Source organism: Mesorhizobium sp. M0571 (assembly GCF_040320985.1).
Classification (GTDB): domain Bacteria; phylum Pseudomonadota; class Alphaproteobacteria; order Rhizobiales; family Rhizobiaceae; genus Mesorhizobium.
The window spans coordinates 1-45,703 of the sequence record NZ_JAMYQT010000041.1 but is presented as its reverse complement, the minus strand read 5'-3'; the positions used below and the strand labels follow the sequence as shown (position 1 = coordinate 45,703).

At 59.3% G+C, this 45,703-nt stretch carries 45 protein-coding genes and 2 pseudogenes; 22 read left to right on the top strand and 25 right to left on the bottom strand.

Annotated elements, in window-relative coordinates; translation table 11 throughout:
- Positions 1–400 precede the first annotated feature (400 nt).
- Entirely contained in the window at positions 401–2,062 is a 1,662-nt protein-coding gene (locus tag NKI85_RS29850) for a DNA polymerase/3'-5' exonuclease PolX (RefSeq protein WP_352526943.1), read from the bottom strand.
- 82 nt (positions 2,063–2,144) lie between these two features.
- Positions 2,145–3,884 (bottom strand): DNA ligase D, encoded by a 1,740-nt coding sequence (gene ligD, locus NKI85_RS29845; RefSeq protein ID WP_352779752.1) that lies wholly within the window; start codon positions 3,882–3,884, stop codon positions 2,145–2,147.
- A 211-nt stretch (positions 3,885–4,095) separates the two neighbouring features.
- Between ligD and NKI85_RS29840 the strand changes: the two genes are divergently transcribed.
- The gene (locus NKI85_RS29840; RefSeq protein ID WP_352526833.1) at positions 4,096–4,341 is read left to right on the top strand and encodes a hypothetical protein; all 246 of its coding nucleotides are present in this window, start codon (positions 4,096–4,098) and stop codon (positions 4,339–4,341) included.
- A gap of 8 nt (positions 4,342–4,349) precedes the next feature.
- On the top strand, positions 4,350–4,577 hold the full coding sequence (locus NKI85_RS29835) for a hypothetical protein (protein WP_352526834.1): 228 nt from the start codon (positions 4,350–4,352) through the stop codon (positions 4,575–4,577).
- Positions 4,578–4,716: 139 nt separating this feature from the next.
- Here NKI85_RS29835 and NKI85_RS29830 read toward each other — a convergent pair whose 3' ends face one another.
- The 12 genes from NKI85_RS29830 to NKI85_RS29775 all read right to left on the bottom strand — a co-directional run bounded on the left by NKI85_RS29830 (position 4,717) and on the right by NKI85_RS29775 (position 17,683).
- On the bottom strand, positions 4,717–6,867 hold the full coding sequence (locus NKI85_RS29830) for a type IV secretory system conjugative DNA transfer family protein (RefSeq protein WP_352526835.1): 2,151 nt from the start codon (positions 6,865–6,867) through the stop codon (positions 4,717–4,719).
- A gap of 12 nt (positions 6,868–6,879) precedes the next feature.
- On the bottom strand, positions 6,880–7,905 hold the full coding sequence (gene virB11, locus NKI85_RS29825; protein ID WP_352526836.1) for a P-type DNA transfer ATPase VirB11: 1,026 nt from the start codon (positions 7,903–7,905) through the stop codon (positions 6,880–6,882).
- Positions 7,902–9,365 carry a type IV secretion system protein VirB10 gene (gene virB10 / locus NKI85_RS29820; RefSeq protein ID WP_352526837.1) on the bottom strand — a complete coding sequence of 488 codons (1,464 nt, stop codon included), beginning with the start codon at positions 9,363–9,365 and terminating at the stop codon, positions 7,902–7,904. The genes virB11 and virB10 overlap by 4 nt, the downstream gene beginning before the upstream one ends.
- The gene (locus tag NKI85_RS29815) at positions 9,365–10,162 is read right to left on the bottom strand and encodes a TrbG/VirB9 family P-type conjugative transfer protein (protein ID WP_352526838.1); all 798 of its coding nucleotides are present in this window, start codon (positions 10,160–10,162) and stop codon (positions 9,365–9,367) included. The genes virB10 and NKI85_RS29815 overlap by 1 nt, the downstream gene beginning before the upstream one ends.
- The gene (locus tag NKI85_RS29810; RefSeq protein ID WP_352779748.1) at positions 10,159–10,866 is read right to left on the bottom strand and encodes a VirB8 family type IV secretion system protein; all 708 of its coding nucleotides are present in this window, start codon (positions 10,864–10,866) and stop codon (positions 10,159–10,161) included. Before NKI85_RS29810 ends, NKI85_RS29815 begins: the two co-directional genes overlap by 4 nt.
- Positions 10,867–10,949: 83 nt before the next feature.
- Complete coding sequence (locus NKI85_RS29805) at positions 10,950–11,993, bottom strand: TrbL/VirB6 family protein (protein ID WP_352779747.1); 1,044 nt, start codon at positions 11,991–11,993, stop codon at positions 10,950–10,952.
- Positions 11,994–12,176: 183 nt separating this feature from the next.
- On the bottom strand, positions 12,177–12,695 hold the full coding sequence (locus tag NKI85_RS29800; RefSeq protein WP_352779745.1) for a type IV secretion system protein: 519 nt from the start codon (positions 12,693–12,695) through the stop codon (positions 12,177–12,179).
- A gap of 224 nt (positions 12,696–12,919) precedes the next feature.
- Positions 12,920–14,074 (bottom strand): transglycosylase SLT domain-containing protein, encoded by a 1,155-nt coding sequence (locus NKI85_RS29795; protein WP_352779743.1) that lies wholly within the window; start codon positions 14,072–14,074, stop codon positions 12,920–12,922.
- Positions 14,058–16,460 carry a VirB4 family type IV secretion/conjugal transfer ATPase gene (locus tag NKI85_RS29790; RefSeq protein WP_352779741.1) on the bottom strand — a complete coding sequence of 801 codons (2,403 nt, stop codon included), beginning with the start codon at positions 16,458–16,460 and terminating at the stop codon, positions 14,058–14,060. Before NKI85_RS29790 ends, NKI85_RS29795 begins: the two co-directional genes overlap by 17 nt.
- Positions 16,457–16,750 (bottom strand): VirB3 family type IV secretion system protein, encoded by a 294-nt coding sequence (locus NKI85_RS29785; RefSeq protein ID WP_352526841.1) that lies wholly within the window; start codon positions 16,748–16,750, stop codon positions 16,457–16,459. Before NKI85_RS29785 ends, NKI85_RS29790 begins: the two co-directional genes overlap by 4 nt.
- A gap of 3 nt (positions 16,751–16,753) precedes the next feature.
- Positions 16,754–17,068, bottom strand: a complete 315-nt coding sequence (locus tag NKI85_RS29780) for a TrbC/VirB2 family type IV secretion system protein (RefSeq protein WP_352526842.1) — start codon at positions 17,066–17,068, stop codon at positions 16,754–16,756.
- Positions 17,069–17,080: 12 nt separating this feature from the next.
- Positions 17,081–17,683, bottom strand: a complete 603-nt coding sequence (locus NKI85_RS29775; protein WP_352526843.1) for a lytic transglycosylase domain-containing protein — start codon at positions 17,681–17,683, stop codon at positions 17,081–17,083.
- A gap of 129 nt (positions 17,684–17,812) precedes the next feature.
- Between NKI85_RS29775 and NKI85_RS29770 the strand changes: the two genes are divergently transcribed.
- The 3 genes from NKI85_RS29770 to NKI85_RS29760 are packed head-to-tail and all read left to right on the top strand — an operon-like array spanning position 17,813 to position 19,121.
- On the top strand, positions 17,813–18,415 hold the full coding sequence (locus NKI85_RS29770) for a hypothetical protein (RefSeq protein WP_352526844.1): 603 nt from the start codon (positions 17,813–17,815) through the stop codon (positions 18,413–18,415).
- A complete protein-coding gene (locus NKI85_RS29765) occupies positions 18,412–18,960 on the top strand; it encodes a thermonuclease family protein (RefSeq protein ID WP_352779738.1) in 549 nt (182 codons plus the stop codon). Before NKI85_RS29770 ends, NKI85_RS29765 begins: the two co-directional genes overlap by 4 nt.
- Complete coding sequence (locus NKI85_RS29760) at positions 18,957–19,121, top strand: hypothetical protein (protein WP_352526846.1); 165 nt, start codon at positions 18,957–18,959, stop codon at positions 19,119–19,121. Before NKI85_RS29765 ends, NKI85_RS29760 begins: the two co-directional genes overlap by 4 nt.
- Here the strand turns inward: NKI85_RS29760 and NKI85_RS29755 are convergent.
- Positions 19,118–19,462: a hypothetical protein gene (locus tag NKI85_RS29755; protein ID WP_352526847.1), complete on the bottom strand. Its 345-nt coding sequence runs from the start codon at positions 19,460–19,462 to the stop codon at positions 19,118–19,120. The two genes, NKI85_RS29760 and NKI85_RS29755, sit on opposite strands and share 4 nt — an antisense overlap.
- A 664-nt stretch (positions 19,463–20,126) precedes the next feature.
- Between NKI85_RS29755 and NKI85_RS29750 the strand changes: the two genes are divergently transcribed.
- Together NKI85_RS29750 and NKI85_RS29745 are read left to right on the top strand one after the other, a co-directional pair.
- Complete coding sequence (locus NKI85_RS29750; protein ID WP_352526848.1) at positions 20,127–21,734, top strand: RcgA family putative transporter; 1,608 nt, start codon at positions 20,127–20,129, stop codon at positions 21,732–21,734.
- Entirely contained in the window at positions 21,724–22,749 is a 1,026-nt protein-coding gene (locus NKI85_RS29745) for an RcgR family putative quorum lactone hydrolase (RefSeq protein ID WP_352779736.1), read from the top strand. Before NKI85_RS29750 ends, NKI85_RS29745 begins: the two co-directional genes overlap by 11 nt.
- A gap of 82 nt (positions 22,750–22,831) precedes the next feature.
- On the opposite strand, the gene NKI85_RS29740 is transcribed toward NKI85_RS29745, so the two are convergent.
- The gene (locus tag NKI85_RS29740; RefSeq protein ID WP_352526850.1) at positions 22,832–23,347 is read right to left on the bottom strand and encodes a helix-turn-helix domain-containing protein; all 516 of its coding nucleotides are present in this window, start codon (positions 23,345–23,347) and stop codon (positions 22,832–22,834) included.
- Positions 23,348–24,097: 750 nt separating this feature from the next.
- Here NKI85_RS29740 and NKI85_RS29735 point away from each other — a divergent pair.
- Positions 24,098–24,556 carry a hypothetical protein gene (locus tag NKI85_RS29735; RefSeq protein WP_352526851.1) on the top strand — a complete coding sequence of 153 codons (459 nt, stop codon included), beginning with the start codon at positions 24,098–24,100 and terminating at the stop codon, positions 24,554–24,556.
- A 660-nt stretch (positions 24,557–25,216) separates the two neighbouring features.
- Positions 25,217–25,591 carry a hypothetical protein gene (locus NKI85_RS29730; RefSeq protein WP_352526852.1) on the top strand — a complete coding sequence of 125 codons (375 nt, stop codon included), beginning with the start codon at positions 25,217–25,219 and terminating at the stop codon, positions 25,589–25,591.
- Positions 25,592–25,668: 77 nt separating this feature from the next.
- On the opposite strand, the pseudogene NKI85_RS29725 reads toward NKI85_RS29730, so the two are convergent.
- Positions 25,669–25,818, bottom strand: a pseudogene (locus tag NKI85_RS29725) (GMC oxidoreductase); the annotation flags it as partial.
- Between the two features lie 121 nt (positions 25,819–25,939).
- Here NKI85_RS29725 and NKI85_RS29720 point away from each other — a divergent pair.
- Positions 25,940–26,341, top strand: coding sequence for a GNAT family N-acetyltransferase (locus NKI85_RS29720; protein ID WP_352779733.1), 402 nt, complete (start codon positions 25,940–25,942; stop codon positions 26,339–26,341).
- A gap of 456 nt (positions 26,342–26,797) precedes the next feature.
- Here the strand turns inward: NKI85_RS29720 and NKI85_RS29715 are convergent, their stop codons facing one another.
- The 5 genes from NKI85_RS29715 to NKI85_RS29695 all read right to left on the bottom strand — a co-directional run bounded on the left by NKI85_RS29715 (position 26,798) and on the right by NKI85_RS29695 (position 31,635).
- Complete coding sequence (locus tag NKI85_RS29715) at positions 26,798–28,195, bottom strand: cation diffusion facilitator family transporter (protein WP_352526853.1); 1,398 nt, start codon at positions 28,193–28,195, stop codon at positions 26,798–26,800.
- A gap of 62 nt (positions 28,196–28,257) precedes the next feature.
- A complete protein-coding gene (locus NKI85_RS29710; RefSeq protein ID WP_352526854.1) occupies positions 28,258–29,127 on the bottom strand; it encodes an alpha/beta fold hydrolase in 870 nt (289 codons plus the stop codon).
- Positions 29,128–29,141: 14 nt separating this feature from the next.
- Positions 29,142–29,330 carry a DUF1289 domain-containing protein gene (locus NKI85_RS29705; protein ID WP_352526855.1) on the bottom strand — a complete coding sequence of 63 codons (189 nt, stop codon included), beginning with the start codon at positions 29,328–29,330 and terminating at the stop codon, positions 29,142–29,144.
- 3 nt (positions 29,331–29,333) lie between these two features.
- Complete coding sequence (locus NKI85_RS29700) at positions 29,334–31,343, bottom strand: heavy metal translocating P-type ATPase (protein ID WP_352526856.1); 2,010 nt, start codon at positions 31,341–31,343, stop codon at positions 29,334–29,336.
- A gap of 16 nt (positions 31,344–31,359) precedes the next feature.
- Complete coding sequence (locus tag NKI85_RS29695; protein ID WP_352526857.1) at positions 31,360–31,635, bottom strand: metal/formaldehyde-sensitive transcriptional repressor; 276 nt, start codon at positions 31,633–31,635, stop codon at positions 31,360–31,362.
- 160 nt (positions 31,636–31,795) lie between these two features.
- Between NKI85_RS29695 and NKI85_RS29690 the strand changes: the two genes are divergently transcribed.
- The 6 genes and pseudogenes from NKI85_RS29690 to NKI85_RS29665 all read left to right on the top strand — a co-directional run.
- On the top strand, positions 31,796–32,338 hold the full coding sequence (locus NKI85_RS29690) for a Chromate resistance protein ChrB (protein WP_352779730.1): 543 nt from the start codon (positions 31,796–31,798) through the stop codon (positions 32,336–32,338).
- A gap of 1 nt (position 32,339) precedes the next feature.
- The gene (locus NKI85_RS29685; RefSeq protein ID WP_352526859.1) at positions 32,340–33,587 is read left to right on the top strand and encodes an MFS transporter; all 1,248 of its coding nucleotides are present in this window, start codon (positions 32,340–32,342) and stop codon (positions 33,585–33,587) included.
- Between the two features lie 93 nt (positions 33,588–33,680).
- Entirely contained in the window at positions 33,681–34,232 is a 552-nt protein-coding gene (locus NKI85_RS29680; RefSeq protein WP_352526860.1) for a phosphatase PAP2 family protein, read from the top strand.
- A gap of 35 nt (positions 34,233–34,267) precedes the next feature.
- The gene (locus NKI85_RS29675) at positions 34,268–34,546 is read left to right on the top strand and encodes a DedA family protein (RefSeq protein WP_352526861.1); all 279 of its coding nucleotides are present in this window, start codon (positions 34,268–34,270) and stop codon (positions 34,544–34,546) included.
- Between the two features lie 42 nt (positions 34,547–34,588).
- Positions 34,589–35,440: a phosphatase PAP2 family protein gene (locus NKI85_RS29670; RefSeq protein WP_352526862.1), complete on the top strand. Its 852-nt coding sequence runs from the start codon at positions 34,589–34,591 to the stop codon at positions 35,438–35,440.
- A 33-nt stretch (positions 35,441–35,473) separates the two neighbouring features.
- Positions 35,474–35,896 (top strand): annotated as a pseudogene (locus NKI85_RS29665) (LssY C-terminal domain-containing protein); the annotation flags it as partial.
- Between the two features lie 815 nt (positions 35,897–36,711).
- Here NKI85_RS29665 and NKI85_RS29660 read toward each other — a convergent pair.
- Together NKI85_RS29660 and NKI85_RS29655 are read right to left on the bottom strand one after the other, a co-directional pair.
- Entirely contained in the window at positions 36,712–37,530 is an 819-nt protein-coding gene (locus tag NKI85_RS29660) for an SDR family NAD(P)-dependent oxidoreductase (protein WP_352526863.1), read from the bottom strand.
- Between the two features lie 109 nt (positions 37,531–37,639).
- Entirely contained in the window at positions 37,640–37,915 is a 276-nt protein-coding gene (locus NKI85_RS29655) for a LysR substrate-binding domain-containing protein (protein WP_352526945.1), read from the bottom strand.
- A gap of 135 nt (positions 37,916–38,050) precedes the next feature.
- Between NKI85_RS29655 and NKI85_RS29650 the strand changes: the two genes are divergently transcribed.
- The 5 genes from NKI85_RS29650 to NKI85_RS29630 all read left to right on the top strand — a co-directional run bounded on the left by NKI85_RS29650 (position 38,051) and on the right by NKI85_RS29630 (position 43,578).
- Positions 38,051–38,956 (top strand): LysR family transcriptional regulator, encoded by a 906-nt coding sequence (locus NKI85_RS29650; protein WP_352526864.1) that lies wholly within the window; start codon positions 38,051–38,053, stop codon positions 38,954–38,956.
- A gap of 176 nt (positions 38,957–39,132) precedes the next feature.
- Entirely contained in the window at positions 39,133–40,158 is a 1,026-nt protein-coding gene (gene mgrA / locus NKI85_RS29645; protein WP_352526865.1) for an L-glyceraldehyde 3-phosphate reductase, read from the top strand.
- A 65-nt stretch (positions 40,159–40,223) separates the two neighbouring features.
- The gene (locus NKI85_RS29640) at positions 40,224–41,252 is read left to right on the top strand and encodes an aldo/keto reductase (protein WP_352526866.1); all 1,029 of its coding nucleotides are present in this window, start codon (positions 40,224–40,226) and stop codon (positions 41,250–41,252) included.
- A gap of 48 nt (positions 41,253–41,300) precedes the next feature.
- Complete coding sequence (locus tag NKI85_RS29635) at positions 41,301–42,218, top strand: NAD-dependent epimerase/dehydratase family protein (protein ID WP_352526867.1); 918 nt, start codon at positions 41,301–41,303, stop codon at positions 42,216–42,218.
- A gap of 1,003 nt (positions 42,219–43,221) precedes the next feature.
- Entirely contained in the window at positions 43,222–43,578 is a 357-nt protein-coding gene (locus NKI85_RS29630) for a hypothetical protein (RefSeq protein WP_352526868.1), read from the top strand.
- A 201-nt stretch (positions 43,579–43,779) separates the two neighbouring features.
- On the opposite strand, the gene NKI85_RS29625 is transcribed toward NKI85_RS29630, so the two are convergent.
- Positions 43,780–44,070 (bottom strand): hypothetical protein, encoded by a 291-nt coding sequence (locus NKI85_RS29625; RefSeq protein WP_352526869.1) that lies wholly within the window; start codon positions 44,068–44,070, stop codon positions 43,780–43,782.
- A gap of 333 nt (positions 44,071–44,403) precedes the next feature.
- Here NKI85_RS29625 and NKI85_RS29620 point away from each other — a divergent pair.
- On the top strand, positions 44,404–45,703 hold a 1,300-nt coding region (locus NKI85_RS29620; protein WP_352779723.1), incomplete at its 3' end, for a glucoamylase family protein.

The window sequence follows — 45,703 nt, the reverse complement described above, 5'->3', positions numbered from 1 at the left end:
CATCATCAATGGCCATCCACAGAGCCAGATCGAGGAACTCATGCCCTGGCGATTCCGGAAAACATCAAGCCCAAACCCATAGGTGATCGGCCAGGCGCTTACGAAACTTCGCGGGCGGGCAAGGAACATCACCTTTCACGTGTTCGACCCGCAGCACGTGGAGGATGTGCTTGACCGCGACCTGGTGACGGTCTGGCGCGAACAGGACGCAGCGACAGCTGCAGAGAATAGGCGGCGAGCCGCGGGGAGGGCCGCTATGAAACGCGCTCAAAGAAGCGGTCGCGGAACTGCAGCTTCAGCTGGTTCTGGGCCCGATGAGAGCTCGCACTCCAGTTTGCGCGGCTGGGAAGATTTTGAGAATGACGGACTCCTGCGCTGATAGGCCGGGCGCACAAGCAGTTTAAGACGTTTGCCTGCGCCGTGCGAGATGCGCAAGGACGGCCGCCAAACGCATCGCGTTCAGGACCCGCTTCGCAGGGACACCGCCCTTGCGAGCCATCTCGACACCCCAATGCATGTGGTCGAGCTCGCGGATCGAATGTGCGTCCGGATTGATGCTGAAGATGCAGCCATGATCGAGTGCCTTTTGATGCCAGCGCCAGTCGAGGTCGAGTCGCCACGGATGTGCATTGATTTCGACAGCGACGCCGTGTTTCGCACACGCTTTGAGGACTTTGTCGACGTCGAGATCATAACCGGGCCGGCGCAACAGCTGGCGACCGGTCATGTGCCCGATGATTGTCGTCCGAGGATTTCCGATCGCTTCAATGATACGCTCCGTCTGCTCCTTCTTGGGCAAATTGAAGCGGCTGTGCACGCTCGCGACGACGAAATCGAACGTCTCCAAAATATCATCCGGGTAATCGAGCGAGCCATCCGCCAGGATGTCGGCCTCGATGCCCTTCAGTATGCGGAATTTTCCATTGTATGCCTTGTTCAGCCGGTCAGCTTCGCGGTGCTGTTCAGCAATCTCCTGCAACGAAAGGCCGCCTGCGTAGTGAGCGGACTGCGAATGATCGGCGACACCATAATATTCAAAACCGCGCTTGCGCGTGGCTTCAGCCATCGCCTCAAGCGTTTCGGTGCCATCGGATGCGGTCGTGTGAGAATGCAGGATGCCATGCAAATCTTCATCTCGAACGAGCGAAGGTAGCTTCTGCTTTGCTGCTCGCTCAATCTCGTCTCTGCCTTCGCGCAATTCAGGCTCGATAAACTGCAAGTCTAGAGCTTGGTAGATTTCCTCTTCCGTCGCTGACGCGATCAGCTTTCTCCCGCGATGAAGCCCGTCGGCGTTTAGAGTGAATCCTTTGTCGACCGCGAACGTCTTCAGTTGCTCAAGGTGATCTGCCGAACCGGTCGCTTCGAGCAGGCTCGCGCCAAAGTGCTTCCTGTCCGTGACAACAAGCCTGAGGGTCGTCTCCTCGACACCAGTCGATTTTCTGGCCTGCGCTACCAGAGCGAAGTCAGAAACGAGCTCGCAACCGCGCCGGAAGTCACCTGCAATTTCGACGCGCGAAAACTCTGGATGCTCTTGCTTCACCGATATCACCGCATGTTCGAGAAGGGCGGCGGCCTTGTGCAGGTGAAGTTGCGTTTCGCCGCTTCGCACGATGGCCAGGTTCTGCAGGAGCATTGTCTGGAGCGCGGCGCCGAGGCCTTTGACTTGGCGTATGCGGTCTTCTCTTGCTGCGGCCTCGAGCTCCGCCAGCGAGTTCACACCGAGCGCCTGATGAAGCTTCAGTATCTTATCAGGACGAAGCCCGGGTATGGCAAACAGCTCCATCACGCCCGCTGGAACATCCTCGCGCAGCTTCTCAAGGCTCGGGTGCGTGCCGGTTTGGTAAAGCTTGGTCACGATGTCTGCGATCGCGTCACCGATCCCCGGGATCTTGGTGAGGGCGCCGGCGGCGATGATCCGATCAAGCGGCTGCGACAGCGCCGTCAGACTGTCTGCCGCGCGCAAGTATGCCTTTATGCGATAGGGATTGTCGCCGCGCATAGACGCCCGTTGTGCGTATTCCTTCAAAAGACTGGCGACGGTCCTCGGATTGATTTTTGCCATGGCTTCAGCCAAACGAGGCCGATCTCCGCAGGTTCCAATCAGGCAAGGTCATGAGCGCCGCGTTGCCCTTTAAATCCCGACTTTACTGCCTCTTCCCGCGTCGGACGCTACAGATTGGGCAAGGATTGGTCAGCGCGACCCATCCAGCCAGAGCTTTGGAGGCTGCGCGTTTCTTTAATTCAGGAGCATCGCCCACGTGGAAATGAGAGGGCGCATCTATTGTCTTCATCTCCGCCCACGTGATCGGTGCCGCGACAGGAGCGCCCGGACGTGATCTTGCGCTGTAAGGCATGATCGCGGTCGCCCCGCGCTGATTGCGTAGATAGTCCACAAAGATGCGACCCTTGCGGCGCGCCTTTGACAACACGGCCGTGAAATGGGCCGGATCGCTTTGGGCGACCGCCTGCGCCAGGCGAGACGCGAAGTCCTTCACCTCTGGCCACTCGGCGCCAGGGGTGAGGGGCGCGATGACGTGCACTCCTTTGCCTCCCGTCAGCATCGGGAAAGTCGTAAGCCCCAGCGATTTAAGGATAGCGCGGAACTGAAAGGCAGCGGCGCGGACGGCCTCAAAATCGAGGCCTTCATCGGGGTCGAGGTCGAACACGAGGCGGTCGGCCTTTTCGACATCCTCGATCCGAGCCCCCCATCCATGCAGCTCGATCGTTCCCATCTGGACGCAAGTCATCAGTCCCTCGGCATCGTCGACATAGAGATATGGTTCCTCGTGCCCGTCTTTCTCCGTGATGCCGACGTGGTGGACTTTGTCGCCAAAGCTGCCGGCGTCGTGTTTTTGGAAGAAGCACTTCTTCGCGCGGCCCTGTGGGCATCGAACCAGACTGATCGGCCGGCTGCCAACCCAAGGCAGCATGATCGCCGCGACCGCTGCATAATGGTCGGCGAGCTGTCCCTTGGTGATGTTCGATTCCGGATAGATGACGCGGTCACGGTTACTTATCGCGATGGCGGTTGTCGCAGATGCGGCGAGATCGGCTGCATGACGTTCCGTCTCGAGCACGACCGCCTCCGGCTTCTTGTCTTCGCGAAGACCAAGATAGCTCGGATGTCGTAACGTCCCTTCATTTGTCATTTCGGTGAAGGCAATCTCAGCGACCAGTTTCGGAGGGAGCCAGTGTGCGCCGCGCACTTCGGCGCGTGGTGCGTCGACGGTCGCGGCCTTCTGCTCAAGCGGCGCCATAATCTTCAAGAGACGAAGAAGTTCAGCGCTATCGAAGCCGGTGCCGACTTTCCCGGCGTAACGCAGCTTGCCGCCGTCATGAACGCCAAGGATCAGGGACCGAAACGCGCGGACCTTGTCGGACGGCGTCCAGCCGACAATCACAAATTCCTGCCGCCTGATGCATTTGATCTTCAGCCAGCTTGCGCCGCGGGCAGCCACATAACTCGAATCCGCGAGCTTTGAGATGACGCCCTCAAGGCCGGCAGCGCAGAAGCGATCAAGCAGCTCTTCTCCGCGGCCGAGGATATGGTCGGAGTAACGAAGGACCGGATTTTTCGCAGGCAAGATCGCCTCCAGCTTCGCCTTGCGCTCAAGAAGAGGAAGCCTTGTCAGATCTTCGCCGTCGAGCTGCAGCAGATCGAACGCATAAAAGTCGATTGTCGCCGGGGCACCCTTCAATGCATTCTGAAGCGCCTGGAAGTTAGATCTTCCTTCCGCATCGACAACCACGGCCTCGCCGTCAATCAGGGCGGAGCGCACCTTGAGCTTGCGAGCCTCGGAGAGGATCGAGGGAAAACGGCTAGACCAGTCCAGACCAGATCGTGTGTAGGCTCGCGCCTCGCCACCGCCGACGGCAACGAGAATACGATAGCCGTCGTATTTACGCCAAGCGCGGCGAGATCACGATTATCGACCGCATTGGAATGATACAACTCACACATGGTGCTTACGGCGAGGAGGAGCAAAGTCACTTCGGCCTCGCCTCCGCCTGACTGTTCGGAATCGGACAAACCCTTGCAGGCTGCCGAATTGGTGCCATAAATCGTGTTGGTTTGGGTTTCAGGGAGGAGCTCACATGACCGACACTTTTCACACCGTCACGGTTGAAAGAGCCGCCGAAGCCTATGTGCTCTCTAGAGGCAAGGCCCACTTCCTCTCCATCGCACAGGCAATCCGCGCCATCCGAACGCTCATGCCGGCATGCAAGGCTACCGACCGGGACCTGGAGGAGTTAGTGGCGGCAGCATGCATCATTCACGGTGTGCCCGTCGCATTCGACTTTAAAACAGCCGTGGCCGCAGAACCACGGCTCCATTCATAGGGCCGGTGATGCCTGCGCTCGCGCAGACGCCTACCTTGTCGGACGTTCGCCAAGCGATTGTCCGCCACCTGATCGACAACATCGGCAGCCCGAGCATTTCGATATCCGAGGTTAGCACCACCGTGAGGAGAATGTTCCCGCTTTGCGAACTCACGGACTGGGAACTTGGCGATCTCATTGCGCGAAGCGCGATCGATGCGGGATTCGCGATTGAACCCGACGGGGTGGGTCTCTGAAACGCTTGTCGAGGTCCAGTATCGCCGACGTTTTCGCGCCGTATGATTGAGACTCCTCGGCACTGCCCGAAGAGCTGCCGTGACGTGTGCGACAAGGTCACGGTAGACAATGACCTCTCCGCCGCATCGGAATGCTAGCCTACCCATCGACTACATCAGGCAAAGTATCTTCGACGACGCTCAAATTCCTATCGAAATCCTCGATGTCGGATGCGTGGGCCCGGAGAGACCGCACCTTGTTCAGGATCGCCGCAACCGCCGCTTCTTTGTCGGGTGCTACGCGTGTTGTCGCCGCTTTGGCCGCCAAAGCGGGAAAGTCTATGGCGGCATAAGCTGGTACGACTGCAGCGTCGGTTGCTTTCGGCCGTTCTTTTGTGATTGCGTGCCGGCCCTGCGGCGGAGCTATACGGCCTGCTTTTGCGGCAAATGTCGCGCCGCGGCGCAGGCGGGTCTGCAAGAGGCCTGAGCGGTACGCAGGTGCTGTCGGCACAATCGTCGGGAGCGCAGGAGATGGAACCGACGCAGAAGCGTCCAATGCACGGCTTTTCGTGCGCGAAACCTCGATAGAGGCGGGCAGGGGCATGAACGCGCGTTTGGCGAGCTGACCGTCGGCGAAATAGAAATTGCGCGTGCCGCGGATTGGCAGTTCGCCACGCGGCAATATGATGACCTTGTTCTTGTCGAGCGTACGGATTTCATCTGGCCGCATCAGGGGCCGCCGCACTTCCTTGCGGTGCTCCGAGCGCGTGTAATAAGTGTCGAACAACGTTGCCTTGGTGCGCGTCACGTCCTTTTGCACGTCCGACGTTTCGCCGAGCTGCTCGGAAACGTAGCGCAGATCGTCCGCGTCCTGCGCACCGAAAAAGATCTGCACGCGAGCAGCGTTGATGAGCGTCTTGCGCCCTTCCTGGCGATAGATCTCGTCTACAGCCTTCAGCGACTGTACGAAAAACCACATGGAAACGCCGTTGCCGCCGAGCACGCTCGCCATTTCGGTCACGTTCTCGAGCTTGCCGAGGTTCTGGAACTCGTCGAGCAGCACAAGCACCGGATGCCCGCCCGGCTGCGGCAGACTTTCCGACATGAAGTTCATCATCTGCGTGATCAGGACGTTGAACAACGGTCCAAGCGACGTAATCTGCTCGCGCCGCACGTCGAGGTAGAGAGAAATCCGGTCACGCTTGAGCTTGCGAATATCGAACGTGCTGCGCGACGTAGCTCGCATCAGGCGCTCGTTGAGAAAGGGGGCCATGCCGGTCCGTACGCCGGCGTATATCCCGGAAAACTGCCGCTCAGACATCTCGAAATATGGCAGCAGGGTCTGCAGCGTAAAATGCGAGCATTCGCGGCGGCGTTCCTCGCGTAGCGAGCCGATGAACTCCAGGAGCGGCTGCTCGGCGCCGTTCATGATCTCGAGGATGGTGGCGAAGGTCTTCTTCTCGTTCGAGATCGCAGGCGATTCCATGACGAAGGACGCGATGCCGGTAAAAAGGAGGCGGGCGTCGTTGACCCAATAGGGATCTGCGTTGGATGGGGGCCGCGGAAACAGCGCCGCAGCGATGTTGCGAAGGTCGATGTCGCGCTGCGCCGAATCCAGTGAGATGAAGTCCATCGGATTGTAGCAGGCGGTATTGCCGTCGGGGTCTGCCGGCGCGAAACGCACCACACGGCTGATGGTTGAACGGTAACCAGCCGTCGCCACATAGGTCTCGCCCCGCAGGTCGAGAACCACGAGCGAATGCGGCCAGGTCAAAGCGTTCGGGATGATGAGAGAAGTGCCTTTGCCGGACCGCGGCGGCCCTATGACGAAGCCGCCGACATCATCGCCATCAATCCACAATTTCTTACCGCCGATCAGCTTGCGCTGCGTCAAACGGATCTTGCCGGAGCGCTGATCGCGGCTGGGCGAAAGAATTTCGGCAAGCCTGCCGCCGGCTCGACCGACGAAGACGCCGCCCACTTTCGTCAGGCCGGTTTTCGATACGTCGCTCATCGTCATGAAGCGAGAGTCATTGCGCTTTCTCGGACGCATGAGAAGCAAGCTGACCAGTGGCAAGAGAAACCCTAATGCTCCCGCCGCAACGGCGTATTGCACCCGGCCAAAATTCCCCGCCAGCGTGTCCGCCCAGGCCTGACGAACGACCGGCAAGGGATTGGCGTTCAGCTGGTCGAACAGGAAGAGGGAGCCAGTCCGGTACCAATCTGTCGCGGCATAGGCGACCGTGAAGACCAAGACGCCCAGGGCTATCGCCATGAGCACCATGAAAATTGCTGTTGCGATTCTCTGCATGGATGTGGCCCGCTAGATCGTCTCGGCCTTGGTGAACTTGATCTCACTGATGCCGCGCCGTCCGCCTTCGGTGCGGACCATCTGGACGACCACCGGAATGACCTCGCGCAGGTAGTCGAGGATTTCGCCTCGTGAGAGGCCCGAACTGCCCTGCATGACCATCAGCGCCAGCCGCTCGTAGGCGGACCGCGCGGAATTGGCATGAACGGTCGTGAGCGAACCCGGGTGGCCAGTGTTGATCGCCTGGAGGAACGCGAAGGTTTCAGCGCCGCGCAACTCGCCCAATAGCAGACGGTCGGGCCGCATGCGAAGCGAGGCCTCGAGCAGCTGTTGCGCGGAGACTTTGGCAAGGCCCTGGTCGCCCTTCGAGGCTATCAGCGTGACATTGTTGGGGGCCGGCAGCCTCAGTTCGCGGGTATCTTCGATAGTGATGATCCGTTCATGGGCCGGAATCTCCTTCAAGAGCGCATTCAAAAACGTCGTCTTGCCGGTGGATGTACCGCCTGAAACGACGATTGAGACCCGGTTGCGCACTGCATATTGCAGGAAGTCCATCGGCGACGTGTCGTGCAACATCTCGACAAGTCGCTTTTCTTCGGCCGACAGCGCCAGTCCGCTGCCCATCGCCGTGTTCTCGAATGCGCCGAGATCCTTGTAGGCAGCAAGGCTCATATCCATGATGACCTGCTTGCGGATCGAAATCGCCCCGCCTTCGGGGGCCGCGGGCGGCAAGATGCATTGGATGCGCTCGCCCGAAGGTAGAGCAGCCGACAGGATCGGCCTTTCTTCGTTGATAACCTGATTTGTCGCAGAGGCGACGCCAGTCGATATATGCCTAATCCAGCCTGGCGTGACCTCGCGCTTGACGACGTGCTCCATTTCCCTCGCGCCGAGGCGTTCGACGAACAATTCACCCGGCCTGTTGATCGCAATCTCGGAAACCGAATCGTCGTTCAAATAGGACCATATCGGTTCCAGATGAGCGCGCAGGACCGGGGCTCTCGCCCAAGGGTCGGGGAGGGGATGCACGGCATTCATTTCACCGGGCTCCCATAGCCGGAATAAAAATGATCCTTTGGCGTCGCGAGAAGAGGCGTCGGATCGATCGCCGTCTTCGGCCGCCCACCTGCCTTCAGGCGTGCAACTTCTTCCTGAACGGGATCAGCGTACAAATCCGAGAAATCGAGATCTCGCCGCACCAGCACGACGATCGATGTGCCTTGGTCAACGTAGACTGTCGGGCCAATGTTCTGCGTGTCGCGAAACGCCTCTTGCGCGAGTTGCTGCAAGGCGGTCGATGATTTGTCGAAGGCGATGCCGCGGGCGTCGCGCTGCGAACCATTGCCACCATAAGTCACGGTCGTGGTCTCGCCGGTCACGGGATCAATCGTCGACACCTGGCGCTGTTGTCCATCCTGACTGCTATCTCCAAGCGAGGACAGATATTCAGAGACACCGCCAACGACGGAAAGCATGATGGCGTTGCCGTACCGTTCAACCCAGTGTGTATCGACACGGCCGCCCATGCCGCCGCGGCCGAGCGCGTCTGCCCCGGGCGATTTGATATCGACGGAAATGCCGTCCGAGCGGATGACCCTGCTCCAGACGATGAAAACACGCTTCTGACCGCGCGCAAGCCCCGAGCGGTATTCCCCGGTCAGGCGCGAGCCCTTCGGAATGAGGATCCGCCTGCCGTCGAGCGAGAAGACATCCTCACGCACCACAGCGCGCACGGCGCCGGGAAGGTCGGTGTTAACAGCGGTTTCCAAATAGCCGCGAATGATCGTTCCCTCTGGGATTAACGCATCGGTGCGTCGAAAGACCCTGGCTTTGACAATGCCGGAAGAACTTGCCTCCGACTGCGCCAGGAATGCCTTGTTGGGATCACTGTCGGCGCCGGGGACCGGGACGATCTGACCGTCGGGCGCGATTTCGACCTGTGCCGCCTGGGCGCCGGCATCCGTCGAGCCGGTTTGATCATTCGTCACCATCTGGTTCGACCGCAGGCGTTCCCACACCGCTTTTTCGTGCTCGGCGGCCTCTGCCTTACGGCGGGCCTCGTCCTCAGCCGCGGCTTTGCGGCGGGCTTCTTCCGCCTCGGCCTTGCGGCGAGCCTCCTCGGCCGCCATTTGCGCCTCCAGCGCGCGCCGCTGCGCATCAAGATCCGCGCCCTCCTGCACCGTCTGATCGACATTATCGGCTTGTTGCGTGCCGCTCTGGTCGGCGGCCGGTGGCGGCACCACAATCTGGTCGATCGTGCCGTCGGCAGGTTGCGGCGGCTCGTTCAGCGCTGGCGGGCGGAACTCGGGCGGGTTGAAGTTTTCCTCGCCATCGCTGCGAATATCGCGCGATACCGGCTCCCTGGGCCAGTTCAGCCATATCAGCGCGCCTACCAGCACTACGCCGAGGCCGACCAGGGCGATCCTGGTACCCACGCCCGCACCACGGCGCGCGACCGTCGGGCTGCCGTCCAGTTGGTTATAATCGATCTGGGTCATCACCGCCCTCCGCTGGATCCGAACAGGGTGGAACCGCCTGTCAGTTTCGTTGGGCCATAGACTTGCTCTACCGGATCGATAGCGTTGGGTCGCGCGCGGTTGTAGAGACAGAGCGTCTTGCCATCGGCCCGCAAGGTGAATTGCCGTGCGACCTTGTCGATGACGGTGTATTTGCCCTGCGTGCGAACGTTGACCAGCGACTCCTGACGCTTGTCGTCGACAACGAAGATCGCCGGAATGTCACCCTTGAACTCCAGAAACACCTTGGTGCCGTCGTCGAATACGGTGCGCGGCTTCAAGCTGTCGTCGCCCTTGTAGGCGTAGTCGTAGTTGAGATCGGCATAGTTCAGGTCCTTCAAATCCGGATCGGCGGCGCTCTCCTTGGCCTGTGAGAGCAGGCGCGCGTTGATATCCTCGTCCGGGTATTTGAACCGGACCTGGAAGGATGCCCGGTCACGGCTATTGTCAGTGGCCTGCAGCAGCAAGGAATAGACGCGCCGGTTGGTGACCACGTTGACGTTGGTCCACGCATCGCGCTCCAGCGGCTTGACGAACAGAAACCGCGATCCGCGTTTGGGGATGATCGACCAGCCTTTCGTGTCGCCAGCCGACACGGTTTCGATGACTTCGGTCGGGCTGAGCTCGACCATCGTGGAAATACCAAGGGCGGCGCGCACCGACGTCACGTCGTCGTTGTTGAAGGTGACATATCGGATGCGGCCGTCGCGTGCGGCCGCGCCGTGCATGGTGCCGAGCAGAAGGGCGACCGACAGCGCGAGGCTTACGCGCCATCTCATTGCAGGCTCCCCGCGGTCGGCGCCGATTCCTGGTCGCGGCGGTAATCCGTAACCTGAAATCCCAACGGGTTGTCGAAACGCCATTCGTTCTTGAGCGGCGTTGAGGTGTAGCGGAATTTTATCACCGCCACCCAATTGTCGGCCGTGGACGAATTGTCCCGCCGCGTCGTCGTGGCAAAGCGCACCGAGGCTGTGTTGCGATTGAGCAGGGAAACTGACTTGATCTCGACCGAGACAGTGACATTGCGGCCAAAAATCTTGTCCAGCGATTGTGGATTTGCAGGCGTGAAAAGCCATGTCAAATCCTTGGACGCGGCGTCGGTCGAGTAGAGCTGTGCCAGGTCGTAATTCTGTTTCAGTTCACGCGAATCGTAGGTTTCCCGGGCACGAATGTAGCGCACCAGATTGGCCGCCGTGACGGCCTCGTTCTGGGATAAATCTCCAGGCTTCAGCGCGCGCATGATCTCGAGGTAGCCCGTCGATTTGTCGACCTCGACAACATACGGTTCGAACTGCCGGAGCGGCAGGATCAGCACGAGCGCCAGCAGCGACAGCACCGCAACCAGTCCCGAAATGCCGCTGACGATCCAGGCCAATGTACGCGATCGGCGCATTGACCTGTGCGTGTCGTCTTCCCAGGTCGCGCCTGCCCTGTAATAGCGCTTGTCGACGAGTTCGCGGCTGCTGGTAGCAGGTGTTTCCATTGAGATTGACACTTTAGAATTGCCTCGTTTGCGCGACGATCCCGATCCGATCGAGGGCCGCGATCGGTGATAGTTCTTGTGTTCTAGGCGAGAGGCCTGGAGTTATCGCGCGCACCTTGCTGGATGGCGGACCGGGTTGCGGCATCCGCCCTGGCTGCTCGCGAAGATCGAAAACTGTTTGTCGCGAGCTGCCGGGCGCCCCGAGCGGCGCGGCCCGCGGCCCATCGCGCGCCGGAATAGCGCACAGCGTTTCTGCCGAAGTTTCTATAAGGGTTGTATGCGCCCACAGTGCTGAGATACCCGCCGCCATTCAGGATCGAAGCAATCGAGGGTATCTGCATGAGAACGTAGATGCCGATGATCGTCACCAGCACCAAGGGCAGCACCAGCGACATCTTGCTGTCCATGGTTGCTCCACCGGACGTGGCGGTGTTCAGTGCCGCATTGACGAGGGAGAAGTAGAAACCGAGAAAGCCATAGATCAGGACTTGCTGGATCATCAGAAAGGTGGTCAGCGAAAGGAAGCCTTCGCTCATCCGTGAGGACCATCGGTAAAGCCAAAGAACGATCCATATCGGCGCCAGAGCGAGCGTGATGAACAACATCACCTTGGCGGCGATGATTGCGGCAATGGCAAGCGCTGCGAAGATGATGGCTGATAGCAGAACGAGCAGCGACAAGAGCGCGCCAAAAATATCATAGAAGGATCCGCTATAGACCTGATTGGCGACGTCCTGCGCCCCTTTGTAGAGATTGTCGATCAGCGCTGGAATTGCCGCCTGATCGCTGAGCTGGTTGCCGGTGGCTCGCGACACGGCGCCAACGATCACCTTACCGACCTCATCTGGAATGCTTTGAACAAGCTGGTAAATCGTTGCCGAAAATGTGCCCCATCCGGTCAGCAGCAGATAGATGATGACGGCGCGGCCGAGGCGATAGGCCGCTTCGATTGGCGAAATCGACTCACGCCCACTCAGGATCGAATAGCCCCACCACACGATATAAAGGGTCAGCATCAGGGTGAAGACGTTGCCCATCGCATTGCCCAACTGCATATAGACGGTGCGAACGAAGTCCTCGCCAATGTTGTCAATGCCACCGAGGATGCTTGCGGCGAGACCGTTCATGGATCCTCGTCAATGATGCTGGCGAACGGCGTTGAATTGACCGGCTTCAGCGCGCCGCATTCGTCGGCGTGAGCATACGCCGAAGGCCCGCACGGCGCTTTCTGTTCGCGATTTGCGCATCCAAAAAGCCCCGCGCCGAGCCCAATCACAACGCATATGCGCAGGACTCGCCTCGACAAGCGCTCAGCCTCCGCTCTTGCCGAATTCCGCGAAAGGATTGACGGTGCGCGGTGTCATCATCTTCTGCACCTGGCTCTGGCGAAGAAGATCTCCCTTCAGCTTCTCATTCAAGGCCGCGACCGCGCCGTTCTGGACGCCGATCAGTTCGTTGACGGCGCGCGCGTTTTCCAGCTGCATTCGTGTGTTCTGGTCCACCGAACCCTTGACGTCCTGCGACTGCCCGATCTGCCCACTCGCGGACTGCAATGACTGTTGGCGCTGGGTGACGCCCTGCGAGGCCTGCGAAGTCAATGCGCTTAGCAGCGAGGCCACGTTGACGCTGCCGCCATAGGCTGTATTGACGGCACTGGTCTCTTTGCCGGCAATCTGCTGGAGCTGCTTGACCAGCTGGAGCCCATTGATGACGGCGCCGGCGATTTTCTGGATTTCGGGCGAAAGGCCGCCAAACGAAAGAGCCCCGCCGTTCAGGATCGATCCGAACGACGGCGCCTGGGCAATCGACATATTGCCGCCAAGGCCCATCTGTCCGATCCCGAGCGAACCGTCGCGACTGCCGCTGAGAGCCTGCAGAATCTCCTCGCTCTTTTCAGAATATCCTTATTGGAGTCCATGATGGAGTTGGTGTTGTCCGCGTTCTTGCGGGCGACATCGAGATTGGCGCCATCAATGACCGCAATCTGTGCAAAGGCAGCGCTGGTCCAAAGCGCCATGCCGGCAGCAATCGCGAATTTCTTCATGTCAGCCTCCTATTGCTGTAGAGAATTGATGACGCTGGCGGCGCCAGCAGGATCGGTGGTGATGATCACCGAGCGGCTATCGGCTGAGCTTGCCCCGGCGTTCTCACGTGCACATGGTGACCACCGGCCGCGATCGATCTTCAACCGTCCCAGTTCCGCGGGATCACAAGAGAACGGGTTTGGAGAGCCGCTCTTCGGCTGTTGCACCAGCTTGGCCGACTGCGACGCCTGAACGTTCTGCAACGACAGAAGTTGGGCCAGCAACGCCGTGAAATCCCCCGCCTGGGCGAGGTACTGGTTGGTGACATCGGCGTTGATCCCACGAGCCGACGAGTTCAGCTCCCAGGCGTCCTTGTATTCGGTCACCTGGCCAACGTTGCCCGCCAGCGCGTCGATTGCCGCGCCGTTGGCGCCGATCTGCGATGAGCTTGCTAGGCCGCCAGCCGCCTTCCTCACCGTGCCCATGGCCGCGTCCTGAGCCGTGCCGCCTGCGCCGTCGGCCGTTACGATCGAGAATGGCGGCGGGGCGGCGGCCGGAGCCTTGCCGCTCGACACGTAGTCGTTGAAGTAGCTGTTCCAACGGCCGACGCCGCCGGCCCATTGGTTCTGCTCGCCAGCGTTCGATCCGTTGTAGAAGGAGGCGAGACAGCTGTAATTCGTCGCCCCGCATTGCTTCACGCCCATTCCGAGGTATTTGACACCGCCTTCGACATTTTCCTCGTTCACGTCGCGGTCCAGTCCCATGGACTTGCCGGTGCCCTTGGTCAGCTGCATGACGCCTTTGACGCCGGTGTGGCTCCCGGCGCATGTGTCGAAGCGCGATTCCTGATAGGCAACGGACAGTGCCAGGCCTTCGGGCACACCGTACTTTTGCGCATAATAGCGGATCATCTTCACGTTGCCCGCGTCGCGCTGCAACGCTTCGGCAGGCGACCGGCGAAACATCTGTGAGCGGTATTTGTTCGAATAGGTGCAGACGACGCTTTTCTTCTTGTCGGTTTCGTCCCTCTTGGCCTCATCCGACTTCGTGCTGTGCTGCTCGTCCTCTTGCCGCCTGTCGAGGTTCTGCCCGTCGATCACCGCGATCTGAGCGACAGCCCCGCTCATGCTTTCCGCCGTCGCGAGAGCCACGGCCAGACAAGCGCTGCTAAGCCGCTTCGTCATGCTCGTTCTCCCATCCGCAGAAGTATGGCAGCCACGCCTCCGGCTCGTCGCCGAAGGCTTCCCGGAGCCGTGCGCATTCCTTGCTGTTGGCTTCGTTCGAGGACAAAACCTTGATCAGATCGGGCATCGCCGACAAATCGAGCTTGGCGACGATCGAGTCGCTGTCGTGCTTGACGAGGAAGGTGCGTGTTTCCTTCGCGGTCCGGCGCACGAATTCGAATTCCTTCGCTGTCAGCGAGAAGCGCTCCATGTAGGATTCCTTGCTCGCCTTCGGGTTGGGGAAGAAAATGTTGGTCTTCGTTTGCTCGATCAGCGACGACGATATGGAAGAATTGACGACGTCTTCCGCCGTCTGCGTGCCGAAGCCGACGACGCCGTTGCGGCGACGAATGGTCTTCAGCGTCTCATTGATGAAAGCAGCGAAAACCTCGTCGTCCAACAGCTTCCAGCCTTCATCGAGGAAGAGCATGATCGGCGAGCCGTCGATGACGTCCTCAAGACGATGGAAAATGTAGAGCAACGCCGCCGAACGCAGCTTTCGGTCACTCAGGATCTTGGTCATATCGAACCCGACAACAGGTTTCGAGAAATCGACCAGATCGACGGGATTGTTGAAAAGCCAGCCCTTGTCCTTCGGGTCGAGCCAGGGCTGTATCCGCGCGGCCAGATCGTTCATGCCAGGCATGAGCGACCCCCGCAGCACTTCCGGCAGCAGGTCGAAGGTACGCTGTTCGCGCGGAATCTTGTAGATCATGTCGACGGCGGCGTTGATGACGCGCATCTCCGCCACATCCAGCGCGCCGCCTTCCGGCGTCAGAATGTAGATGAGCAAATCTTCCAGGAAGGACCGGTTTTCTGCCGTGTCCTCGGTCTGCAATGGCGCGAAGCCGGTCGGCTGGGAAGGCTCCATCACCTCGTAGCGACCGCCGAGCGCCCGAACGAAAATTTCAGCACCGCGCATATAGTCGAAATACACACATCGCGGCCTTGGCATGATGCGCATGGCCTGCGCCATCAGGAAGGACAGCACCACGGTCTTGCCCGAGCCAGTCGGGCCAAACACCGTGAAGTGACCGACATCGTGAACGTGGAAATTGAAGTAGTAGGCCGTCTGGCTGGTCGTTTCGAGCAAAGCGATGGGCCGTTTCCAATGCAGCCGCTCATGTTGGCCGGAGGGGAAATTGTGTCCTGAAAAAAGGCCCGCGAAATTGAGGGACGAGATCAACGCACGTCGCGCGATGTAGCTGAAATTTCCCGGCAACTGCGCCCAAAAGGCGAGTTCCGTGTTCAGTGTCTCGCGGACCGGCACGATCGACATGCGCGAAAGCTCGGCCGTGATATCGGATAGCGCACGGTTGAGACCAGCCATGTCCGACGCCAACGCCATGACGCTCATATGATGTTGTCCGAAGACGACTTCGCCACCGGCCAGCTTGTCGGCGCCATCGTGGACGGACTCCTCGACCGTCGTGCCCGCCTCGTCGGAGCCCTCAACCTGGTTCGCGATGGTGTTGATCCTGCGCATCGCCGTTACACGGTCTTCGATCGCGAAACTTTGCGTCAGGACAAACTCATGCGGCAGGCGCAAGAGACCGTCCAATGAGCCCGGCGCGGTGAAGGGTGGGTATTCCTTGATCGACACGATGGCGCCGAGCTTGCCAGCGTCCGGTCCGCGAAATTCCAGCGCGGACTTGCCGAAGAACAGCTGTCGTGTCGCCAGCACATCGCCAAGGCTCATGCGCGGCAAAGGCATTTCCACGTCGACGCCGCCGGCGAGGATCTTCGCCAGAAATTCAGCCGGCTCGGAAAAGAAGCTGTCGCGGCGCTTCACGACACCGAGAAGACGCGCACCATAAGCGCTAAAATCCTTGGCGACGCCGTCGAGAACGTCACGCAATTCGACTATTGCCTCTTCGCGGGTTTCTTCGCCTGCGGTACTGATGCGGAACGCATTGAGCGCCTTGTCCACCCAGCCGACGCGGCCGACCATCGGTCGGCGTATGACCGTCAGATACGCTTCGTTGACGAAAAGGTTTTTCGCCGCAAGCTCATCCATGTAGCGGGCGTCGAGCTCGGCCACGAAAGGATTGTCAAAGTCGCCTTCGATCTCCGGCGTCACGTGACGGCGGATGATCGTCGTGTAGACCGCAAAGCGAGAGGTCGAGAGATTGCGGAATGTCGTGTTGCGGTTGAACATACGGCTGTTCAACTCGGCCTGGTCCATCGTCTGGAAGGGCAGTCCACTGAGCTGGATGACGCCGACCAGAAAGCCACTCTTCGTCACGACTAAATTGTCATCGACATGGCGAAGGTAGGGGATGTGCATCGCCGCGGGCTTTTCACGCCGCCGCTCACGGCCAAATTTCAGGTCGGCATCGAGGCTCATGGCGAATAGCTCCTCGCGCCCCAGAAAGTAAGGTTCGCCACCGCTCCGCGTTTGGAGACGCGCCGCTCGAAAATGTGGAACATGTAGGGGTCACGCTGGCACAGATATGCGCTAACAAGATGCACCATGCCGAACACGCCAAGGCCGAGCATGAAGCTGCTGGTGGCAATAAAGCCGATAACCGCCAGGATGCCGTTCAGAGCAAAAACCTCATAGCGCACTCCCCATTTCATCGGGGGACGTGTCAGTGGCAGGCTGACCGGCTCGACATAGACCTCCTCGTCGTCCATGTCTCAGCTGCCTCCGGCGGTCGCGCGAACCGCATCCACAAGCTGGGCGGCGCCGAAGATCAAAGCGATGCCGATGATGATGGAGAAAGCCATCATCCACGCCAGTCGGCCCGTCATGGCGAGGAAGCCGAGAAAACAGACGGCGATGATGGCGAATGAGCGCGCTATGTCGCCCTGCAGAACTCCGACGAACCACTGGAGCACATTTTCAACCGGTGACGCCGACTGGGCATACGCAGTGGCCGGCGCGAGAGCTATTCCGACCGCTGAGGCCAAGGCCAGTTTCAGGGCAAATCTGCCCGCTTTCCTGTATTCCACCCTTGGCTCCTTTCAGTTGTCAAAATCCATGACATGACCATCCTGCCAAGCGTCCTCGCTTGCTGGCGGAACGGCCGCGAGCGTCTCGGATTTGGTCAGAGCGGACTTCTTCACCACACCGCCGAACTTCCAGCGGTTCAGTATTTTCACGATGTATTCAGCCGTCTCCGGATTCACCGGAATGCCCTGCGCCTTATAGACGTTGTTGGGCCCGGCGTTGTAAGCCGCCAGCATCAGCAGCGGATCCTGGAATTCGTCATAGAGTGACTTCAGATAGCGAAGGCCGGCCCGGACATTTGCCTCTCTATCGCAACGGTCGCTCACGCCGAGATCGGCCGCCGTGCCCGGCATCAACTGCATGATCCCCAAGGCTCCGGCCTTCGACGGACCCTGACTGGCGCCGAGATCGCTTTCGGCCCATGCAACCGCCTCGGCCAGATCGGCGTCGAACCCTTCGTCTTGCGCGATTGAACGCACAAGTCGCGAGACCTCAGCACGATTTCCGGTGGTACACGCCGCCGGCCTTTGCGCCGCGATGGCTTCTGCCGGCGTTGCAAAGGCAACTGCTACGCGGTCTGATGCCAGTTCCTGGCCGTGCGCTTTGAACGGCATCATGGCGCCACACAGGGTGAGCAGGAGAGCGAATCGAGCGTTCATAGTGTCGCCAAAATTTAACACTTTACTATGGCTACACTCAGCCCTAGTAAAGTGTCAACACGATATCGATCGCAGGGACGGATTTCGATGAAACAGATGGCTCTTTGCACGGTTTTGCTGCTCCAGGGTGCCGTGGCTTATGCTGCCGGGGCCGACGCCCCAAATGCCTTCGCGCAACCCTCGGAGCACTACCTGCTCCAATTTGCGAAGCCGGGCGAGAAGGTGTTCGTCTATGAGCGCTACGATGCGAAAGGCGCGCTCTTTCAGCGCGATGCGGCGATCCTCATCTCGCCGGTCAAGGTGCCGTCGGCGACCGAGCGCGTCGTCAACGGGGTGACATACCGGCTGCGCGGCCTTGCGGCCTGCCCAAAACCGAAGATTACGTACAAGACGCAGCAATGGGACTGCACGAAAGCCGCGCAGGACTATGAAGAGGCAATCTACAACGTTCGTGCATCTGTCGTGCTTTGCAAAACACTTGTTCTGCAAAGCAGGAAGGGTGAACCCGACGCTGTGTCGTGTTTCTCTCTCGTCGGTGCGGGAAATGCGAACGACCCGTACAATGTCGCCTACGACGATGACGAAATGGTTTTCTTAGACATGGCGGCGATCGGACGCAACAAGGATGGCAAGTCGCTGCGGCCCGATCTCGAGCATTCCGCCGACCTCGGTGGACAGTTCCAGGAATGAAGCGGGCGAGCTTCGCAGTGCTGGCGGCATTTGGTTTGTGTGCATCGGCACAGGCTCAGGATGCATCGGAGTCTGCCGTGCCAACGCCCTTCGCGGTGTCGAAATCAGCTCAACTGTTGACCGGAGATACCTGGCGTGACGGAGAGCACCTTTTCCGCCTCTATGGCGTCCAGTCATGTCTTCGAGGCACATCAGCTGAAGAGCCAAATGGGAACAAAATGGATTGCGGGAACACCTCGCTGGCGCACCTTGCTGCGCTATTGGATAGCGCGGCGGTTACATGCCAGCCAATCGGCTACGCCCGGGACAAGGCGGTTTTCGTCGTGTGCGGTGCGCAGCTGAATGGCGAAACAATCGACGTGGGCACAGCGCTCATAGCGACCGGATACGCGTTTGCCGCAACGACAGCGAAGGGCAAAGCCGTCAATGAGAACTACCTCGTCGCGGAAATCAACGCTAAGATGAAACGTGCAGGTTTGTGGGGCACGACGTTTGAGCATCCTGTTCAGTTGCTGCTAAATAAGGGGTCGGAGAGACAACAATGAAGCACGACGATGAGGCGCACAAATATTACTATCCCGTGGAAGGACGCGGTGACGGCGCTATTGGCGGAGCCGCTGCGTTCATAGTGATCATATTGGTGCCGGCGGGGCTCTATGCGGCCTGGAATACCGTGGCCTCATGGATTTCAGCGCTCTTCTCCTAGGACTGCAGTTTCGTGAAAGAACCGAGCAACGCGCGCAAATCGTCGACATCAATCTCGCACCAGCCTTGCCCCAACAACCGCCGAAAATAAGCTGCCTTCATTTTCATTTCTGCGATAGTGGTTACCCGGGCAATGGCAGCACGCCTTCGCAGTGCGGCTTCCTCCGCCATGACCGCGTCCAGCCTCTGACCCAGCAAGATCGCGTCCGTACCCTCGGCCTCCATCGCTCGCTTGCCCAAACGTTCAAGCTCAGCAATGCTCCGACGATGTTCCGCAATCAGTTTCGCGACGCCTTCAGCCGCTACCACCTGTCCATTGCTACAGACCAATTGAATAGACATCGACCGGCTCCACGTAACTTATACCTGGGGAGGCGAGAAAATAGAGATGGGTTCATTCCTCTGCATCTCGGGCTCCCGAAGCCCTGGCTTCCCTTGCTTCTCGCTCATGCGGGCACACTCCGCCCCTGCCACCAGACAAAACGTTTCAGATTGTACGCCGAAATTGCCCATGCCGATTTTAGCCTTGGCGCGGGCGCGACCAGCCGATGGTGCGAATGGACAGTCCCATGCGGTCCTTCTGCCCAGCGAAAGAATGCTCGACACGGGCGCGGGTTCGGGAGCATGTCCGGTTGCCGTGCTATATTCTTCGGCATCGGCCTCCCTTCGGCATAGTGCTTGCCAGCAACCCGCGGCGACCCTGTCGCCGGCATCCAGAAGATCATGGAACCGCCCGAAGGTGCGCCGGTCCATAATAACATCATGACCGCATCGTAAGGTGGGCGCCCGCCCTGCGCCCGATCCGGGCAGTTCAGTGCCTTGGCCGGCGGTTTGCGAGACATCTCCCACGCAACGCTCGTGTTCAGCCTCTCCAGCGGGTCGCCCGTCATTCGATCTTCTCCCGTGCCGGACAAAAAATCGAGTTGACAAAAACGTTGATTGAGGACGAAGGCACGATAGGATACGAAGCCTAGCGAAATGGGACGAAACTAGAGCCTGTAAGTCATTGTTTAGGAATGGAAAGTTATTTCTCCCTCCGCCGAGAGACGGGAGTGATTTCAAAGAATTATTCAAACGACTGGCCGCGGCGGGTGCGGGTCGGCCTTTGGGCAAAGACGGGTTTCCTGCAGGCCCATGGACGCCCGAGCTTCTCGCAGAGGCGATTTCACAGATTGATTCCAACCAGGTTGGGGTCGATCTGCGAACGGTGCAGCTTTGGTTTCAAGAGAACGAGAAGGGAATTAGCACTGCCAACATTCGTTGGCTGGCGAGGATTTTTGGATGTGATGATCCGGTCGCAACTAGCGAATGGCAGATGGAGCTTAGTGCGGCGCAATCGCGGCTATCGGCCAAGAGACGAGAATGGAAGAGAGCTGGAAGCAGCGTTGCACAGGAGATTCCAGATGCGGCACTGACCGCGACCTTCGAGACAGACTCCCCGGCAGCGCTGACACCGGATACTGACGCCAAGGGGCCGAGGCGGCGTTTTAGTTTGGCGAGGACATCGGAGGCGTTTTTTAGTTACGGATCTCCCCTGAATTTACCGGCGTCGGTATTTGCTGGCATGACCGCCCTCGGCTTTTTGTCGTACATCATTGGTATCCACAACGTAACCTACGAGCGAACGGACGGACTCGTTAAGCAGGTTGGATTCCTTTGGGCCGCAAATTGGACACTAGATTTTATGGTGTTCTTACCGCTGTTTTTCTTCTTCGTTATAGAGTTGCTGGTCTTCTGGAAAAGTGAGGGGCGCAGAAAGCTCTCAGCGCAAGGCGGTGAGGTGGAAAGCGACGACGCCTGGCTGCGCAACGTTGACGCTTCCTCGTACACATATTGGTCGGTTTTTTTGATTTGCTTGCTGTTCGCGGGTCTTTTTCAATGGATCGGCGTGTCCCTGATCCCGTTGATGAAGGGCGGTGGCAACTATGCTGTGGATTGGGGGAAAATAGCTCTTGTGCGTCCTGAGGTCATATCTGTCCCCGAAACAGTCGTTTTTACGGGCCTCGCTTACCTATACATGTGCCTGGTGTTTTATCTTTTCTTCGCAGGTCTCATTTTGGTCTACACGGTTGTTCATGATCTTTGGAAAATCGGAGACGGATTGAAGAAGCTCTCATATGTTGATCATCAGCAAGAGCTCAATGAAGTCGGCCTCACAGTGATGCGTGGGGTTTTTCGGTGTACAGTTTTGGGGGTTCTGGTCGCCACATGGATGAAGGTCCAAAGCTCTTATCTGGCGTCCAGTGGTGAGAATATTGTGGCGTGGTTGGTCGGCGATATGTCTTCGATGTTCCAAGGTCGCGATCATGTGAGCGCCGGGTTCCGCTATCGTATGCCGACGCATTACAGCAGCCTTCTTATCGTTATTTCGACCTGTTTTGTATTTCTGTATGGCTCCATCCGATTAGGTGTCGGAGGTCGATTTCATGCGCCTTTGTGGAAGATGTCGGCGGTCGTGACGTTACTTGTTGTCAGCTACTTGTTGATCGACGCGTTTGCCGGCTTTTCGACCCTTCTGGCCATTTCAGTGCTAGTCGCACTATACGGCATCTTCGATCCAGGGTTGGGGCGATGGCGAGGGAGTAAGTTAGGAAACAATCAGAGTGTATCATAGTTGGCTTGATCGTTGGGACGAACGCCGGGCCCTTCGCGGTGAGGAAGGGAAGAAACCAACGGATTTCGTCCTTGACACGGAACGCGCCTTTCCAGGTGCGAAGAAGATGACAAGTATCGAGGACTTCTGTGCGCTTGCGGACCAAGCCGTAGTTGATCCAGCCTTTTTCGATGAACTAAGCGTGAGTGATCAGGGTTTTGAAAAGCTAGATGGGGGGCTCAAATTTCCATCGGACATTTCTACGGATATCGAACAAAATAATGTCGTCTCAGCGAAAATCACAGAAAGCGGGGCGTTCGATCAGGCGATGGTGATTTTTCACCATTGGAATGCAAGCGCTCGGAATCGTCAGATTGCCAACTTTTTCTCGCAGCGTGGCATCACGGTTGTCGAGATTGCTATGCCTTATCACTTAGAACGCAGCCGTCCCGGCTCCGTGCACGCCGATTATATGCTTAGCCCTAATCTCGGTCGAACGATCCAATCTGTAAGGCAGGCAGTGTTGGATGGGCGAAAACTCATACGTTGGTTGAAAAGCGAAGGCTATCGAGAAATTGCGGTTCTCGGTATGAGCTTAGGCTCGTGGGTTGCGGGGCTGGTCGCGGCGCACGACTCGGCTGTGTCAAAAGCCTCGCTGTTTCTGACGGCGGGGAGTCTAGCGGATATGGTTTGGACGGGTCGCGCGACACGACTGATACGTGATAGCCTTGAGCCTGAGATTGAGCTGACCGATCTCAGAAGGGCCTGGGGTCCGCTTAACTTGGAGAATTACGAACTTTGTTTGGCACGGCCTGATCTCGATCTTCACGTTGTGTTGGCTAAGAGAGACAAAGTGGTGTTGTCAGAACTATCGGAGAGATTCATACGGAGGCTGAAGAATGCCGGTGCTAGGCCAAGTATTTTGGAATTAAACTGTGGTCATTATTCGCTCGCCATGCCGCCTTACATTTTGTGGGCCGGGTTGAGCTTGAAGCGGTTTCTGTCGTGTGCTGACAAGTCGGCCCGGCGAGCATGAGTGTGGCGTTGGCCGGTCAGTTCACCAGAAAATTCCCTGTTAGGCGTGCCTGGGCGTCCGGTTGCAGCCAATAACACGTAGATCAGGTTGGCGGGACCTTATCCCAAAATAGGAACGTCCGTGGATCAAGCTTCAACGCCTTGGCGATCGCGGCAATCGTGTCCACGCTGATGTTGCCGCTCGCGCGCTCCAGTTTCATGAATGTCGCCTCCGCCACGCCGATCAGCTTCGCCATCTCATAGCGGAGCATATTGCGTCGTTGCCGCTCCATGTCGATGATGCGTGCAAGGCGCTTGCGGATCGCAGTTTCGTCCAGCTGATGAGCCCATTCCGGAACTTTCTTACCGCCGGAGAGCAGTTCTGCGACAGACACTTGCAGGCCGTTTGCCATGATCTGCAGCGTCGTCAATGTGACATTATTTTTCTGCCGAACGGTCTGGATGTAAGTTCGGTAAGCGAGCCCTTCGCCTTCAGGGGTGCGGAACAGCTCGGCCATGTGCATATGGGATAGGCCACGCTTGGCTCTCTGCCGCTCCAGCACGGTCGCAATGTTGACGCGCAAGGGGTTGTCGACCGCGCCCGCATCGTCTCGTTTCATAAATCGATGTAATCGCACAAACCTGCCTTTTTGATTTGTCCTTTTTCGAGCGAGTGATCCATAGTAAAGTGTCAAAATCGCAACGAGGAAAAGGCTATGACCATGCTGAAACATTTCTTGGTGAGTGCCGCCGCCGTCGCGGGCGCCGCGGCTCTCCCATCCCAATCACAGGCATCGGAATGGGGCTGTCAGGTGCTCCTCTGTCTGTCCGGTGATTGGCAGGCACTCCTTCTTGCCACCCGCCAATCTACAAGTTGATTGCGGCGATGGAAGCCCCGGGTTTTAACTGGCCGACCTGTCCGCAAGCCAACTCCAGCGCCGCGAAATTTGAGAAGTATGAGGATTGTCCGCTTGGCTGGCAAGCAGTTGGTGCCAACTCCGACCGGCCCGGAATGGGGCAAGAACGGAACATCTGCCGCATCAGCTCCGACAGACTCACGTTACCGTCGTTCTCAAAAACAGCGGCCTCGGCGGACGTGATGGAGACGGATCACGACAGGTCCAAATCGAAATCGAAGGTAAGGTGGTGACGGCAAAAATCCAGACAAGTGGCAACGACAAAGGGCATTCCCTGGGTAATGGCCCAACCTACTACACCATCGCTCGACCGATACGCGGAGAGCCCTGGTTTATCGAGTATGACGACGCGAACGGCATGCGCCAGAAAAGCTGGTTCAATCCCAACATGCCATAAGCCAAGCCATCACGCAGGACGAGGACTGTGAGGACCACAATTCAGGGAGGTTTGTAGTGTTCAAGGCGCTTCTCCTGTCCACTATGATTATGAACACAGGCGCAGTGTTGACGGCGGCTGGTCAGAGCGACAGGCCGCGATCAAGCGTGGACAATCCGATGTGGCCCGCTTCACTGAAATGGGACTGCAAGACCGCTGCCAAAATCGTGTGTGAGCGTGATGGCAGTTGCTCGGTGGCTGAGGGCCACACCGGATTTGTGCTGAACTACGGCAGCAACGAAGCTGAGTTCCCGGCCAGCAATGTCAGGATCAAACGCCACTATCAACAGACTGTGCAGGCAAGCCCTTTGCAGCAGGAAGTTAAAGTCGAACTGGCCGACAACCGGGTTCTATGGCTGACGGCCGTGGATGCCAGCCGCACGTATTCGGAAGCGTGGGTCGGCGCACTGAGCGAGTTGAAGGGTGGCGCGGTACTGATGGAATCCGAGGGAGTCTATTGCATGCCGCACAAGTGAGTGCGCCGAGAGGGCAGGCGAGCAAAGGGCGATATGGTCTGACCGGGGCGCCGGACGTCGGCGTTACAGAAGCGTTCAGAGTGTTCCGTCCAGGTTTATCGGGCGATGAGGTGATAGTAAGTAATATAGATCCGTCGCATCGATACTTAGAGTGGGAGTGACTGTCACAACACTTGATATGGATTCTCCATGGAACTGTCAAAGAGGTTGAGACGCGAGCCATGCATACTTGGAATAACTGAGAAATATTTACTTTTACTGGTGAAAGTCGCATAATCTATCTTATGGAACTTGACATTTATACAATGATATCAGCTAGGTCGACAATATTCATTATGTTAAATTGAGAGGATTAACGCGGATCTGGCAAATCAGCAGGAAGGCGACCACGGACAACTAGCAACGGGCTGCGCGGCCCTGTGCGAGGGTCGTCACAAGGGTGTGCACAACGCCGTAATTGCAGGCTCACGCCGCGGCCTTTACTGCCGTAATGATCGCCTCGATGTCGCGTTTGTTAACCGGCGGGATCACTCCCGACAGTAAGGACTTTTCCATCTTGCCCTCGCCGACAAGGCGCGGGCGCTCTATGGGGAGCGGTATGCGGAGTTTCTCGACCGCGTCCAGGCCTATGCATACTTCCCCTATGCGGTTCTTGAGGGCGTGTCGGATTTCCGCGATGGAGAAATCACCGTCCGCTTCGAAGGCATCAGCGGCCGTATCGACCAGGGCGCAAGGATATTGTTCAACCTGAAGCCCAATGGCGACTATCTCACGATTCGCGCCAATCCTCTGGAGAACAATCTTGTCCTATGGAAGTTCGAGAAGGGGAAACGCTCGTCGGTGACCTGGGTCAAGAATACCCCAACCCCAACCCATGAATGGCACCAGCTGAAGGTACGTATTGCGGGCACCAAGGTCGAAGGCTATGTCGACAGCAAGCTCTACCTCCAGGACACACTGCCTGAAGCGGTGACCGGGCGTGTTGGCTTGTGGTCGAAGGGCGACAGTCACGTGTATTTGATGACTTCACCGTAACTCCGGCTGACTGATCGGTGCAGCTGAGCGAAGAAGACAATGTGGCACGATTGAAGTTAAAGGGCGATCAAATCGACCTATCCACTCGCAAGCCGCTGTTCGATCGCCTTTGCAGTCCGAAGTGCCAGCGTCGCAATGGTGACCGTCGGATTGGTCGGCGCGCCCGTCGAGAAGACACCGGCGCCCGCGACAAAGAGGTTGCTGTGATCGAACGAGCGGCAGTTCGAATCGACGACACCAACTTCGAATCCTTAGCCATTCGAAGCGTGCCCATGAGATGCCCTGAGCCGGAATAGACTCGACCTTTCAAATCGCTGAATTCCCAGGTCTCTTCGGCGGCGCCCACGGTTGCGCCTGGCTGCCTTGCGCGCAGTCGAAAAAGAGGCGACCGGTCTCGAGCGAACCCAGTTGCTGGAACGCCTCCTTCAGGATGGCAGCGGCATCATCGTTATGGATGCTGGCCGCATCATGGGTTACGGGTTCCGCCGAAATTTCGGCCGCGGCGAACTGATCGGCCCCGTCGCCGCCTCGTCGGAAGTCCAGGCAAAAGGCCTGATCGCGTCGCTGATTTCGACCGCGAAAGGATTTGTCAGAATTGACATCGAGGGCGCTCAGACCGGTCCTGTTCCCTGGCTGGAGGGGCAAGGCCTTGCCGATTGGGGTCCCGTGACGCGGATGGTTCGAGGTCGAGTTTCGCCATGCAGCTGGATCATGAAACAGTTCGCCGTGGCCAGCCAAGCTTTCGGTTGATTCGACCTATTGCAACCCGGTCAGGATCGTAAATCGGGTCTGCGAAGGTTGGCCAGAGCGGGCAAGCCCAACGACTCGCTGTCTGTCAGTCAACGCCTTTCGAGGAAACCGATCATCGATGTGGCGGGCGGCAGGCCAAAGCTGCCGTGGCCGCCATCGAGCAAGTCAGGGGTGACGCAGTACCAGTTCCGGGCGAATATGCCATAGGCATCCCAGCACCGCGCAGCTGGTTCCGCCCCCGTCGCGGGTTGGCAATGTCCAACACTGCGCTAGACGAAATTTCAACGCGACGTCGAAATCGAGTTGGGCAAAGGCATTTGAATGGAGATGGGTGAGCGATTGTACGACCTTCGACCGAGCGATGGTATTCTGGTCAGTTTACTTACGGCGGTCACGCTTATTCTGACGGTTCAGCTCAGCGAAATCTCGCCCGATGCTTAGCTGTAGGCCCCACAGCTATAGCGCAGGTTCGGCATGACCGATGACGCGCGCGACTGCTGGATGGTCCGAGCGAATCCGCCTTTCTACCTCGTCAACAGTTCGATGAGCTTCCATAACCGGCATGTCGGCGGGCACGTGGCAATGGAAGTTCACAATAAGGCCAAGCTCGGTTGCCCGAATCCGAACGTCATGAACATCCTGGAGGGCGTCTGATTGTTGCGCCGCGATCGCGAGGGCCAACTCCAGAGCGCGGTGCTGATCATCGGAAACATCCCTCCCCTCGAGCCAGTTCGCTGCCATCGGTTCGATATGCGTATCAATTTCTGTCTCCGGTCCTAGTTCATCACGGAGTGCGGCCTCCAGACCACTGGCGATCGAGTGCGCTTTATCGATGCTGAGTTCGGCCTTCACCTCAATATCGAGACTGACTGAAAGCTGCTTCTCTACGCGCTGAATGGTCAAGCGATGCATCGCGACGCCGCGATTGGCCGCGATCACCCGGATACGCGCTTCGATGGTCTCATCATTGGCGGAACGTGGTTCGGCAATCACGGTCACTTCAGCGTTCCGAAACTCTCGTTGCACAGCGTTGATGATGTCAGCTTTGACCGCCGCCACCCGCCCAAGCGGCAGCGTCCGGCTGACAGCGATGGCGAGCTCAACAAAGAGGATTGCGCCTGCCGTGCGCACCCGGACGCGCTCGACGGCGAGGACGTCCGGAATGTCACCAAGCATCGACGAAAGGACGCTGCCGGCGCCGTCCGGTGCCGTATCGACCAAGGCATCAAAAGATCGCCGCCCGAGCTTTACCGCCGCCGTCAGAATGAAGCAGGCAACGATCAGTGCCGCGATGGCATCCGCCGACATGTAACCGAAGGTAACGAAGACCATCCCAATCAAAACCACGCCGGATGCGAGCATGTCGGACAGGAAATGCAGGGCGTCCGCCTCCAGCGCCGGACTGCCCGTGGCTTTGGCAACCTTGCGCAGTGCTCGGACCCGCCAGAAATCGACAATGATCGACACCACCAGGACAGCGATGGCAATCGGGGCGGCCTCAATGACCTGCGGCTCGCCCAACAGACGCCTTCCCGCCTCCAAGGCAATCCATCCCGCTGCGCCGAAGAGCAGCAAAACTTCAAAGAGCGCAGCCATGCTCTCCATCTTGCCATGGCCGAAATGGTGGTCGTCATCCGCCGGCTTATCGCTGACACGAACCGCGCACCAGGTGATTAGCGTTGCAACGAAATCGGACGATGAATGAACGCCCTCGGAAATCAGGCCGATACTGCCGGTCAGAGACCCGATCACGAATTTTCCGATGGCCAGGACAGCGCTCGACAGCATCGAAACCAGGGCGACGCGTTCTTTTTCTTTTTGCATGATGTTCATTTCTTTTTGCATGATGTTCATTCCGTTCTCGGAGAGGCATCGATTGCGAAGGTGGCGTTTTAGGCACCGCACCTCCCGAACTGTCAGCTCAGGAATGACTGCACCGCAGCGGCGACCGCGTTAGGACATTCCTCGTGGATCGCCAGCTTGCCCTTCGCCAACCGTTTGACCTGGACATTAGGAAGTTCGGCCAGCGCGTCCATCTCGGTGCGTGACTTCCGGGGAGTCTCATCGCCATAGACGACGAGGATGGGCACATCCGAGCGCCGGGCGAGATCGAGGGAGGCCCCGCGACTGTCGACCCGGTCGAGACCGCCGCTGACAAAGCGAACCGAAGCATGTCGCGCGCCCGGAGCGCGGGCGACGGCGATCTTGGCGGCAAGGCGATCGCCGCCCAGCCAATTGGGATCGCTATAGACATGCTCGCGCGCCATTTTCCCTATGATGAGCCGGCTGACATTGAGGCGGTAAAACAGTGGGCCGGTGACGGGGTTGTCGATAGCGGCACGGATACGGGCGAACCAAGGGCCTTGGCCGCCCATCATCGTCGGCAACGGCCCTCGCCAAGTAGGCGCGATCAGAACGAGGCGGCTGATCGTGCCGGGCTTATAGGCGGCTTGGTGAAGGGCGTAAGTCGCAGCATGGCCAGCGGCGATGACCGCATGGGGCGGCGATACGATCTCGCTCAAAAAAAACCAGTTGAGAAACGCCGAGAGGATTTCCGGCGACCAATCGTCTCTCGATCGCACCCGGTCGCCGAACCCGGGCCAGTCGACGCTGCTGGCCCGGAACTCCGGCGCGAGCAGATTGAGGAGAGGTCGCATCTCCGCACGCGTCGAGATCGAGCTCAGGGCCGGCAAGAGGACGATGGAGGAGCCGCTTCCCGCCTCGTCCCTGCCAAGAGTGATTTCCCCGCTCTCCCATTTGCAACGTATTGTCTTTGGCGTCGCCATGTGTGAACGCGTCGTCAAAGGGACGTCTTGCGCGCGGCCAGCTTGGCCTGGCGCCGCCGACGTTCGGCCAGGATCTGGCAACGCTTGTGATCGGTGAACTTCCGCCATTGGCGAATCTCAGCCGTGGTGCGGAAGCACCCGGCACACAGGTCGGCCTTGCGGTCGAACCTGCAGACATCGAGACATGGCGATTCCAGAGCCATCACTCAAACCTCGCCAGGTTCAGGCTTGAGTTCGGATGGCGCCGCGACCGTCTTCTCGGGCGTCGGCAGCAGACGGGCCGAGTTGAGAATGAACACCAGTTCCGAGACGACATGGATGCCGGCCGCAAGCAGCGGATTGAGGAAACCGAGGGCGGCCAGCACGATACCGATCATGTCGACGCCGATGGTGCCGGCGAAGTTCTGCCAGATGATGCCGCGCGTGCGTCTGGCGACCACGAGCGTCTTGACGAAGCGCTCAAGATCGTTGCCAAGCAGCACGATGTCGGCACTCTCCTGGGCCACATCGGTGCCAGAGCCCATGGCGACGCCGACATTGGCTTGCGCCAATGCAGGGGCATCGTTCACACCGTCGCCGACCATGGCGACGATGCGTTTTTGCGCGACCAGCGCCTGGACACGCGCCAGCTTGTCCTCCGGAAGCAGTTCCGCCTCGATGTCTTGAATACCCAGCGCCCCGCCAACGGCGACAGCGACACGGCGCGCGTCCCCGGTGAGCAGGATCGTTTTGATCCCCATCCGATGCAAGGCTTCAATGGCCCGATTGGCTTCAGGCCGGACCGTGTCAGCCACCGCAATCGAGCCAAGCAGGCGCCCGTCTAGGGCCACGAGCACTTCCGAACCTGCATCCGTACCCTGGTGACGGGCGACCGACGAGTCGATTCCGTTGTCAGCCATCCAAGCCTGATTGCCGACCAGAATGGTGGTGTCATCGACCTTGGCGGCGATTCCCCGGCCCGGTGTATAGGCGAAACTCGCTGGCTCGATCACATTGCGGCCTTGGCTGCGGGCATAGGTGACGATCGCCTTGCCGAGCGGATGCTCGGAGCGCAGCTCGGCCGCGGCCGCGGCGTCGAGAAGCGCATCCGCAGTGATGCCGTCCACGGGTACGACCTGCTGCACCTCTGGACGCCCGAAAGTCAGCGTTCCCGTCTTGTCAAGCACCACCGTGTCGACATGGCCCAGGGTCTCCAGATGCACGCCGCCTTTGACAATGGCGCCGAGCCGGGCTGAGCGGCCGATGCCGCCGAGAATAGCGAGCGGCGTGCCGGCCGCGATGCCGCAGGCGCCCGCGACGATGATGACTGAGATCGTCGCGTAAATATCGCGTGTGATCAAAAATGTCAGGATGGCTGCGCCAAGCGCAAAATAGACGAGATAGCCGGCCAGGCGATCAGCGAGACGCTGGACGGGCGCGCGGGATTTCTCGGCCCGTTCGACCGCTTCGATGATCTTGCCGTAACTCGTGTCGCGACCAATCCGCTCGGCGCTAACCTCCAGCGCACCGGATTGGTTGATAGAGCCAGCAAAGGCCTGGGTGCCAGCCGTCTTCTCGACCGGCATGGATTCGCCGGTAATGCGGGATTCATCAACGAAGGAATGGCCCGAGAGTACGGCTCCGTCGACGGGGATGCGGCCGCCTGGCGCGACCAGGATGGCATCGCCGACCGATAGCTCCTCCGCCGAAACGGACTTGATCGAACCGGCCCGGCGAACAGACACCTCGCGCGGCAGGAATTCAAGCAAGTCGCGGATCGCTTTGCGGCCACGGCCGACGGTCAGACCTTCCAGAACCTCGGCGACGAGAACGAACAAGGTGATGACGAGCGCGGTGAAGAATTCGCCGATGGCCGCCGCCGCGACGATCGCGATCGTCATCGACAGTTCCATGGTCATGCGGCGTTCAAGAATGTTCTCGAAGGCCTCCTTCAGGATCGGCCAGCCACCAATCAGAAGGCCGACGATGCCGATCACGCTGATCGCCGGATATGGTTCCCAGACCCGGAACCACACGGCCGCTGCGGCGATTGCGACAAGACCGATGCGCACGGCCTCCGACCATTCGAAGGGATGCTCGTGATCGCGCCCGTGCTCATGATCGTCGTGATCATGGTCGTGACCGTCATGATTGTGATCGTGAGCGGCCGGAGCGGTGGTGCTAGCTTCGGCGGTATCCGCCAGCGTTCGGCAATGGGCGGCGTCTTGGACGGCCATGATGACAAACTCCGTTCTATTTTAGGTAGGCGCGCACGACATCGATGAGTTCGGCGGCGCCTTCGTTGCGTTGCTCCTGGGCCAGCTCGTGGTCGGCCACGTGGAGAAGAATGTGATCTTCGACCACCTCGGCCATCAGGCCGTTGATGGCGCCGCGAACGCCGGCAATCAGTTGCAGCACGTCGGCGCAACCCTTTTCGTCCTCGAGCGCCCGCTCGACGGCTTCCATCTGGCCGCGGATGCGCCGCACGCGGTTCAGTAATTTCATCTTCTCGCGGGTCGTATGCGACATGCAGATCTCCTTTCTGAAGGTTTATATAGTATACCCCCCTATGATATCAAGCGCGACTGAATCAGCCGGGCAGTTGGCTGTTCACGCACAACCCCCTCCTGACAGCCGAACGTCATTCGTTGGGGATGATTTGTAACGGTCGTTGCATTATGATGAATCCATGGTTGCTCCATCCTGGCTTCTTCTGACCTATAAAGTGCCGCCCGAACCGGCCACCAAGCGCATTGCGTTGTGGCGTCGGCTGAAGGGCATGGGTGCTATCTATCTGCAGAACGGCGTCTGCCTGCTGCCGAAGACAGACGATCACGTCCGGCGGCTGAAGATGCTGGAGAACGACCTTTCCGGGATGGGCGGCGAGTCCGTCATCCTGGAGACCGTCGCTCTCGATCGTGCCCAGGAGGACAAGGTCGTCGCCCGCTTCAAGGCCGACCGGGACGAGCAGTATCGCGAGTTCCTTGGACGGTGTGCCGATTTCGAGAAAGAGATCGCCAAGGAGATCGCGATCAACAAGTTCACCTATGCCGAGCTCGAAGAGGAAGACACCGACCTGAAGAAGCTCCAGGGTTGGCTGGAGAAGATCAAGAAGCTCGATTTCTATGGTGCGACCTTGGCCGAGGAGGCTGCTGAGCGACTGCGCGCTTGTGAGGTCTTGCTCGACGGTTACGCGCAACGGGTCTTCGACGCCCACGACGAGAACCGCTGAGATGGGCGACGCGGGCGACGGAACAGGCGTTGTGACAACCGAGATCGTCGGTTCCCCAGGAGCCCGGCAGGGCGTTCCTGCCGGTGTTTGGGTCCTCGGCTTCGTCTCGATGCTCATGGACATCTCGTCGGAGATGATCCACGCGCTCTTGCCCATCTATATGGTGACAGTGCTCGGCACCTCGGCTCTGACTGTCGGGCTGATCGAAGGCATCGCCGAGGCCACCGCCTCGATCACCAAGCTTTTCTCCGGTGCGCTCAGCGATTGGCTCGGTAAACGCAAATTCCTGGCTGCGCTTGGCCATGGCCTGGCGGTCCTAACCAAGCCGATCTTTCCCCTGGCGTCCTCGATCGAATGGCTCATAGCCGCCCGCTTTATCGATCGCGTCGGCAAGGGCATTCGCGGGGCGCCGCGCGACGCCCTCGTTGCCGACATCGCCCCGCCGCATCTGCGCGGCGCAAGCTTCGACTTGCGCCAGTCGCTCGATACGATCGGCGCCTTTCTTGGACCGCTTCTCGCTATCGGCCTGATGTGGCTGACCGCAGATTATTTTCAGGCTGTGTTCTGGATCGCGGTCATTCCGGCATTCCTGGCCGTCGGGTTGATCCTGATTGCGGTGAAGGAACCGGAGCGGCCGAAGGAGCAGCGCCGTGTCCGTATGCCGCTGCACCGCGATGAACTGCGCCGTCTGGGCGCGACCTATTGGTGGGTCGTGGCGGTCGCCGCGGTCTTCACGCTTGCCCGTTTTAGCGAAGCCTTTCTCATCTTGCGGGCGCAATCGATCGGCCTGCCGCTGGTGTTGATCCCGATCGTCCTGGTGATCATGAGCCTTGCTTATTCGCTCTCGGCCTATCCGATCGGGATTTTGTCCGATCGCGTCAATCGCCTGACCCTTCTGGCCCTCGGCCTCGGCCTTCTGCTCGCGGCCGATCTCACGCTTTCCTTCGCGTCCGATCTTGTCTGGGTCGGCATCGGTGTCGTGTTCTGGGGCCTCCATATGGGTTTCACGCAAGGCTTGCTGGCAACCCTGATCGCCGAGACCGCGCCGGCCGAGCTGCGCGGGACCGCTTTCGGCATGTTCAATCTGGTGACCGGTATCGCGCTGCTCGTCGCCAGCGTCGTCGCTGGCGCGCTGTGGGACATGGCCGGCCCGCAGGGCACGTTCCCCGCGGGCGCTGTCTTCACGCTGCTGACCCTCGCAGGATTGTTTGTCATTCGCGGGCGACTGAGAGAGCGGGCAGATGCTTGACCCCTCGATAACAGCCCGCTGGTCCTTACTCATCGATCGCCACCAAGCCCAGCACATGCATCAACACTGGAGGCCGAATCCAAGGAGTTGCCTATGTATGAACTCGACGCCGCAATAACCCATGCTATCAACGCGTTGTCAGAACACAGCGGAGCCGTAGACCTCCTGATGATCTGGATTTCCGCGATCGGCGTGCCGCTTCTGGTGCTATCTGTCGCGGTACAGTGGTGGCGGCGAACCGACCGGCCTCACACCCGCCACGTCCTTGTCGTGGCAGGGCTGTCGTTCCTTCTGGGTCTCGCCCTCAATCAGATCATCTTGCTGTTTGTTCACCGGGTTCGACCGTATGACGACGGCGTCACGCATCGCCTGATTTCATCCAGCGCCGATCCCTCATTTCCCTCTGACCATGCGACCGCGACCTTTGCTATCGCGGCGGCGTTCCTTCTGCATGGCATGCGACGCGTCGGGCTCGGATTCCTCGCCGCCGCTGCGGTTGTCACCTTTTCGCGCGTCTACATCGGAACCCATTACGCCAGCGATGTTCTGGGCGGGGCGCTCACCGGGATCGCTGCCGCCGTCATCGTCCGCGCGGCCTATCGCGAAGACACGCGGATCGACCGTCTCATCACCAGTATTCTCTAGGGCGCCGCGCGATGGTCTCGTCTGTGATCTCATCCATGGTTGAGTTCCTGACAGCGCATCCGCATGTCGCCTATCTCGCCGTGTTTCTTCTGGCGCTTTCGGAGTCAATCCCCATCATCGGGGTCGTCGTCCCCGGCACGGCCGTGATCCTAGCGCTCAGCAGCCTGGTGCCGAGCGGCGTGCTGGTTCTCTGGCCGTTGCTAGGCGCCGCAACATTGGGCGCCATCGCTGGTGATGGTCTGTCTTTCTGGCTCGGCCATCGGTATCATCGCGAGATTCTTGGCCTCTGGCCATTGAACAGGCACCCCACCTGATCCAGCGTAGCGAGACCTTTTTCACGCGCCATGGCGACAAAAGTGTCTTTCTCGCGCGCTTCGCGCCCGGCGTCCGCGCTTTCGTTCCGCTCCTGGCAGGCATGCTGGGAATGTCCGTCGGCCGGTTTTTACACCGTCAATATCGCGTCGGCGCTCGTCTGGGCTCCGTCGCATATCCTGCCGGGCGTTCTCGTTGGCGCGACTTTCAGCATTCTCGGTGCGGCCGCAAAGCCACTCGCGATCCTGCTGGTCGTTCTGGTTGTGACGGGCTGGGTGGTCCTGCATATCGTACGCTGGACGCTGCGCCGCGGTGTTCCGCTCCTTATCGTCAGTGTGGAACGGTTGCGGAATTGGGCCGACACCCGCGACACCTGGCTGCGTCGCTGTCTCGCCAGCCTGCTCGATCCTTCACGGCCCGAAGCGCGGGTTCTCGCCCTATTGACCGTCCTTCTCGTCGGCGCGGCGTGGCTATTCTTCGGGGTCCTTGAAGACGTCCTCAGTGGTGACCCGCTGGTGCTTGCCGACGGCGCGATTTACCGCGCCCTCCAGGATCTTCGCACCGCACCCGGCGATGCAATGATGATTGCCGTCACCGAACTCGGCGACACCACCGTGGTAATCATGGTCACTGTCACCGTCTTCGTGTGGCTTGCATGGAAGCGCGCATGGCACACGGCCATCTACTGGTTTGTCGCTATCGCCGGCGCCTCGGCGCTCAACACCGCCATCAAAGTGGCTCTCCATCGGGCTCGACCCGGGGAGCTGCTCTACTCCGGCTGGAGCACATTTTCTTTCCCCAGTGGCCACAGCACGATCAATATGGTGCTTTACGGGTTCCTCGCCTTCCTCATCGCGCGCGATGGCCGAGCCGCTGACGTTCCAGTGGGCCGGTAGTCTGCAAAGCTTGCAAGACGCCTTGCTGCCAAAGGGTTGGCAAACATCGACAGCTTGGGGATCCGGCACCACTCTCGCGTGGCTCACGAGATCAGTTGGTCCATCAAATCTCCCGTAGTTCCCTCTCTCTCAGGCGGGCGATTTCCGAGCCTGACTCTTGTTCGGCCAAGCAGCGCGGCCACGTCTGCCGGTTCACGCCTCGTGCTGCGAGTGTGGGCGGTCGATATCGAGCTCACGAACGGACAGAACTCACCGATCTGGATCGGGTCGGTCGTCGAGGAGAGTCTTTATCATCCCCTCGCACTCCTCACGCTGGTATCGACGCAGCCCGACGTGAATGCACCGAGGCAAGTCCTGGCCGGAGCGGTCGGCGGAGGACGGCTCGTCTTACGGACCATGGGAATGGCGGGTGCAGAATGGGATGGGCGAGTCCTGCTGGCCCGAGAAAACGACTAAGAGGTGGCGCGATCCCAATGATCGCTGCCGCCTGTTTTGCAAATTTTCACGTCAACGGCAGTGTGCAGATCGGCGCGGCAGTCGGCAGGAACTAACGGCAGCCATTCCGAGAGTCAGCACCCTTGCGCTATAGATTCGTCGGATCGGCATGGATCAGTTGACATAACCCCTCCTTCATCAAGGTAGGCAAAGCGGTTCCCTACCCTCTGGAGGAACTCGAACGTTGGGATCGCAAAGACCTGGTCGTCTGCCGCTCCACTCAAGCGATGCAAGTCAAAGAACCGCCTAAGGGAAAGTCCTTGGAACAGGCTGTATAGCTGGACTGGCACCCTCAGCAGTAAGCCGCTGACGCGGCTCGGACACTTTTTTGCTGGTGGCTCCACAACCATCCCACTTGAGATCCCATTCGCACGGTCGGTCCCGCCTGATTCCGTGCAACCCGTGGAAACAGGGAACGGCGATTCGCTAACATCTGCGGTACTGCATTTGGTACTGCATCGCGAATTGAAGTCTCCTTAACCCTTGATTTTTATTGGCTTTTCGACCTCAGTCCGTCCCATCCATCATTGGCAGGACACTTAAGCGATGGATTTGGTGGGCCCGGAGGATGTATCAATTGGCCAAAATCAGAAGTCTTTCCGTATCGTTCCGTATGATCCCCCCAACAGCCACGAAGCGGAGCGCAGTGGACTGAGCGCAGGTCCATGAGGCCCACTTAACCAGCTCAGGTCGGCTGACCGGCGAAATGAGCCAGCGTCAATTCCACTGTTGCAAGCTGTTAGGCGTGTGATCTTCGGGTCAGTTTGAGACCTGCTTCACGGAGTGTCGCCGACCATGCCCGAGAACAGGACTGAGCCGCGCTGCTCGAGAAGCGACAGCGAGGTGTAATCCAGGATCGACAGGCCCCCGTCGGCAATCAAGGTTTGGCCGGTGATGAACGAAGCCTCATCGCTCGCCAGGAACCCGACAGCCGCGGCGATTTCGGCCGGTGTGCCCATCCGGCCGAACGCGCTTGGCGCCACAGCCCAGTCGCCGGCACCAGATGCGGGCGCCGCTGCATCGGTTTCGGTGGCAATCCAGCCAGGACTGACGCAATTCGCCCGGATCCTATGCGGCGCACCTTCGATGGCCAACGATCGTGTGAGCGCCTCAACGGCCGCCTTGGCGACGCAGTACAGGCCCCAATTGCCGTGCAACGTGGCCGTGGACGATATGTTGACAATCGCACCGCCGCCGGAATCCCGCATCACCGGCAAGGCGTAGGAAGCTACAAAGTAGGTGGAGTCCAGGTTGGCGCCGCGCATCTTGTCCCATCTCGCTCCAGGGCGATCGCCTGGTTCGACGCCGCTCCGGCGCGAACCGGCGCCTGCGTTGTTGACAACAACCCGCAGCCGTCCCCAATGGCCGATTTGGCCGATCAGATCCTCGACTTGACGTTCCTCCGACAGATCGCACGGGAAAAAGCGGGCTTCGCCTTTAATCGCCTTTGCTTCCGCTTCAACGGCGCGGCCCTTTTCGAGATCGCGACCTGCGAACGCCACCCGGGCTCCCTCTTTCAGGAAATAGTGGACGATCTCGCGGCCTATCCCTGAATTCCCGCCGGTCACGAGAACGTCTTTGCCTTTAAACCGCATGGTACCTCCTGCAAACGGTGCAGACGCGCGCAGATTGCGGCATCTCTGATCCATTCCGCTGAGAAACGGTGGACCGAAACAGGGATATGCTCCGCTATTCAATTCAGCGTCAGTGCCACAGCGGGTCGAGGATTGGACATCGAGCCGGAGCGAGTTCTTCCCTGGCAGAGGGATGAGCCATATCCGGCAGTTTGTGCGATCGTGTTGATGCTGAGCGTATAGGCCGTGCTTCGGCGATGGCTTCCGGAACAAGGGCTATCGCGGGATCGCGGGCAACCAGTTCCAGGAGCGTTTCAAGGTCGCTGACCTCGAAGACTGTGCGACGCTCGATGCCAATCTCCAGAAAGGCGCGGTCGACGAGTTTCCACGTCTCCCAATCCGACAGCGGGTGGCGGCGTTATTTTTGTGTGGCATGGTGGATCAATCGTGAGGATTTCGATGTCGTCTGCTTAGTGCCTCATCGGCAGGTTTTTGTTTGCACCACGCCCAAGCCGTGGCGATCTCGATAATGGGAGTTGTTATGTCGCTCAGTCGCGCTGAAGTGTACGATCTTTCGATATTCCTGCTCATCGTACAGTATCGGAGTTTTAGAAAGGCGGCGGACAATCTCGGCGTAACCGCATCAGCACTCAGCCACCGGGTGAAAGCGCTTGAAGAGCGACTTGGTGTAAGGCTGCTAAACCGGACAAGCCGAAGTGTTGCTCCAACAGCAGCAGGAAGCGCGCTTGCCGAAAAAGTGAGTGCTGGCCTCGATCTTATCAATTCCGGCCTGGAAGAACTGCACGGGCACCACGAAGGGACTGCCGGGAGTGTGCGGTTGAACGTACTGCGCGATGCGTCGATTTTGCTTTTGCGCCCGGCATTGCCGATCTTCCTGCAGCGCTTTCCCAACATCGAATTGGAGATTGCGGTCGACGATCACTTCGTCGACGTGACTGCGGAAGGCTTCGACGCAGGTCTCAGATATGGCGGCACGATACCGGAGGACATGATCGCCATTCCATTGACGCCACCACTCAAGTGGGTGGTCGTCGGTGCACCGGCCTACTTCGAGCGCCACGGTCGGCTGGAATCGCCTGACGACCTTCATTTCCATCAATGTATCCGCATCCGCACGGGGCGAGGGCAGATTTACAAATGGGAATTCGAGCAGGGCGACGATCGGCGCGAGATCGACGTTCCTGGCTCACTCATATCAAGTGAGTCGGCTTTCGCCATCAATGCTGCGATCGACGGTATTGGTCTGTTTTATTGCCTGGAAAAGCTCGCTGGCCCTCACCTTGCGGCAGGACGGCTGGAAGTGGCACTGCCGCAATGGTCTTCAATCGGCCCACCATTGTCCCTGTACTATTCGAGTCGCCGGCAACTGCCGTTCGGGATCAGTGCCCTCATACAGGTGATACGCGATATCAATCCGCTTAAATGAACTTTGCGGAGGTCGGACCATGCGTGACGATCAAAAATGGTCATCAATGAGCACAGCTCATTGATCCGATTACCTCTCCCCCATTGATTCATTAATCGACGATGCTATTCAATCCGTCAGATGCTGCGCGGCCGATGGGCCGGAATGGCGCATGTAAGGCAAAATACGAGGCTTGAATGTACGTTGCAGATGCCAAGAGATACGACGCGATTGCCTATCGCCGCTGTGGTCGGTCGGGGCTGAAGCTCCCGCCGATTTCGTTGGGCCTGTGGCAGAACTTCGGTGGTCAAGATGTCTTCGAGACCGGCCGCTCGGTGATCCGGCGTGCCTTCGACAAGGGAGTCACTCATTTCGACCTGGCGAACAATTATGGTCCGCCTTACGGGTCGGCGGAAGAGAATTTCGGACTGGTCCTCAAAAAGGACTTTTCGAGCCACCGCGACGAGATGATCATCTCCTCGAAAGCCGGTTGGGATATGTGGCCGGGTCCTTATGGGGCGGGTGGATCCCGCAAGCACCTGCTTGCATCGCTCGAACAGAGCCTGAAGCGAATGGGTGTCGAATATGTCGATATCTTCTATTCCCACCGCCCGACATTGGATGTTCCGCTCGAGGAAACCATCGCCGCGCTCGTGCAGATGGTGCGGCAAGGCAAGGCGCTCTACGTCGGAATTTCATCTTATGGGCCAGATCGCACTCGGGAAGCCGAGCGTGCCCTGCGCGCGGAAGGAATTCCCCTGCTTATCCACCAACCCTCCTACTCCATGCTGAACCGCTGGATTGAGGATGGGTTGCTCGATACGCTGGAAGAGCTTGGTGCCGGCTGTATCGCATTTTCGCCGTTGGCTCAGGGGTTGTTGACATCAAAGTATCTGAATGGCGTCCCGGACGGCGCGCGTGCAGCGCGTGGTGGCTCGTTCGACACAAAGTTGCTGAGTGATGCGAACATAGAGCGTGTCCGCGGACTGAACGCGATCGCAAGCGACCGCGGGCAGACACTTGCCCAGATGGCGATCGCGTGGACCTTGCGAGATTCACGCGTAACGAGCGCGCTGGTAGGCGCGCGCAACGTGGCCCAACTCGATGATTCCCTCGGCGCTTTGGAGAAGCTCGAATTCAATACCGAGGAACTCCACAAAATCGACAGGTACGCAACCGAGGGCGGGATCGACCTCTGGCGAGCTCAATCAAAGGCCGCCTGAGGAGAGACGATAGCATCGGCCCGCGGCGCGACAGGCCCGATTGAGATCCCTGAAGGAGCAAGACCATGGACTATCGCAAGCTCGGCAATAGCGGCGCCGTCGTCTCGGCCTATTGCCTCGGCACCATGACTTTTGGACACGAGTCCGACGAAGCTACATCGTTCGCGCTTATGGATGATTATGTCGAGGCCGGCGGCAATTTCATCGATACGGCCGACGTCTACAGCGCCGGCGTGTCAGAGGAAATCATCGGCCGCTGGCTCAAGAGCAAGCCAGGAATCGCCAAGGATCTGGTGATCGCCACCAAGGGTCGTTTCCCCATGGGCGCAGGACCGAACGATCTCGGCCTGTCGCGCAAGCATCTTGGGGCAGCGCTCGATGCCTCGCTCAAGCGCCTGGGCGTCGAGCAGGTTGATCTTTACCAGATGCACGCCTGGGACGCGCTGACGCCGCTGGAGGAGAGGCTGCGCTTTCTCGACGACTCGATCCGCAACGGCAAGATCGCCTATTACGGGTTCTCCAACTTACTGGGTTGGCACCTGACCAAGGCGGCGTGGCTGGCCAAAGCCAATGGCTACACGCCACCCGTGACGCTGCAACCACAATACAGCCTGCTGGTCCGCGACATCGAACATGAGCTTGTGCCGGCCGCGCTCGACGCCGGTATCGGCCTGCTGCCGTGGTCGCCGCTAGGCGGATGGCTCTCAGGCAAATACAAGCGCGACCAGATGCCGGCGGGCGCCACGCGCCTTGGCGAAAATCCCAAACGCGGCATGGAAGCGTTCGCCGCCCGCAACGCCAGGCCGATCACCTGGAACGTGATTGGGGCGGTGGAAGATACCGCAAAAGCGCTTGGGGCGAGCATGGCGCAGGTCGCGCTGGCATGGGTCGCCGCACAGCCGGCGGTCACGTCGGTTATTCTCGGGGCCCGGACACGAGAGCAACTGGCCGACAATCTCGGTGCGGCCAAGCTGACGCTGACGGACGAAACCATTGCCGAACTCAATGTGGCGAGCAAACCGGAAATGTCGGAATATCCCTATGGAACGGGCGGTATAAGCCAGCGCCACCGCAAGATCGAGGGTGGCCGCTGATTTTGGCGGCACACGAACCGCATCGATAAACATCAAAGGAGGCTCAGCATGTCCGCATCCGATACACCAGGCAAGCGCATCATCTTCACCGGCGGCACTGGCAAGGCCGGCCGGCATGCTATTCCCTACCTGCTGGAGCGCGGCCACGAGGTGCTCAACCTCGATCTGGTACCGTTCACCCATCCCGGTGTCAGGACATTGATCACCGATCTCACCGACAGCGGGCAGGCCTTCAACGCGCTGTCGATGCATTTCGACAGCAGCGGGCTCACCACCGGCAAGGGGCCTGCACCGGTGGATGCTGTCGTGCATTTTGCCGCCATCCCCGCCCTGTTGTTGCGCCCCGACAACGTCACCTTCCAGGCCAATGTCGTTTCGACCTACAATGTCATCGAGGCGGCGACAAAGCTCGGCATCCGCAAGATCATCATCGCCTCGAGCGAAACCACCTATGGCGTCTGCTTCGCGGAAGGGGACAAGGATTACAAGACCTTCCCGCTCGAGGAAGACTATGACGTCGACCCGATGGACAGCTACGGCCTGTCGAAGGTCGTCAACGAGAAGACCGCCCGCGCCTTTGCCATGCGCTCAGGCGCCGATATCTACGCCTTGCGCATCGGCAATGTCATCGAGCCGCACGAGTATCAGCGCTTCCCCGGCTTTCTGGCTGATCCACCGTCGCGCAAGCGAAATGCCTGGAGCTATATCGACGCGCGCGACTTGGGGCAGATCGTCGATCTTTGCGTCCGCAAGGACGGTCTCGGCTTTCAGGTATTCAATGCCGTCAACGACGAAATCACCGCATATGAACCCACGGCGGAATTCCTGCGCAAATGGGCGCCCAATACTCCCCTCTCCCGGGAATTGCAGGCCTCGGAGGCTCCGCTCTCCAATCGCAAGATCCGCGAGGTCCTGGGATTCAAGGAACGTCACAACTGGCGGCAGTATGTAGCCGGTCCATCCTAGGCGTTTTGTCCCGGCATTTGAGACTCCGTCGCAACGTCCGGAGCGACGGCCGCTCGGTCCACGGCGAAGGGCCGTTTGCGATCACATATGTTAATCCGGCGGATGACCCGAGCAACAAATGATCTGCCGTTTCCAAAATTAGGTAGCAGGTCGCAGATGCGCCGTCCAAGGACCGGACAGCGCATCGCACCACAATGGGGCCGGACTGCCGGCCCCACCTCAACATCGAGTTCACATGCCCCGGCAGTGCGGATTTTCATGTTCTGCTCGCTCGCGGCAGCCGGCAGTATCGCCCCGCTTCAGCGCATACGAACCGTGTCTCGGCAACGCCACAGCAGATTCCATGTCGAGACCTGCAGGGAACTCCGGCTCAAATCCTCCGAACGGCTCGAACTTAAAGTCACCGGCGCGAGCGTTGTCGGTCCCAAGAACAATACCGAATCGACTGGGCCAGCAGCCAATCGATTTGGTTAAGACGACATACCCGAACGTGCCAAGCACATATCGTCGTATATGGCTCGCCATCTAAGCAGATAGTCAGCTCAGACCCTCATACAATGGAATGGAATTGCAGCCTGTCTAAAGTAACAGGGGAGAAATCAAAGTGAATCTCTGGTGAACCGACCAATGATCTCCGGCCGCATTTAACGCGTCCCGAAATTGATGCGCCGAAGACCAGTACGACTTGGCGGCGATCTACTATCCGCACCTCGCCGAAGGCACCCAATCTATCTGCGATTGCTGGTGATGTCGGGTCCGCCGAATAGCGCTGCGAGCAGGGAAAGGAATGCGCCATGGAATTACAGGCTCTCGTTACACAGCTGGTATCCGCGGTTCGCGAATTCATCGCGCCGCGCTACAGGCCGGAGTTCCACTATATGCGCGGCCCAGGACCCGCCTGTGCGCGCCGTGAGCAAATCCCGTTGCCTCCCATCCACGACCGAGCAAATCGGCATCTTGGAAGGTCTGCGATTAGGGGGACGCAGCCACGGGGCTACATAGAATGAGGGATACCTTCCGCCTTCCTGCCACGGCCCAGCATCAAGTTTGGTTGGAGGGCAAGCTGGTTGACGTCGGCAGCCCGGTGGCGCTCGACGCCCACGACGCCATGATTGGCCTTCACACCGAGCAGTTCAGCCGGGTCGCCAAGGAAATATCCAGCGGCGGAAGGGACTGCCGCGAACTCGCCCTCGCCTCTCCCGAGACGCAGAAATGGTGGTCTTCCTCCATCGACAACGCGTATGCGGTGGCCGTCGATCCGTTCCACTTTGAGGACTGGCTGGACAGCGTTGGCCTCACCATTGAGGAAGCGGCCGGAGTGTCCAGGGCGTGCTGGGGACCCGTCCAAGCACAGCTTTGACAATCGAATGACCAGGTACGGACCGTAACTTTCGCTGGGAATCAGCCTTCTGTCCGCGCAAAGCTCCCCATTGAGTTCGACTGGGCGTGCTTGTCCTCGAGCGACCAAGACCACGTTCGAATTCATAGACAGGCCCGATCGAACATCGAATCCGGTCCCCACTGGTGCTGTGGAGCCCGGATTCGACGCGGCTGTTGCGGATCACGGACAGTATGGGAAAAGACTGTACGCGTAGGGGTAACCGCAGTAGCCGTCGCCATAAAAATCACTACCATAGCCGCGGCCCCTGAATCCACGATGGCCACCGCGAAAGCCGCCCATATCGCCGCCACCGCCAAAGCCTGCGGCATGGCTGCCACCGCCAAAGCCCCCACCGTGCCCCCCACCGCCGCCATGACCGCCGCCACCGCGCGCCATCGAGGCCGTCGCCGCGCCAGTCGCCAGCATTGCACCCAAAGCGATTGTTGCCAGTATTGTTGTCGATCTTTTCATAGTAAACTCCTTCAGTTTGAGGATATTTGACTTTTTGAAGCCAACACTGATATGGAGGCAGGCGATCATTATTAGTATAATACGTTTGGTATATATATATATATCTCGTAACTACCGATGTAACTTGTTGATAGCATGGCCGCGCCGATGAATGCGTTGTCACAAGACGAGCAGTCGAGCGGGCCACGAAATTGCCAACCACGGAAACGATCTGGTTAGAGTTGGCAGCGGCATTCTGGCGCGGCGTCGGCGCGTCACACCAAGGTATGAGCCCTTTCAGACCAACACCTTATCCCCGCCTACGCACATACGATGCGGGCCTACCCACGTACGATGGAGTGGTTCATCAGCGAGGAACTACACTCATCTCAAAACAGGAGCCGATCCCCCGATAATGGGCAGAAGAAGCGAAACTCTGATGGCGAAACCATGTTGATAAACTCGCTCCTTACAGACACTGACCCGATCGCGCTCTCCGAAACCAATGCTACGCGATTGCCGCAAGCTCGCCGACCGCTGGCGGAACATCGGCATTCTGATTTCAGCAACGCGCAAGCCCGGCGCCTCGATCCCCCTGGCACCCTGTTCAAGGGCAGGACATCAACACCACACAGCCGCTTGCCGAATACGGCATTGCGTGCGCTCGGCGCGGAGAGCGACTGGCAGTCTCCCGATCAAGGACCGAATTCCCATGCCCCCGGCGTCGACGGCAAAGGCGCGCACATTGCGGTCGGCATCGAAACGCTTCCCAGGATCTCCATCGGACGCAGGCACGCCGGTGCCCCTCACCCGGACACGTGTTTGGGAGAGCTCCTCGACACCGTGCAGCGACAGACGCTCCGATATTTCTGGGATTTTGGCCATCCGACGAGCGGCCTCGCGCGCGAGCGGAGCAACGCGACACCGCATGTCGTCACGACCGGCGGTTCCGGCTTCGGCATCATGGCGATACTTGCTGGCGTCGAGCGCGGGTGGATCGACCGGCAAGCTGCTCTCGATCGCCTCATTACAATGGCGTGCTTTCTCGGCGAGGCTGAGCGCCACCACGGCGCCTTTCCTCACTGGATGGACGGCGACAGCGGCCGAACCATTCCGTTCAGTCAATGCGACGACGGCGGCGACATCGTCGAAACGGCATATTTGATGGTGGGGCTTCTTTCGGCGCGGCAGTATTTCAGAGGCCCGGAGGCCAAGGAGCGCATCTTGCGCAGCCTCATCGATGCGCTGTGGCGGGATGTCGAATGGGACTGGTTCACCCGCGGCTCTGACTCGCTCTTTTGGCATTGGAGCCCGGTGCACGGGTGGGCGATGGACCATATGATCAACGGCTGGAACGAGTGCCTGATCACATTCGTCCTCGCGGCAGGGGCGCCACGGTATCCAATCGATCCGAGTGTTTATCACCGCGGCTGGACGGCGGGCCAAGCCTTTGCCAACGGCCGAAGCTTTGATGGCGTCCCGCTCCCTCTCGGACCCGATCGTGGAGGGCCCCTCTTCTTCGCCCACTATTCTTTCCTGGGGCTCGACCCAAGGCGGCTTCGTGACCGCTACGCCGACTATTGGTGCCAGAACGTCGCCTTCACGCGCATCAACCAGGCGCATTGCATCCGCAATCCCGAGAAATTCGACGGCT

Bases quoted from the DNA above. Each gene is read 5' to 3' on its own strand.
- virB11 (WP_352526836.1), bottom strand. From the start codon at position 7,905: ATGAATGCCGTGCATCCCCTCCCCGACCCTTGGGCGAGAGCCCCGGTC.
- NKI85_RS29850 (WP_352526943.1), bottom strand. From the start codon at position 2,062: ATGGCAAAAATCAATCCGAGGACCGTCGCCAGTCTTTTGAAGGAATAC.
- virB10 (WP_352526837.1), bottom strand. From the start codon at position 9,365: ATGACCCAGATCGATTATAACCAACTGGACGGCAGCCCGACGGTCGCG.
- NKI85_RS29755 (WP_352526847.1), bottom strand. From the start codon at position 19,462: ATGTCTATTCAATTGGTCTGTAGCAATGGACAGGTGGTAGCGGCTGAA.
- NKI85_RS29835 (WP_352526834.1), top strand. From the start codon at position 4,350: ATGCCTGCGCTCGCGCAGACGCCTACCTTGTCGGACGTTCGCCAAGCG.
- NKI85_RS29685 (WP_352526859.1), top strand. From the start codon at position 32,340: ATGGGCGACGCGGGCGACGGAACAGGCGTTGTGACAACCGAGATCGTC.
- NKI85_RS29630 (WP_352526868.1), top strand. From the start codon at position 43,222: ATGAGGGATACCTTCCGCCTTCCTGCCACGGCCCAGCATCAAGTTTGG.
- NKI85_RS29805 (WP_352779747.1), bottom strand. From the start codon at position 11,993: ATGAACGGTCTCGCCGCAAGCATCCTCGGTGGCATTGACAACATTGGC.
- NKI85_RS29830 (WP_352526835.1), bottom strand. From the start codon at position 6,867: ATGCAGAGAATCGCAACAGCAATTTTCATGGTGCTCATGGCGATAGCC.
- NKI85_RS29675 (WP_352526861.1), top strand. From the start codon at position 34,268: ATGGTTGAGTTCCTGACAGCGCATCCGCATGTCGCCTATCTCGCCGTG.
- NKI85_RS29695 (WP_352526857.1), bottom strand. From the start codon at position 31,635: ATGTCGCATACGACCCGCGAGAAGATGAAATTACTGAACCGCGTGCGG.
- NKI85_RS29760 (WP_352526846.1), top strand. From the start codon at position 18,957: ATGAAGCACGACGATGAGGCGCACAAATATTACTATCCCGTGGAAGGA.
- NKI85_RS29810 (WP_352779748.1), bottom strand. From the start codon at position 10,866: ATGGAAACACCTGCTACCAGCAGCCGCGAACTCGTCGACAAGCGCTAT.
- NKI85_RS29740 (WP_352526850.1), bottom strand. From the start codon at position 23,347: ATGAAACGAGACGATGCGGGCGCGGTCGACAACCCCTTGCGCGTCAAC.
- NKI85_RS29800 (WP_352779745.1), bottom strand. From the start codon at position 12,695: ATGGGCCTTGGCGGCAATATGTCGATTGCCCAGGCGCCGTCGTTCGGA.
- NKI85_RS29640 (WP_352526866.1), top strand. From the start codon at position 40,224: ATGGACTATCGCAAGCTCGGCAATAGCGGCGCCGTCGTCTCGGCCTAT.
- NKI85_RS29840 (WP_352526833.1), top strand. From the start codon at position 4,096: ATGACCGACACTTTTCACACCGTCACGGTTGAAAGAGCCGCCGAAGCC.
- NKI85_RS29625 (WP_352526869.1), bottom strand. From the start codon at position 44,070: ATGAAAAGATCGACAACAATACTGGCAACAATCGCTTTGGGTGCAATG.
- mgrA (WP_352526865.1), top strand. From the start codon at position 39,133: ATGTACGTTGCAGATGCCAAGAGATACGACGCGATTGCCTATCGCCGC.
- NKI85_RS29635 (WP_352526867.1), top strand. From the start codon at position 41,301: ATGTCCGCATCCGATACACCAGGCAAGCGCATCATCTTCACCGGCGGC.
- NKI85_RS29715 (WP_352526853.1), bottom strand. From the start codon at position 28,195: ATGAACATCATGCAAAAAGAAATGAACATCATGCAAAAAGAAAAAGAA.
- NKI85_RS29785 (WP_352526841.1), bottom strand. From the start codon at position 16,750: ATGGACGACGAGGAGGTCTATGTCGAGCCGGTCAGCCTGCCACTGACA.
- NKI85_RS29815 (WP_352526838.1), bottom strand. From the start codon at position 10,162: ATGAGATGGCGCGTAAGCCTCGCGCTGTCGGTCGCCCTTCTGCTCGGC.
- NKI85_RS29660 (WP_352526863.1), bottom strand. From the start codon at position 37,530: ATGCGGTTTAAAGGCAAAGACGTTCTCGTGACCGGCGGGAATTCAGGG.
- NKI85_RS29795 (WP_352779743.1), bottom strand. From the start codon at position 14,074: ATGACGAAGCGGCTTAGCAGCGCTTGTCTGGCCGTGGCTCTCGCGACG.
- NKI85_RS29790 (WP_352779741.1), bottom strand. From the start codon at position 16,460: ATGAGCCTCGATGCCGACCTGAAATTTGGCCGTGAGCGGCGGCGTGAA.
- NKI85_RS29775 (WP_352526843.1), bottom strand. From the start codon at position 17,683: ATGATGCCGTTCAAAGCGCACGGCCAGGAACTGGCATCAGACCGCGTA.
- NKI85_RS29765 (WP_352779738.1), top strand. From the start codon at position 18,412: ATGAAGCGGGCGAGCTTCGCAGTGCTGGCGGCATTTGGTTTGTGTGCA.
- NKI85_RS29710 (WP_352526854.1), bottom strand. From the start codon at position 29,127: ATGGCGACGCCAAAGACAATACGTTGCAAATGGGAGAGCGGGGAAATC.
- NKI85_RS29650 (WP_352526864.1), top strand. From the start codon at position 38,051: ATGTCGCTCAGTCGCGCTGAAGTGTACGATCTTTCGATATTCCTGCTC.
- NKI85_RS29770 (WP_352526844.1), top strand. From the start codon at position 17,813: ATGAAACAGATGGCTCTTTGCACGGTTTTGCTGCTCCAGGGTGCCGTG.
- NKI85_RS29690 (WP_352779730.1), top strand. From the start codon at position 31,796: ATGGTTGCTCCATCCTGGCTTCTTCTGACCTATAAAGTGCCGCCCGAA.
- NKI85_RS29700 (WP_352526856.1), bottom strand. From the start codon at position 31,343: ATGGCCGTCCAAGACGCCGCCCATTGCCGAACGCTGGCGGATACCGCC.
- NKI85_RS29705 (WP_352526855.1), bottom strand. From the start codon at position 29,330: ATGGCTCTGGAATCGCCATGTCTCGATGTCTGCAGGTTCGACCGCAAG.
- NKI85_RS29680 (WP_352526860.1), top strand. From the start codon at position 33,681: ATGTATGAACTCGACGCCGCAATAACCCATGCTATCAACGCGTTGTCA.